Genomic DNA, 57,671 nt, shown 5'->3' on the forward strand with positions numbered 1-57,671 from the left:
TAAATTTAAATTAAACCTAACAAGCCACAGATAAACAAAAAGACACCGGAGTGTCTTTTTGTTTATCTCAATTACTTAGGCATCGCCCATCAACAGCTACAACACAAACAAGTGATGCTTTTTCTTACCTAATTTAACGAGGAAGTACTTCCCGAAATAACCATTTGCAGCAGTGAAGATATCAGCAGCTGTCATATTGTCACTCAACCCCTTAGCCACGCCATTTACAAAAACAGAATCTCGCTGAAGAGCATCCTTGACCTGCTTGCCACTAGCAGCTAATCCGGCATCCGCCATTAGACTAGTAAGGGGCGTTTCAACAAGATCAATACCCGCCAAAGAACTGCTCGGCAAACCATCAAGCTGAATTTGCTCAAGATCTTGCTCACTTAATTGATCAGCCTCACCACTAAACAAAGCATTAGTAATACGCTCCGCTGCTTGCAGACCTTCTTCACCATGAACAAGTTTAGTCGCTTCTCGTGCAAGAATAGCTTGCGCCTGAGGCTTGCCACCACTTTCTTTATCTGCATTTTCAATTGCATCAATCTCAGCAAGATCTAAGAAAGTAAAGAATTTCAAAAATTTATAAACATCGGCATCGGCAGTATTCATCCAAAATTGATAAAAAGCGTACTGACTTGTTTTGGAAGAATCCAACCAAACCGCACCAGATTCCGTTTTACCAAATTTGGTTCCATCAGATTTTGTAACCAAAGGAACAGTTAAACCAAATGTTTGAGATTGATTTTGACGACGAGATAGATCGATACCACCTACTATATTCCCCCACTGATCACTGCCACCTATTTGAAGGGTACAATCATAGGCTCTATTCAATTCAGCAAAATCCATTCCTTGCAACAATGCATAAGAAAATTCAGTAAAAGAAATACCAGCGCCTTCTCTGTTAAGGCGCTGCTGAACAGATTCTTTATTGATCATTGCATTAACAGAAAAGTGCTTACCGATATCCCTCAAGAAATCCAACACACTCATTTCGCCAGCCCAATCGAGGTTATTAACAACTCGAGCAGGATTAGACACATCATCAAATTTTACAAATTGACTTACTTGGCCACGAATTTTTTCTGCCCAACTTGCAACCACATCGGATGTATTCAATTGACGTTCAGCCGCTTTAAAGCTTGGATCTCCTATAAGGCCTGTCGCACCACCAACCAAAGCAATTGGGTTATGCCCAGCATCTTGAAAACGTTTTAGCACAAGAAGAGGAACAAGATGCCCCAAATGCAAACTATCTGCGGTTGGATCAAAACCACAATAAAGAGTACGACTTCCACCATCAAGATGTTTTTTTAGCTCATCTTCTGCCGTCATTTGGGCGATAAGTCCACGAGCTTGCAAGTCATTCAAAAGGTCTTTACTGCTTACAGTCATTATTTTGATCCATATCCTAGTTAGTTTATCGTACTTAAGCATTCAATTATAAAAGTAATGTTGGTAGGATTATAAGGCTTTTATTAAAGATTTTTAGGTACGCATTTTGATCAAGCTATTACCAACAAAGCATTTACTCCTAATTTCAGGGATAAGCGCACTCCTCGCCATAGTACTTATAGCACTCCCTGACGAGGAAACCATCGATAACAATCTAATTTCCCTCGAAGCAAACTTTGAGGTGATAGACCAGTCTCAGCTTATGCTGCAGGACTTGCAAAAACTCACGCCCAAAAGTAGCACAATCCCTTTAACAACCTTTTCGCCCAACAATACAAACTCTACCTACGATATTCCTGCACCTGACACCTTGGTAAAAAAGAGCAGCCCAGCAACATTTAAAGAACAATCTGTTGAAGTAAAATCTGGCGACTCCCTATCAAAACTATTAGCTAACGAAGGTATATCAGCACAAGACATTTACAAAGTATCTCTGGCTGACAAAAAACAAAAAACCTTGCTGCAAATGAGGCCAGGACAAACAATCAACTTCACGACTAATGAAACATCTGGAGAACTCACTCAGTTAACACTTATCCTTAACCGCTTAGATAGCGTAACCTTTGAGCGAAATGATGATAAATTCAATAGAACAGAATCCTCCAGAACACCAGAAATTGTCCAAGCCTACAAAGAGGCAGAAATCAATAACTCATTATTTGTTGACGGACTAAGATCAGGAATCGATCAACCCTTATTAATTGAGTTAGCAAATATTTTTGGCTGGGATATAGACTTTGCCTTGGACATTCGAAAAGGTGACAGTTTAAGCATGTTATATGAAGAAAAGTATCTTGATGGTGAAAAAATCGGACATGGAAACATCATAGCTGCTCAGTTTATCAACAATGGCCGAACCTATCAGGCAATTCGCTACCAAACAGAAAAAGGAGCAAATTATTATACCCCTGATGGATTGGCAATGCGCAAAGCCTTTATACGAACACCTGTTGATTTCACAAGGATTTCATCAAAATTCAATCCAAACAGATTACACCCTATTTTCAAAACCAGTCGTCCGCACAGAGGTGTTGATTATGCAGCCGCAAGCGGAACTCCAGTAAAAGCGGCTGGAGATGGCAAAATATCCTTTGCGGGAAAACAAAACGGTTATGGCAATGTTGTGATTATCGATCACGGTAAAGGTTACCAAACCCTTTACGCTCATTTGAAAGGCTTTTCAAAGGGGACAAAACGTGGCGCCAGAGTTCAGCAGGGCAATATAATTGCCTACGTAGGACAAACAGGCTGGGCGACAGGCCCACACCTTCACTATGAGTTCAGAATAAACGGAACCCATAAAAACCCAGTAACTGTTAAATTACCAAATGACGATCCAATGCCTAAAAACGATTTGAAAAACTATCTACCTTATGCAAAGCAGGTAGTCGCTACATTATCGAATTCACATTCACCATCGTTTGCGCAAAAACTCGCCTCTTTAAAAGAATAACACCACCACTTTATAATTTCACATAGAGCCAGCGTGACTTACACACTGGCTACTTAACCTACTACATTTATCCCACACACGAAACCAGCCTCGAATTGCCACCTCCCCCACTCTACAGCAGAAGAAGACACCTTACTTATCACCGATTATAAGACAAAGTAAGCACCCACAAAAAAGCCCATCTACAAACACTAGACAGGCCCTTCTACTACGATTAACTTTAACTAAGCGACACCTACACTATAAAGCCTTAGCTTTATATACAATACCTGGGTGACACTGAACAATCTCAAAATAATCAGATAGACCACTCAGTGCTTCAGATCCACCAAGAAATAAATAACCTCCAGGCTTTAAAGAGGCATGCATTCTTTTCAAAATATCCAATTTAAGATCAACGGTAAAATAAATCAGCACATTACGACAGAAGATCACATCAAATTTACCTAGCATCGAAAATGATTCAATAAGATTCAAGTACTTAAATTCAACACGCGCACTCAAGTGCGGCTTAATTTTCCAAGTCAAATCATTCACTTTATCAAAGTACCGACGCTGTAAATCCGCACCAAGTCCACGAGCAATAGCCAAGCTGTCATATTCACCCTGCTTAGCATGCTGCAAAATATTAGTACAAATATCTGTCGCTACTATTTTTTCACCCGCTTTCAAAACGCCAGGTCGAGACGCTTTAAACTCCTCTATAACCATACTTATAGAGTAAGGTTCTTGACCGGTAGAAGATGCAGCTGACCAGATTCTTAGAGGTGCCACTGTCATTTCAGGCAGCACTTTGTCTTTTAAAATCGTAAACGGGTGCGTATCCCTAAACCAAAGAGTTTCATTTGTCGTCATTGCATTAATGACTTCTTCTTTTAGTTTAGATCCCCCCAACCTCTCCAAAGCATCTACTAACTGCTCAATTTTAGAAAAACCTTCTCTCTCTAAAATTTTTCCCAAGCGACTGGCGACCAAATATTGCTTATTATCACTCAGCGAGATCCCACACACTTTCTGCAAGTAATCTCTAAACCTTATATAACCATTAGGTGTAATTGCATTTGTACTACTGAGCATTAAAACTCCATAAGTGACAGGTTCAATAAATAAAGCCCCATTAAAGGGCCTAAACATTACTCTGATTGCACCTGCACTGTCTCTATAGCCAATCGAGCCAATTCATCTGGTTGGAACTTCGCCAAAAAGCCATCAGCTCCTACTTTTTTAACCATTGCTTCATTAAACACACCACTCAAAGAGGTATGAAGAAGAATAAATAGATCTTGCAACCGACTATCATTACGAATCGCAGTTGTTAACGTATAACCATCCATCTCAGGCATCTCTATGTCAGATATAACCATAGAAAACTCCTTAGTTACATCCTTACCTTCTGCAACCATATTTTGAAGATAAGTAAGCGCTTCACGACCATCACATAAAACTGTCGTAGCAAAACCAACCTGTTCCATACAACGTTTAATCTGCTTACGAGCAACAGAAGAATCATCCACGATAAGAATATGATGCTTTTGTGCATTCTCTGTCACACCAGCATTCACAATACCTTCTGAGATATCCTGACGAGTAGGAGCAACTTCAGAAAGAATCTGCTCAACATCAATAATCTCCACCATTTCTTTGTCAACCTGACAAACGGCTGTCAGGTAATTATCATTCGACAATCCTTTTGGTGGTGGCTGAATATCACTCCAATTCATGTTTACAATGCGCTCTACACCACGCACTAAAAAACCCTGAATTCGACGATTATATTCAGTAATAATCACAAAACATTGACTAATATTTTCGATTGGACTCGCACCTGTAGCCAGTCCTAAATCTAAAATAGGAATAGTACCGCCACGAATATGAGCAACACCTCTAACCACAGGAGAACTATGAGGCATAGTGGTTAATTTAGGACACTGCAGCACTTCTTTCACTTTAAAAACGTTGATGCCATAAATTTGCTTACCATTTAAGCGAAACAACAGCAATTCAAGTCGATTTTCCCCTACGAGCTGTGTACGTTGGTTAACAGTATCCAGAACTCCAGCCATAAACGCCTCCAAAATGTGTAAACATTATACTGAGGTATCACCTCAAAATTGTTAAAATGTATCATCCAATGATAAAGTGAATTCAAATAATTTACTAACTATCTTATTTATAACGTAATAATAAACAAAGAGAACAAATCATGCGAATCATAAGGCTAAGCATAGCCTTCATTTGTTTCCAAACTGGTTTTACATTTGCCATAACGACTGAAGAACAAATTAACCACTACATAAATCAAGTAGAGATTCCTCGGTTATCAGAAATATACCCTGATGCAGCCATAAGCATCACATTAAACAATCTTGCCGCACTCAACTACTTACCTGATTGTGAAAACGAATCAATTCAGATCAACAATCAAAGACCAGACGCTACCAAACGCACAAACTATGAAGTCAGCTGTGACTCACCAACTTGGAAGTCCTATGTACCAGTAACTCAGTCCATAATGATTCCAGCAATAAAAACCATCACCCCAATCAACCGAGGCCAAGCCATCAGCAAATCAAACACCGATGTGGGAGAAGTGGACATTTCCAGCCTAAGAGGACATGTTTACACTAAAAAAAAACCACCTTACGGCCTAATTGCTTCACGCAACTTGCGCATAAACACAGTCATCACTGACGATCTAACCAATCAGCCAACCTTAGTTAAAAAAGGCGACTCAGTACTAATAACAGCAAGCAGTGGTACCATTATAGTCCGAATGAACGGTGTTGCTTTAGAAAATGGTGTCAAAGGCCAACAAATTCGAGTCAAAAACACAAGTTCTGAACGAATTATATACGCCAAAGTTGTAACTGACAGTGAGGTTCTTGTAAACTATTGAGTACAGACTGATCGGCAATGAATAAATACTCTTTTCTGGGGCTTTTTATTAAAGTTCTTATAGACCCAGCCGACAACATAGACAGGCAAATCATTAAAGGGCGGAAAACCCAATGGCAATACATTTTACAGGTCTATCAAACCAGAGCACGATCAACAAAAGTGAACGATCGCAAAAAGATGATGCGACAAATAGCGCAACGGACAAACAAAGCTCAGTTCAAAGCGGTGGCACATTGGCAGAAGACACCGTGAAATTAAGTGGCACTGCACAAACTCTTCAAAGTCAGCAGTCTAAAATTAGCAGCTTACCTGATGTTGATATGGATAAAGTGGAACAAATTAAAAACGCTATTGCAGCAGGCGAGTACAAAATAGATACCCAGAAGCTAGCAAATAATATGGCTTCTATGGATTCGCTATTCTAGACTGTAACTCCTATACAGTTTGTAAACGGTTTGTCTTATGATTCCTATCGCACCTATATTTATCAGAAGCAAAGAGATATTAGAAAAACTCTCTTCGCTTCTTGATGAAGAGCGTTTAGCTTATGGGGAACTGAACAGCGAAGTAATCATCAGCCTATCCGAGCAAAAACAAACCCTTCTTGATGAAATGAATCAGCTTAATGAGAAAAGAGTCAACATTCTCATTAAATTTGATATTGTCGACCGAAAAAAACCTACTGAAACAGAATTCAAAAACTGGTTAAGCCTACAAGACAGCTCAATGGACAACGTTCGCCTATTGATGCAAGAGTGCGAAACATTACTCAAAAAATGTAAAACACAAAACAACACTAACGCTCGAATCCTTAACACCTTACAAAAGCGTAACAAGCATCTTTTCGAATTACTCCAAGGCCATAGCAGCAAAAACAAAGTCTATACAGCCAGAGGCTCTACACGCCCAATAAGCAGCAAACATACATTAGGCCGAGCTTAAAAAACCATAAGAATCAACATCATACTTAGTTGTCATTTGTATTTCAGTCGTAATTAATGTATAAATCTCAACTTGCAGCACGTCCTCATAGGTAAACAGGATATACCGGCCGCCTCCTAAGCAGCTATTCCAGGTTCGAGTCCTGGTGGGGACACCAACACATTAAGCACTGCAAAAAACTAAAAAAAGAGCCTCTTAGCTCTTTTTTTAAATACTTTTATAAAGCAATACCTTATTCCGCCTCAATCACCTCAAAGCTATGAACAATTTTCACACCACCTCTCTCTAACATTAGAGAAGCAGAGCAATACTCTTCTGCAGACAATTTAACTGCTCGAGCAACAACACTTTCCTTCAAGTTACGACCAGTAACGACAAAGTGCACTCGAATTTCAGTAAACACCGCAGGGACACTATCAGCTCGATCAGCATCAATTTGAGCAACACAAGAAACCACATCTTGACGAGATTTCTTTAAAATCCCAACCACATCATAAGAAGTACAACCACCCAAGCCTGCAAGCAAAAGCTCCATAGGTCTTGGGCCGGCCACTTGATTTCCATCGATTTCCACTTTAAAACCAGAACCGGTTTCAGCGGTAAAATGCACATCTTCTTGCCAACTAACATTTGTCTTCATCATTCAACCTTACTTGATTCTGTCATGACTGAAACTATCATCATTACGACTGGAACAACTCAGCCAATTTTTCACCTGGGTCATCGGCGCGCATAAAAGCCTCGCCAACCAAAAACGCATGAATACCTTTTTGCCTCATCAAGGCCACATCATCACGAGTATGAATCCCGCTTTCTGTAACAATCAAGCGGTCGGAAGGCACACTGTCCATCAATTCAAACGTATGATCTAAACTAAGCTCAAAGGTATGAAGATTTCGGTTATTGATACCAAGCAATTCAGTCTGAGTATATTCCAAAGCCAAATCCAACTCTGGACGATTATGTACCTCTACCAAAACATCCATACCAAGATCACGAGCAATTTGATCTAGCTCTCGCAATTTATCACCACTTAGGCACGCAGCAATCAATAAAACACAGTCTGCACCAATCGCCCTAGCTTCTAGCACCTGATACTCATCGACAATGAAATCCTTGCGAATAACAGGTAACTTACATGCTGCACGAGCCTCAACTAGATAATCTTCATGACCTTTAAAGAAATCACTGTCTGTTAGAACAGACAAACAAGCCGCACCTGATCTTTCGTAGGATCTAGCAATGTCAGTTGGGATAAAAGGCTCGCGCAATACACCTTTACTAGGGGAAGCTTGCTTAATTTCAGCAATAACACCAGATTTACCGATAGCTATTTGATGTCTTAATGCATGAGCAAAACCACGAGGGGCGTTATGAACATTAGCTACAGACGCTGCAACCTCTAAATTTCCATACGGTGTATGAGATTTACGTTCGGTAATTTCTTCATACTTTCGCGCTACAATCTTCTTTAAAATTGTCGGTGTTTCTATTTGCATTAGGTTACTGCTCCTATAATTACAGTGAGTCAGGACTCATAAAACAACGCGTGAAACTAGCTAATTCAGACATCTTGACTTTGGCTGTACCACCGCCAATCACATCTTCCGCAATATTCACACCTTCTGCTAAAGTATCAGCAATACCTGAAACATAAATCGCCGCGCCAGCATTTAAAGCAACAATATCCCTGGCAGGGTTTATTTTCCCCTTACCATCCAGTGCCATTTTTACTAAAGCAAGGCTTTCAGATGCATCAGCAGCTTGAATCGTATCAATAGATTGCAATGGAATGCCAAAATCTTCTGGTGAAATTTTATACTCTAAAATTTCACCATTTTTTAACTCCGCCACATAAGTTGGTGCAGCGATACTAATCTCATCTAAGCCATCTTCAGAGTGAACAACCATAACATGCTCACTACCCAGAGCTTTCAATACTTCAGCAATAGGACGAACCCACTTCTGATGAAAAACCCCCATGACCTGACATTTTGCATTAGCAGGGTTAGTCAATGGACCAAGCAAATTAAAAATGGTTCGAGTAGCCATTTCCTTACGAGGACCAACTGCATATTTCATAGCTGAATGATGATTAGGCGCAAACATAAAACCTAAACCTATCTCTTCAACACATCGGCAAACCTGCACAGCATCAAGACCAAGGTAAATACCCGCTTGCTCCAGCACATCTGCACTACCGGATTTCGAAGACACGGAACGCCCGCCGTGTTTAGCAACCTTCCCCCCCGCTGAAGCAACAACAAACGCAGACGCTGTAGATACGTTAAACAAGTTGCCACCATCACCGCCAGTGCCGCATGTATCAACCACATGTTCAAGATCCAAATGTACCTTGCTCGATAACTCTCGCATCACCTGCGCCGCAGCGGTAATTTCTTCGACCGTCTCACCTTTCATTCTTAGGCCAATTAAAAATCCGCCTATCTGTGCTGGCGTGGCTTTTCCCGTCATGATGTCATGCATCACTATTTGCATCTCGTCGCCGCTCAAATCTTGGCGTTCAACAACAGCAGCAATCGCCTTTTGAATATCCACCAGCCTCTCCTATCGTATTAAAACTATCGTGTTAAGAAATTGGCCAATAAAGCATGACCTGCTTCAGTCAGAATCGACTCAGGATGAAATTGCACCCCTTCAACGGCAAGTGTTTTATGTCGAATTCCCATAATTTCCTCTCTATCACCCTCTGCATTTTGACTCCAAGCGGTTACTTCTAGGCAATCAGGCAATGAGTCTGCTGAAACGACCAAGGAATGGTAGCGTGTTGCAGTCTGCGGGTTTGGCAAGCCAGAAAACACAGAGGTATTTTGGTGATAAATTAACGAGGTTTTACCATGCATGACATTTTTAGCACGAATTACCTCTCCACCAAAGACCTGACCAATACTTTGATGGCCTAAGCAAATACCCAATATTGGAATTTTCCCTGCAAATGTCGTGATTGCAGCCAGAGAAATCCCCGCTTCGTTAGGTGTGCAAGGCCCCGGTGAAATCACTAAATGCGATGGAGCAAGGCGCTCAATATCTTTAATGCTAATCTCATCGTTACGATACACCTGTACATCCATCCCTAACTCACGAAAATATTGCACAAGGTTGTAAGTAAAAGAGTCGTAGTTATCAATCATCAATAACATAAAGAAGGGGCGCGCCTATAAAACAATATTGATCTACTAATGTTAGAATCCGCAGAAACTGACACAAAAAACGAAATGCATTGACGAATAATAAAAACATGCATTTTAAAGTGCGCTAAATTCTACACTGTCAGGAACACTCTGTCTCGCCAGACCTTACACTTCATAAGATCCTAACAGTTCAAATAGCATACACTAATCACTAATCTCCCCATCAAATGACACCATAATTTACCATTTTTATTTCAGCGTTTTGGAAGGTTTTAAATAATACCGTGTAAAAACAAAGCCTTGTTTGATATACAAGCAGTTATACCGCACACTAGAAAGCATGTTATCTTTACCGTCATTATTCAGTGTTTTAAGGATGCCCTGTGCATAGCCAAGTCGCCGCCCTCATCGAAACCCTCATACATGACGAGCACTCTCCAGAGTCCATTAACAAGGCCATTTCAGAGTTAACACCGGATGATGTGGCATTAGCGCTTGAATCCATTCCGCTTACCCAACGCCGGCAAGCATGGGCAAATATCAAACAGGCCAACCGACTTGATATTTTGGTTGAAATGCGTGGAGAGTCTCGACAGCTACTATTAAGAGAGCTAGATGACTCAGAAATAGAAGCTTTATTCACTGATGTCGATGCCGAAGACCTACTCGAAATAACGGACTCGCTACCAGACCGCCTTGTCGACATCGCCTTAAAGCAGATGGACAACAAACAACGCGAATATTACCAACAAGGTATTGTTTACAACGATGATGTTGTTGGCCGTTGGATTGACCACGAATTATTAATCGCCTCTCAATCCATCCGCGCATCTGAAGCTCTTAGACTGCTAAAAAAGAACACGCCAGATTACACAGATATGGTTTATTTGGTGAACAGAACTGGCCGCTGGGTTGGTTGCGTGAAGTTTGACCGTCTATTCAAGGCTCAAGGCCATGAACCAATTTCAAGTTTGATAGATGAGGGTTGCTCCTTTATCCACGCCGATACAGAACTAACAAAAGCTGCAGAGCAACTCGAACGATCGTCGCTATCAGCACTACCTGTGGTGGATGACAATCAAATTCTATTAGGTCGTTTCCACGCAGGACTTGCCATGGAAACATGGCGCTTAGAGCACGAAGCTCAGCAAATGTCGACAGCTGGCCTAAATGAAGAATCTGATTTATTTGCACCAGTAAAACGCAGTGCAGCAACTCGTGGTATTTGGCTTGGCATAAATTTACTAACGGCATTTTTAGCCTCAGCGTTTATCGGGCTATTTGAAGCGACACTTCAACAAGTCGTTGCATTAGCGGTATTAATGCCAGTTGTTGCCTCCATGGGTGGTATCGCAGGCAGTCAAACATTGACGCTAATTGTCCGAGGCTTAGCCCTGGGACAAATAACTCGCAGCAACTTAAAATCTTTATTATCAAAAGAATTAAAAGTAGGCGGATTAAACGGCATATTATGGGCCATTGTAATTGGTGTGGTGACTTTATGGTGGTTCGAAAGCCCAATGCTTGGCATGGTGATCGGCTTAGCTATTATCGTCAACATTATAATGGCTGCCCTGTCTGGCGTTCTAATACCAGTATTACTAGATAAATTACGTATTGATCCAGCGCTCTCTGGATCAGTCATTTTAACCACTGTGACAGATATAGCTGGTTTTGTTGCCTTCTTGGGGTTGGGCACTTTATTACTTATTTAACTAACACAACTAGCATAACTTCTAATCAGAGCCATTCACGAACAAGACAAAGGTATAGAGAAGCATAATGAACTGGGAAACAATGCAAGTATATTTAGGCTTGGGCGACACTAAAATGCACTGGGTTGTCCGAGTATTTTTAGTTGTACTTGGTACACTAATTGTTAATTTTATTGCCACCCGCATTTTAATGCGTATAGACAAACAACTCGAAAAAACCAAAACGCCTTGGGACAATGTCTTAATTCATGCAGCACAAAAACCTGTTGGAGTCTTTGTATGGTTGGCTGGTTTGAGCATTGCCGCTGAAATTTCCGGCACAGAAGTTGACCCTAATTTTTCATCACTTATCCATGCAATTCGTGAAGTCGGCGTTATCGTTATACTGACTTGGTTCGTATTGCGCTGTATATCTGAAAGCGAAAGAACACTTACCAACTCAAGCAAAATAACCACTAACGTTGACTACACAACGGCCAGCGCAATCAGTAAATTATTACGTGCATCCGTTATCATCACCTCAGTTTTAGTTATCTTGCAAACACTAGGTTATAGCATTTCCGGCGTATTGGCATTTGGTGGTATAGGCGGTATTGCCGTAGGCTTCGCAGCTAAAGATTTACTCGCCAACTTCTTCGGTGGTTTGATGGTATATTTAGATCGACCATTTGCTATTGGCGACTGGATTCGCTCACCAGATCAAAATATTGAAGGTACAGTAGAGCATATTGGCTGGCGACAAACACGCATTCGCACTTTCGAAAAACGCCCTCTGTATGTCCCCAACTCCACTTTCTCATTGATTTCGGTTGAAAACCCATCCCGTATGACCCATCGCCGCATAAATGAAACTATTGGAGTACGCTATCGAGACTTCAGTCTTCTACCAACCATTCTGGCAGATATAAAAGACATGGTTGCCAACCATGAAGATTTAGACACAAACGAGACTTATATGGTGAATTTCAATCAGTTCGGTCCATCATCTCTAGACTTCTTTATTTATGCATATACAAAAACCGTAGACTGGCGAACCTACCATAACGTCAAACAAGACGTGCTGTTCAAAGCTATGCAAATTATTGAATCACATGATGCAGAAGTTGCCTTCCCAACCCATACAGTTCACATGGCTGACGATAGCCAAATGACACTATTATCGGAACAGGTGAACTCATCGGAGCAACCTGTAAAAGAGCAGCTTCAGAAAGAGCCATCGCAGAAGGACAAAAGCTAAAGTAATATATTCAATTTTTAAAAACTTAATAACAAAAAAGGCCAAACTAGAAATAGTCTGGCCTTTTTTACATCTCTCACGCCATAAATAAAATCAGACAAGCAACTCAGCTAAATCATCAATTATCGCATCAGCGCCCAGCCCTTTAAGATCAACACCTTGGTTGTAACCATAAGTCACCAAGGCACATTTGAAACCAGCGTTATTTGCAGCTTTAAAATCAGTAATTGAATCACCTATCATCAGACAATTTTCAGGCAAAGCTTCAATTGACTCACTGCAATGCAACAAAGGCATAGCAGATGGCTTCTTCTCTTCTAGTGTGTCGCCACCCAACAACCAACCAAATTGCTCAGTCAGCTCAAAATGATCTAACATAGGTTTCACAAACACACTTGGCTTATTGGTAATCAATGCAACAGGAACACCGTTATGCTTAAAGGCTTTCAGTAAGGCTTTCACATTTGGATAAAGCGTCGTGCCGTCGGTCAAATGCGCATGATAGTGTGTTAGAAAAATACGATACGCTTCTTCGTGTTTAGCTGAATCAATACTTGCCCACTCAAGCGCTTGCTCGATCAATTTAGCAGAACCAAAGCCAACCCAACCTCTAACAAGTTCCTCACCCGCAAGTGGCGCCCCAAGGTCGGCTAAGAAAGCATCTACCGCTCCAGTAATATCAGGCACACTGTCTACTAAAGTACCATCAAGATCCAAGCAAACTAGCTCAGGCCAACCATCAAACCACTTTGAAAAATAGCTAGGCGTTTTCATTAACGTACACTCGCCAATTCTTTGCGCATCGCATCAATCACGGCTTTGTAGTTATCTTTGCCAAAAATAGCAGAACCAGCTACAAAAGTATCTGCGCCTGCGCGTGCGATTTCAGCAATATTCTTTTCACTCACACCGCCATCGACTTCAAGACGAATGTCATAACCGCTGGCATCAATCAATGCACGAGCTTCGCGTAATTTATCCAGAGTACCAGGTATAAAAGATTGCCCACCAAACCCAGGGTTAACTGACATCAACAACACCATGTCGATCTTATCCATCACATATTTTAAATGCTCGAGAGAGGTTGCTGGATTGAATACCAAACCAGCCTTACAACCGCCGTCTCGAATCATTTGCAAAGAACGATCAATGTGTTCACTGGCTTCTGGGTGAAAAGTAATAATAGAAGCACCCGCTTCAATAAAGTCTCCAATCATGCGATCAACTGGCTTCACCATCAGATGTACATCAATATCAGCGGTCACGCCATGTTTGCGCAATGCTTTACAAACCATAGGACCAATCGTTAAATTAGGAACATAATGATTATCCATCACATCAAAGTGTATGATGTCGGCTCCGGCCTCCAAGACATTGTCGACCTCTTCACCTAATCGAGCAAAATCGGCAGAAAGGATCGAAGGGGCAATGATAAAATCATTCATATCTGACTCCAGCAGTGACACAATAAAGGTCTCATAGTGAAAATTTAGACCGTATTTTAACAAGGCCTTTAAAAGAAGTATTGAAAACAATGAAGAAATTTACTGCACTGCGCCACGCTATCATTGCACTTCTTTCCCTGAGCACAAATACCGCTCTTTTCGCGGAAGAATCACAAGCAGCCCCCGGCAGTACAACTACTCCACAGCAAACAACACCAACACAAAACGCTAAAGAATACATTATCCCCAAGCCGCAGGCTTCTCGAATTGATGCACTGAAAGCTTCGCTAACAATAAGACGTTTAGATCACCAAATTCAAACCTTAGAAGCGAATGCAGAGCCTTTCCTTGCCCTTTATAGACCATCTCTCACCAGCTCAACTCAAGGCTGTGTAATAATGCTGCATTCAGACAACGAACACCCTGATTGGCCAGATGCCATCGCACCATTACGCGATGCCATGCCGGAGCACAGCTGGTGTACTTTATCCCTTGAAGTCCCAGACATTATTAAACGTGCCGAGCCTGTTAAAATAACCACAGCGACAGCAGAAAACACATCATCACCTAAAGAACTTCCTAACCAAACTCTGGTTTTCGCTCGCATACAGGCAACTATCGATTACGCCAAAGCACAAGGAGTAGAACAATTCACTTTTCTTGGCTACGGTACTGGCGCCAGCTATGCCTTAGCATTCCTAGCCGCCAACAAAGACGCAGGCAAAGCATTAACGCTTATCGATATAGAATCCCCTCCGAATCTATCAGACTACGAAGTGGCACAACAAATTCGTCAAATCGCGCAGCCTATCTTAGATTACTATGTCGATAAGACTGGGAACGACCAATTTGCAGTATGGCGCAAACAAGCCGCTAACCAAAGAACAGATAAAGTTGGCGATTTTATCCAAGTAAACGCCTTACCTGATAGAGTCACAGGAAAAAACAGCAAGCAATTATTAATACAGAGAGTTCGTGGCTTTTTAAAGCAAAACACCAATCAAATAAACCAACTAAAATCATTACCTAGCGTAAAAAAAGGGCTTTTCTATGAAAGCCCTATAATCAATTAGATATTAAATTAAGCTCTTATTTACGAGCATTTTTAACCATTTCATAAGCAGATTGAATTTCTTGCGTGCGCTCTTTTGCCAATTCAATCATTTCATCCGGCAACCCCTGTGAACTTAATTTATCAGGGTGATTTTTACTCATCAGACGACGATAGGCCTTTTTAATTTCAGCATCACTCATTTCTGGTGTCACCCCCAGTACATCATAGGCCGCCTTCAGAAGATCTTTTGATCCCACATTACTAGAAGAATAGTTAGAAGAAGACTGGTAGCCCTGTCTAAAGTGCGCTTGCTGCTTAACCTGAATATGCAAAGCCTCAAATTCAGCAACAGATACCCCTAGATACGCACAAACCTGAGACACAAATGACTTTTCTTCGACACTAAAATGACCATCCGCATAAGCAGACACCAACAACACTTCCAATAAAGTGCGTGTCAAATCTCCAGGACCAACGGTCTGCTTAAAAGTATTAAGGACAGCAGCAAGGTCAAAATTTTCAGATTTACCCTCGTTAAACAACTGCTTCGCTTGCTCTTGAGCAGCAGGTGATAAACGCAGACGCTGCATAACAGATTGCGCCAATTGAATTTCTGCTTCAGATACCTGACCATCTGATTTGGCCAAACGCCCCATTAAAAGAAATAATGTGCGAAAAAAAGTTTCTTGTTGAAGGCGCATATCCGCACGACCACGAATTCCACTAAAAGCGCCGCCAGTCTGGGCTCTATCAACGACTCCGCCGACGATAAAGCCCAGTAAAGCGCCTAAAAAACCAGCCAAAATATAGCCTAAAATCGCGCAAACAACTTTCCACATAAAGATATTTCTCCAGAATCGGTAGCCCCTATGGGCCTGCTTAGATTATCATTTGTCTTATTACGTGGAACCGCTTATTGGCAGTATCCGATTTAGGACAATAATTATTGGTGGCAAGTATACCCTGCATGGTTAAGCATTTACGCACCTACGCCTTATTTTTTCAAAGTCTTTTCATATTGCCTCTTGCACAAGCGCAAGTTGATCAATGGGACTGGACTCCCAAAGAATCCCTGACGACTGAGCAGCGAGCGCAGCTAAGTCGATATTGTCAGGGTTCATATATTAGCAACTGGAAAGCGACAGATACGAAGGGAACAAATCTCGCTGCTGACCTCATCGTTCGTGACGAGAATGGTGTAATTCATCTTCAAGGAGAGGCGGAGATCATTCAGCCTCAATCTACCTTGTCTGCAGATGACATTGAAGGTATTCCAGACGATTATTATCTCGCTACAGGAAACGTCACATTACGCAGCGAAAATCAGCTAATCCGCAGTTCAACTGGTTACATAGCAAACAGCGGTGATGCACCAACGGTTTTCAAAGATGCAAAATTCCTTAGCCATCAATCAGGTGCTCGCGGCGAAGCCAAATCACTATCACGCAACCAAGATGGTGTGGTTTTTATCGAGGAAGGCTTTTTCACGACCTGCGAACCAAATGAAGAAAGCTGGAAATTATATGGTAGCTCAATAAAACTAGACCCCAAAAATGGATTTGGTACAGCAAAGCATGTACAGATTCGTATTGCAGGCCTAACTGTATTCTATTTTCCTTGGCTACGATTTCCAATAGACGACTCTCGTCAAACTGGCCTTTTATTCCCTAGTTTTAGCTACTCGGGATCAGATGGAGTTAGTTTTTCAGCACCATTTTACTGGAACATTGCGCCAAACTACGACGCAACAATTACACCGCAGTTTATCCAAAAGAAAGGTCAAGGGGTTGACTTAGAATTCCGACATTTAAGCCCTTATGGCGAAACAGTTTACGAACAATCTACTTTTTCTGATAATGATGAAGGCGAGCAGACGCTATTAAAATTAAAATCCACGCAGAAGTTTAATCAATACTTTAGCGCTGGTTTTTTATTAGAAGACAACCCAACAAAAGATAAATATCCTGAAGCAAACAGCACGTCAATTGGTGAAAAAGACCACTACGAACGCAGCGCGTATTTTGCCTTTAACAATGGTAATTTTCTTAACAAGCTGACCTACTTGACCTATCAAACACCTAATAACAAAAATGATGAGCCATTTGAATGGTTACCTCGTATAGACAGCTCTTATCGTATAGCAACATCATTTTTAGATTATAAAATTGACGTTCAATATACAGATTTTTATGATCCAGCCGAAGACAATTTCGACGGACAGCGAACAGCATTCAATCAAAACGTAAAATTTGACCTAGGTAACGATTGGGGAAATTTCACCCCAGGATTTCTAACTCAATATAGAGATTATGACCTTCACAGCTATACAACAGACTCAGATAGCAGCACATCTGTAGGACATCTCACTAGCTATGTTGACTCATCACTACTATTTGAGCGAAATTTCTTGAATAATCAGAGGGTATGGCGACAAACGATTGAACCCCGTTTAAATTATTTGTATTCACCATTCGAGTCTCAAAACCAGATTCCTGATTTTGATGCTAGCGAACCAACGATGACTTACTCTCAGGCCTTTAGTCATACACGCTTTAACGGTAATGATCGTATTGGTGACACGGAACAAGTAACTCTTGGTTTAGAAAGTCGTCTATATGATGAAAATAATAATGAAAAATGGGCCTTCAAAGCTGGCCAGATCTTCTATTTAGAGGACCGTTATGTTGGTATTGACGGAAGAACCGATAAGAACACAGCCATTGATAACTCAAAACGCAGTGACCTACTGACGTCCGCCAACTATAACGGTAACCGATATAGTCTAACGGGTAATTTGAATTACAACCTAGACGATAGCGAGGTAAACTTAGCTCAGCTTGTCGCTTCTTTAGAGCCTGTTGACGATATAAAAATAAACCTAAGCTATTTGTACTCGATCAATAACACAGATCCAGATGACGATGCTAAACAAGCTAGCATAGGAACTATTTTTCCGATCAATCAAAATTGGTCCATGTTCACACAATATACCTATGATTTCTTAAGAGAGGATGGCACTAAAGAAATTGCAGGGTTAGGCTATGAAAACTGCTGTATCAAGGTTTCGATGAGCTATCAACATTGGCTCAATGATGACAATGAGTTTGATAGAGGCGTCTTTTTACAATTTATTTTACGTAGTTTAAGCAGTGCTGGCCGCGCTAACAACAAAGCCAACAATATTGCTGACAGCTATTGGAACCAAGGAAAAGTTGGATATTAATCATGAAGTTATTTTCTTTTTTCTCTTTAATTCTATTTGCATTAGTACCTCTGCAAACACTGCACGCTGCACCTACAAAAATTGATGGAATTTCAGCGATCGTTGATTCTAGTCCTATTTTAGAAAGTGACATTGTAAGCCGCTTTCAAATCGTTAAGGACCGTGTTCCAGGCGGAGTCATGACTGACAACATTCATCGTCAAATTCAAAACCAAATGATAGATGAAGCATTACAAGTCAATTATGCCCGCAAAGTCGGCATGCGAGCGTCTAGTTCAGAAGTAGACAATGCTATTCTTGGCGTGGCGAAAAACATGAATCTAGACTTACAGGGTTTAAAAAATGTTCTCGCTAGCAAGGGCATTAATTATGAGCGTTATCGCGAGCAAATCGAGCAAGAAATTCTCATTAATAACATAAAGCGAGAAATCGTTAAAAAACGCATTGCCATTTCAGACCAAGAAATTGATGATTACCTCAGTTCAGACACCAGTATCACCAAAGAAAAAGATCAAGTACACCTGCGACATATAATAATTAGAGCAAGTAGCCCAGAAGAAGCTGCTGCAAAAATTAAAACCATTGCAGGAAAAATACACTCAGAGAATGACTTCGTGCAACAAGCGATCGAAAACTCAGACGGTCAATTTGCCATTGAAGGCGGGGACTTGGGCTGGCGTCCATTAAATCAACTACCGCCACTATTTGTACGGGCATTAGAAAGCGAAAAAGGCCCGCTTATAGGTCCATTGCAAAGCAATGCCGGCTTCCATTTATTGTGGATGATTGAGAAACGCTCTCCAGATGTAACGCTACAACAGCAAACTAAAACTCGACATATCCTAGTTCGGGCCAATGAAATTCGAAATATGGAGCAAACTAAAGTTCTTGCGGATGAGCTTTATAAAAAACTAGAAAATGGTGCGGACTTCGCACAATTAGCTAAAGAGTACAGTGAAGACCAAGGCTCAACTTTACAAGGCGGCGATTTAGGCTGGGTCACACTAGGAGCCATGGTTCCTGAGTTTGAAGATGTGATGAAGAAAACTAACATTGGCGACATTAGTAAGCCGTTCCGTACACAATTTGGTTGGCACATTCTTCAAGTTGAAGGCCGTCGCGAAGCAGACATCAGCGATAAAGTGAAACGCAGCAATGCCGAACGCGCTTTAACCGCACAAAAGCAAGACATTGTTCTTGGCAACTGGCTCGACGAATTACGTGCTGACGCCTTCATTGATATTAAAAACTAAGAGAAAATAATGGCACATAATCAGGTAGAATCACTTCCCATTATTGCCATTACCTCTGGCGAACCCGCAGGTATCGGTCCAGATATTATCTTAAGCGCATTAAGCGAGCAGACATTTCCTGCTCGCTTAATTATCCTAGCTGATCCTGAGCTACTTCAAGACAGAGCGCAGACTCTAGGCCTAACAGTAAATATTCAAACACTAAATAGTGCACAAGATGTCACTGCACATCAGCAAGGTTCTATTAGTGTTTTGCCGATCCAACTAACGAAAAAGGCCGCTGCCGGCACTCTAGATATTGCGAATTCCCCTTACGTGTTAGAAACACTAAAACAAGCAGGTGAAGGCTGCATTCAAAAAGAGTTTGATGCCATCGTTACGCCACCAGTCCATAAAGGTATTTTATGTGAAACCGGCGTTCACTTTTCTGGACATACTGAGTTTTTTCAAGCTCAATGCCAGTCACCACATGTTGTTATGATGCTCGCGACAGAAGCGATGAAAGTCGCATTAGTAACCACTCACCTACCACTTAAAGATGTGCCTGCTGCAATCACTGAAAAAAATATCAGCCTTGTCGCTAAAGCACTTAATAAAGATCTACAAGAAAAATTTGGTATTGCGCAACCCAAAATCTTAGTCTGTGGATTAAATCCACATGCAGGAGAAGATGGCCATTTGGGCAAAGAAGAAATTGACGTTATTATCCCGACCCTCAATAAACTTCGCCAAGAAGGCTTAAATCTAATTGGCCCACTGCCAGCGGATACCCTGTTTACACCAAAATACCTAAATGATGCCGACTGCGCCTTGGCTATGTATCACGATCAAGGTTTACCTGTGTTAAAATATTCAGGTTTTGGTAATGCCGTAAATATTACATTAGGCTTGCCTATTATTCGGACATCCGTCGACCACGGCACAGCCATTGATTTGGCTGGCACAGGCAAAGCAAATAACGGCAGCCTTAAAGTGGCCATTCAACATGCTATTAACATGGCAAATAACGCGAAAAAGTTTTCTAAATGAGCAAACCACAACCCCATAAAGCCAGAAAAAGATTCGGCCAAAATTTCCTTCATGACCACGGCGTTATTCGACGCATTGTAGCGTGCATTGGTCCTAAAAAAGGACAACGTATAGTTGAAATTGGACCAGGTAAAGGCGCATTAACGGAAGGTATTATCAGTGTCACTGAGCGCATGGATGTTGTTGAGCTTGACCGTGACCTTATTCCTATATTAAAAGTGAATCTGTTCCGCTTCCCTGAGCTAACCGTTCATGAAGCTGATGCAATGAAATTTGATTTCACGTCATTAAGTACTCCAGAACAAGCCATTCGAGTTGTAGGTAACCTACCTTATAACATTTCGACACCGCTTATTTTTCACCTATTAAGCCAAGCCGATGCAATTGAAGACATGCACTTCATGCTGCAAAAAGAAGTCGTTGATCGTTTGGCTGCGCGTCCAGGTGACAGCCTATATGGACGATTAAGTGTTATGGCGCAGTATTACTGCTCTGTCGAATCACTGTTTATTGTTGGGCCTGAATCATTCGATCCAGCACCGAAAGTTGATTCCGCTATTGTTAGAATGACACCTCACAAAACGCTGCCTCATCCTGTCAATAACATCAAAATGTTAGAAGACATGGTAAGAATCGGCTTCCAGCAACGTCGAAAAACCCTACGTAATAACTACAAAGGCGTGTTAGACAATGATGATTTCACTGCTCTAAACATTGACCCAACACTACGCCCAGAAAGATTAGACGTAGAAGACTTTGTTCGAATTACCAACTACGTCCTCAAAAAGGAAGGGTAAATGCAAAAATATGACGTCGTGGTTTCCGTTCGTACAGAATACCTAGCAGGACAATCAACACCAACAGAGTCGCGCTACGTGTTTGCTTACCATATTTCTATTACCAACTGCGGAACTGAATCGGCCAAACTTCAAACCCGCCATTGGATAATTACTGATGGTAACGAACAAGTTCAAGAAGTAAAAGGTAGCGGCGTCATTGGTGAATACCCGTATTTGGGCCCAGGCGAATCATTCCATTACACCAGCGGAACAGTAATGGAAACGGTTGTTGGTAGTATGCAAGGCAGCTACCAGTTTCTGGCAGATGATGGAACTGAATTCAAAGCCCCTATCAGACCATTCACCTTGTCAGTTCCAAATCAGGTTCACTGAGGCTAATTATGGCAACCTATGTTATTGGTGATTTACAAGGCTGTCTCACGCCTCTCGTACAGCTTTTAGAGCAAATAAATTATCATCCAGAACAAGATAAGCTCTGGTTTGCAGGCGACCTAATCAACCGTGGAGAAGAGTCTCTAGAAACACTACGTTTCATCAAATCACTAGGTAGCAATGCGACTGTTGTTTTAGGTAATCATGATCTACATTTACTCGCAGTCTCTCATGGTTATGGCAAGTTAAAGCGTGGCGACACACTAACAGAAATACTCACGGCTGGTGACCGTGACGACCTAATGGATTGGTTACGCCATCAACCTCTATTTCACTATGATGAGCAACTCAATACCGTCATGACTCATGCAGGTATTCCACCTTGCTGGGACTTAAAACAAACACAAGCACTTGCTCAAGAAGTAGAATGCAAACTGAAATCTGACAGTGTTGATGAATTTTTTGCCACCATGTATGGTAATAAGCCAGATCAATGGAGCGAGAAATTAACAGGCCTAGATCGACTTCGAGTTATTACTAACTATTTAACTCGAATGCGGTTTTGTGATGAGAACAGTAAGCTCGATCTAGAGTCTAAAGAAGGTATAAACACAGCAACCAAAGGTTACGCACCTTGGTTCAATTACCCAGCAAAAGTACCTGAAAATTGCCATATTGTTTTTGGACACTGGGCCGCTTTAGAAGGTAAAACCCAAAAAGAACGCATTCATGCGCTAGACACAGGTTGTGTCTGGGGCGGAAGCCTAACAGCTTTACGCCTCGAGGATAAACAACGCTTCAGTACACCTTGCACAATTAATCGGAAGAACTCATGACTTACACTTGTATCGATATATCAGACGCTCTCCCAATCATTGAAAATAATGCGGCTATTGTAGATATTCGCGATTTGGTTAGTTTTCAAAACAGCCACATGACAAACGCGATTAGCCTTACCAATGACAATGTACAAAATTTTATTGATAGCACAGAGAAAAGCCAGCCTGTCATTGTTTGCTGCTACCACGGCAACAGCAGCAAAGGTGCTGCTGAATACCTTGCATCACAAGGATTTAAAGAGGTTTACTCTTTGAATGGCGGCTTTAGTCAATGGAGCGCAATGTTCCCAGAACAATGCGAGACAGGTAACTAGGTAAATATGACAATCCCTTATCAAGTTTATCTAGTAGGCGGCGCCGTTAGAGATGCTTTACTTGAACTCCCAGTTATCGACCATGACTGGGTCGTCACAGGCGCTACACCTGAACAACTTGAAAAAAAAGGGTTTCAACAAGTCGGTAAACAATTCCCTGTTTTCCTTCACCCCAAAAGCAAAGAAGAACACGCCCTTGCCCGCAAAGAAAAAAAGCAAGGTGAAGGCTACACTGGGTTTATCTGTGACTTTTCACCAGACATCACTTTAGAAGAAGACTTAGAACGCCGCGATCTAACCATAAACGCCATTGCACAAGATGAAAACGGTACTTTGATCGATCCATATAATGGTCAACAAGATTTGCTCAACCGAGTATTTCGTCATGTCTCTGATGCCTTTATAGAAGATCCGCTACGTGTATTGCGAGTTGCTCGTTTTGCCGCTCGCTTTCATCATTTTGGCTTTACTATCGCACCTGAAACCATGTCTTTGATGCAAGAGATTAGCGCATCAGGAGAACTATCCACACTGAGCGCAGAACGCATTTGGAAAGAGCTAGAAAAAGCCCTTAACACGTGCCATGCCAATGTTTTCTTTTCAGTATTAAAAGACGCTAACGCGCTAGACAAACTATTTCCAGAATTTATTTTGGAAGACAACCAAACGCTTACTGATATATTGAACCAAGTTGGGCTAACACCTGCTCAGCGCTGGGCCATTCTCTGCAAAAACACTCCGCTTGCAGAACTCACTCAACTTCATCAGCGTATTCGTAGCCCAAATCAGTTCAAGATTCTCGCCGAGCAAACTCGCTCATTCCTAGAGAACCAACACATTCCAATGGACTCCACTACGTGGGAAAACTGGTTGATTTCCGTCAATGCCATAAAAAAACCTCAACCATTTATCTTACTGATTGAGATTCTAAGTCGCTTAACCAATAGCAAAGTTGAGGACTGGCAGAAGCTACGGGATACTATTGCAGTGATCAATGCCGCATCTTTAATCAAACAAGGCTTTAGTGGTGCAGAATTGGGTCAAGCGCTTAAAAAAGTACGTGCTGAGGCTCTCGACAAAACACTTTCACCACTGATTAGCTAACTTGTAATAGCTATCAAACTATAACAAGCAAAACGCTGTCACTTATGTCTTAATAAATAACAACACTTTCTCAATAAGTCACAGCAGATTTTCTGTGAATTTTCACGCCAACGGCTTGAGCAGACGGAACAGCGCCAGGCTTACGCAAAGTTAACGTGACAGCGTTCAGCTTAAATTTTCCGATCAATTCTCCCACCAAATGCTCCGCTAACGTTTCGATTAATTCAAACTGACGCTCGGTACAAAATGCCAAAATATAATTAGAGATAGCTTCGTAATCTAGCGTCTTAGCTAGATCGTCCGTCTCGGCTGGAACACGATTATCATGCTCCATTTCCAAATCAAACACTAAATCTTGCTGAATCTTTTTTTCCCACTCATATACACCAATCACAGCTTGAGTTTTTAGACCTTCAATAAATACTAAGTCTTTCATATTAAGATTCCTTCAAAGGTGGCAATTCAGACAAGGGCCAACGAGCACGTATCGACAAGCTTAATTCAGAAGATTGACCATTAACCAAACGCTGAGCACCAGCATAAGCAATCATGGCACCATTATCAGTACAAAATTCTGGTCGAGCATAAAACACGTTAGCTCTGATTTTTTTCAACTGACTTTCAAGCTGTTCACGTAAACGCTGATTAGCACTCACGCCGCCAGCGATAATAAGTTGTTTTAAGCCTTCAGCCTCCAAGGCACGACGACACTTAATAACTAAGGTATCCACTACTGCGGTTTCAAACGCCAATGCCGCGTCAGCTTTAAACTGCTCATCACAACGATCATGGTCTAGTGCATCATGGACTGCCGTCAAAAACGCTGTTTTCAGGCCACTAAAACTAAAATCTAACCCCGGGCGATCTGTCATAGGACGAGGAAATTTCAATCCAGACTTAGAATTACCTTGTTTTGCTAACGCAGCAATTTGCGGTCCACCAGGATAGGGTAAGCCAATCATCTTTGCAGCTTTATCAAATGCTTCACCGGCGGCGTCATCAAGGGATTGACCTAGAAGACGATATTCACCAATGCCATCTACACGAACCAACTGCGTGTGACCACCAGAAACCAGCAAAGCAATAAAAGGCATTTCTGGTTGAGATTCTTCTAGCATTGGTGCTAAAAGATGACCTTCCATATGATGCACACCTAATGCAGGAATTCCCAAAGCATAAGCCAGAGAACGCCCAATCGTGGCGCCAGCCATTAAGGCACCAACCAAGCCTGGGCCGCTTGTATAAGCAATCGCATCCAATTCCGACTTTTTCATGCCCGCTTCTTGTAACACTTCATCAATAAGCGGCAAGGTTTTACGAACATGATCACGAGAAGCCAACTCTGGAACTACACCGCCGTATTCGGCATGCTGCGCAATTTGAGAATAAATTTTGTGAGCCAAAAGACCATTTTCAGTATCGTAAATCGCGATACCCGTCTCATCACAAGAGGTTTCTAATCCCAATACTTTCATCAGAATAATCTCATCAATAATTTGAGCGCATTGTACCCTATCTATCTCCACCGTTGCAGAGGAAAGAGCCACTTACTTGAAAGACAGCTCAAATGAAATTAGACATGGCAAGGCAAAAGCATTATAATGCGCGCGTTTTAAATGTTTAAATTAAAAGGCAGGTGATTTTTCTAGTTTGGCACATAGCTTCTGAAGTAAGCGCTTCTTATATAAGTTAAATGGCGATCCAAACACCCTCTTAAAGAATGAATACAGTTACAGACGCGACATATAGTCTGTTCAGGGTTGGGCTTTTTTAGCCTAGAAAAATCGATCCGTACTGGATCACACTCTGTTCAACAAAAGCGCGCTTTGAAAGCCCATTAAATACGGGTATGATTCACGCCGTTTTTGTGAATGCTTAAACTTTAGAAAAATATTATTAAAGGTAATTACATGCCAGCAGTAAAAGTAAAAGATAACGAACCATTTGACATCGCTCTACGTCGCTTCAAACGCTCTTGTGAAAAAGCAGGCGTTTTGGCTGAAGTTCGTCGTCGTGAATGCTACGAAAAACCAACTACTCTTCGCAAACGTGCTGCAGCAGCCGCTGTTAAACGTCACGCTAAGAAAGTTTCTCGTGAGCAGAAGAAATTCCAACGTTTGTACTAGGCCAATCTGCCGTTTGGCAATTTGCTAAAAAACAAATGTTTGCCTAGACGTTTCTAACATTTAGGCTTATAAAAAACGGCTAGTTAACCAACTAGCCGTTTTTTTTGCTTCCAAAGAGACCCCAGTACGGCGTCAATGAATTAAAGCTCCATGAATTAAAAGAGGATTCCATGTCAGAATTAAAAAAGTTCATCTCCGAAACCCTAAAAACCGCGATGCGCGCTAAAGAAAAACAGCGTGTTACCGTCATTCGCACCATCCTATCCGAATGCAAAAAAATCGAAGTAGACGAACGAATTGAACTAGATGACGCTCGCGTATTGGCCGTTCTAGATAAAATGAACAAACAACGCAAAGATTCCAACCAACAATTCATCGATGGCGGCCGTGAAGATCTAGCAGCAATCGAACAAGAAGAGATGTTAATTATTAGCGAATTTTTGCCAACACCATTGACTGACGATGAAGTCGGTGAGATTGTCAAAGCAGCAATTGCAGAAACTGGTGCAACTTCCATGCAGCAAATGGGCGCCGTTATGGCCATTGTAAAACCACAGGTACAAGGCCGTGCTGATATGGCACAAATCAGTAAACAAGTTAAAGCACAACTAGGCTAATATAATGGCGGGGCGCATTCCTGATCAATTTATTGACGAGCTATTGGCTCGAACCGACCTAACCGATGTGGTTGCGTCTCGCATTAGCCTAAAAAAAACTGGGCAAAATTACAGTGCTCTTTGTCCTTTTCATAATGAAAAAAGCCCCTCTTTTAGCTTAAATCCAAACAAGCAATTTTATTACTGCTTCGGTTGCGGTGCTGGTGGCAATGCCATTTCATTTGTTATGGAACATGACCATGTAGACTTTGTCGATGCAATTGAAACACTCGCCAAAGACGCAGGCATGGAAGTTCCCAGAGAACAAGGTGCACCAGATAGATACGAGCAAAATGCAGAGCTACTAAAACGTTTATCTGAAAGCTCGCAATTTTATCAGCAACAATTAACCCAACATCCTGACAAGAAAAAAGCCACAGACTATTTATCCAAAGATCGTGGATTATCCGGTCAAATCGCCAAAGTATTTGGTCTGGGCTACGCACCGTCAGGGTGGGACAATCTTCTCAAAAAAATCGGCACCCGGGCAGAAAGCCAAGAACAGCTACTACTTGGCGGCATGTTAATTGAGAAAAAAGATCAGCCTGGCCACTATTACGACCGCTTTCGCGATCGCATTATTTTTCCTATACGTGATTCACGAGGTCGAGTTATTGCCTTTGGCGGACGTGCATTTGGGGACGAAAAACCCAAATATCTAAACTCTCCAGAAACACCAGTCTTTCAAAAAAGCCAAGAACTCTATGGCTTATTTGAAGCAAAGCAAAACACCCCAATACTCGATCAAATCATTGTGGTCGAAGGCTACATGGACGTCATAGTGCTAGCGCAACATGGCATTACCAATGCAGTCGCTACACTGGGCACTTCAGTAAACAGCCAACATATACGCAAATTATTTAAACTGGTCAGCAAAGTTGTACTCTGCTTTGATGGCGACAAAGCTGGCCGCGCAGCCGCAATACGCGGCTTAGAAGCCTCCCTTCCCGTCATGCAAGACGAAAAACAGGTGCGTTTTTTATTCTTACCAGAAGGAGAAGACCCAGACTCTCTTGTCAGAAAAGAAGGCAAAGAAGCCTTTAACCATCGTTTAGAAGACGCGTCATCTTTGTCGCATGTCTTGTTTGATCACGCCCGAAATCAGGTAACTCTTGGTGATGAAGAAGGTGAGGCCCAATTTGCTCGCAACGCCATGGAGATGATTAAGCAAATACCCAAAGAGCTAACCTTTCGCTCGGTTTTGATTCGCCAACTAAGCGATCAGTCAGGCATCGATAGCGAGACATTAGGCAATACTGTTTTTAAAACTCGCCGCCAACATACGCCGACAGAAGGTCATGAGCCAACACCTCAAAGCCATACACAGCAAATCCAACATTATGATGGCGACACACCAGACCTAAGCCACTACGATTACGAGTCATCCCATGGCGATTATGATGATTTCCATCATAGTGATTACAGCACTCCGTTGACTCAACCCAAAACACAAGGCTCGTTCAAAAAGCCTTTTAGCAAAAAACCTTTTTCTAAGGGTAAGTTTTACAACGACGAACCAGCTTTACCACCGGCAGCACCAAGCCTCAGCCGAATAAAGCAAGCATCACTGTGTCTTTTACTTCACCCGCACATAGCGAAAGAAATCGATTTACCCGATCCATTAGTGAATCAAGCGAATGACGAACTACAAATCTTCTGCAAAATATGGAGATATTTCGCAAAACACCCCCACAAAAACACCGGACACTTACTGGGCGAATTAACAGATAAAACCACATTTTCGTCTATTTACGCACTATTAAACCACCAAGACGCCACAACTAAGCAAAAAATCACTAATGCACAGCAAGAAGTGCTCGATATGGTTTTAGCACTAGAAAAAAATCTTGGATTAAATAGCAGCATCGCACGGTTGAAAAGTAAGGGGAATGAATCCATAAAGGATAGTAGCAGCAAGCAAGAACTACGGAATTTAATGGATTTAATTAGACAGAAAAAAAATTAAACCCAGTTTAATTTTCATTCAAAAAAGATAGTATTCGGTGGATAAAAGTGATTGATTTTGTTATAATCCGCGGCTTGCTAAACTCCCAAATGAATTTCTAACGATAGGTTGTCGAATGCCAGACACTCAACAGTCACGTCTCAAAGAGCTGATCTCCAAGGGTAAAGAACAAGGTTACCTAACTTTTGCTGAAGTTAACGACCACCTCCCTGATGACCTTTCAGACCCGGAGCAAGTAGAAGAAATCATTGCCATGATCAACGACATGGGCATTACGGTTTCTGAAGTTGCTCCAGATAAAGATAGCCTTCTTATGGAAGAAGGCGATGCTACAGATGAAGCTGCAGCTGAAGAAGCTGCTGCTGCCTTAGCTGCGGTAGAAGGTGATATCACCAGAACAACCGATCCTGTGCGTATGTATATGCGCGAAATGGGTACGGTTGAGCTATTGACTCGTGCAGGCGAAATCGCCATTGCAAAGCGTATCGAAGAAGGTACCCGCGAAGTCATGGCGGCCATTTCATACTTCCCTGGCGCAGTAGATGTACTACTTGACGCTTACGCGAAAGTGCAGGAAGAAGAAGGTCGTTTAAGCGATATATTTAGCGGTTTCATCGATGGTGATGGCGAAGAACCTGTTTTTGAAGATGTAGTTACCGAAGAACCAGTCATCGAAGAAGACACTGTAGACAGTGACGATGATGATGATGATTCAGACACAGCTGAAGAAGAAACAGATAACGGCCCTGATCCTGAAGAAACAGCGTTACGTTTCAATGATATTTCACGCATCTATAACGAACTAAAAGTCTTGCTAGAAAACAGCAACAGACAAGATCCAGCAGTTCAAAGCAAGCAAGAAGAGTTGAGCATTAGTTTCGCACCTATCAAGCTTGTTCCTAAACTGTTTGATGATTTAGTTGATCGTGTCCGTTCACGTATGGAAAAAGTACGTGATCAAGAGCGTCTTATCATGCAAGTGTGCGTACGTAAATCAGGCATGCCAAGAACTGAGTTTCTAAAGCGCTTCCCAAGCAATGAAACTAACCCTGATTGGCTTAAAGAGCAGATTGCTTCTGGTGCTGATTACGCAGCAACGCTTGAAGAAAACGAAGCGGAATTTATGCGTAGCCAACGCAAACTTCGTGCGGTTTCAAAAGAGACTGGCCTGACCATTGCTGAACTAAAAGAAATCAACCGCCGCATTTCTATCGGGGAAACTCGAGCTCGCCGCGCGAAGAAAGAAATGGTTGAAGCTAACTTGCGTCTGGTTATCTCTATTGCGAAAAAATACACTAACCGTGGCTTACAATTCCTGGATCTTATCCAAGAAGGTAACATTGGCCTAATGAAAGCGGTTGATAAGTTTGAATATCGTCGTGGTTATAAGTTCTCTACTTACGCCACGTGGTGGATTCGTCAGGCGATCACTCGCTCGATTGCCGATCAGGCTCGCACCATCCGTATTCCAGTGCACATGATTGAAACGATTAACAAACTAAATCGTATCTCTCGTCAGATGCTCCAAGAAATGGGACGCGAAGCAACGCCAGAAGAATTGGCCGCTCGCATGGACATGCCTGAAGACAAGATTCGCAAAGTACTGAAGATAGCAAAAGAACCTATCTCTATGGAAACGCCAATCGGTGATGATGAAGATTCCCATCTAGGTGACTTCATTGAAGACGATGGCGCTGAATCTCCTATTGATATAGCGACTATCGAAGGTTTACGTGAGTCAACAACTATGGTGCTTGCAGGCCTAACAGCTCGTGAAGCCAAAGTTCTACGCATGCGCTTTGGTATCGATATGAATACGGATCACACTCTTGAAGAGGTCGGTAAACAATTCGACGTCACTCGTGAGCGTATTCGTCAAATCGAAGCTAAAGCACTACGCAAACTACGTCATCCTAGTCGCTCAGAACATCTAAGAAGCTTCTTAGACGATTGAGACTAGTCGACACAAAAAAAGACCGCTGCCATAAACAGCGGTTTTTTTATAACTAAAAAATGTTAAAAAATCCCACTAGAACAAGCATAAGCAACAAAACTGTCATACACTCTGATTAGAGTATGGATAAAGACAGTGAGGTTTAGCTTGCTACAAAACCATAACCAAAACAGCTCAATTTTCTACCCACCCTTGGCGGATTTAACATTCAGCCAGCCACTTCCTACGACATTACGCTCCACCCCCGCAAAAATATCAGCTCTCCACAAAGACACTAAGTACCATTTGTTTTGTTCGTTTATGCGCTCTTCAAAAGAAAACTTCATGTTCATTGCAGGAGTAATACTCTATGGAAAAAATCTACGTTCTTGATACCAATGTGCTATTGCACGATCCCTTGGCGATTTATGCGTTTGCCGAACATAAGGTCGTTATTCCTATGACCGTCCTTGAAGAATTGGATGTCATTAAAGACAGAAGAGATAAAGACGTTAGCCGTGAAGCGCGTGTGGCCATTAATACTATTGATAAAATAGTCGGTGATGCATCACCTCGTGAATTACAAGCAGGCGTGCCAATCCGAGTTGTCAGTAACGATGTGGACAAAGACCAAAACAAACGCAGCGAAGGCTCCTTAGCTATTTATCCAGATCAACAAATCACCCTCACTGATAATATTCCCTTTTTAAATGGCAACCACGACCATGCCAACGACAACCGCATCATTAATGTAGGCCTAAGCTTACAAGCAACCCACCCACGATCTGCAGTGTGTCTGGTAACCAAAGATATCAACATGCGCATCAAGGCAAAAGGCTCAGGGCTAGAGCGCGTAGAAGACTACAGAAAAGACAAGGTTCTTGATGATCTAGACTTAATGAGCAAAGGCTATATACAATTCAGCGGGAGCTTTTGGTCCACTATAGAAAGCGTAAAAACAGAAGCTCATGGCCGCCACACAGTTCACGTTATTAGCAAGAACCACTTACCCAACATCTATTTCAATATGTTTGTGATTGATGATGAAGACTTCATTGGATTTGTTGTCAATCTCGATCAAGAACACGTTTATTTGCTCGATATAAACAAACAGCATCTGATGAACCAAAACTTCTGGGGCATATTGCCACGCAATCTAGAGCAAGCTATGGCGTTTTACCTATTACGCCATGACAACTCAGACTTAATGGTAATGACTGGCCCAGCAGGCTCAGGCAAGACACTATTAGCCTTAGCTTATGGATTACAAGTTACTATGGAGGAAAAGCGCTTTAATAAAATTATCGTAGCAAGATCAACACCACCAATGGCAGAAGACATTGGCTTTCTACCAGGTACGGAAGAAGAAAAAATGGCACCTTGGTTAGCTGCATTTGATGATAACCTAGAGATCTTGCACGGCGCCGACGAACACTCTTTTAGCAGCATCGAATACGTTAAACAAAAAGCCAATATTCAGTTCAAGTCTTTGAACTTCATGCGCGGCCGATCATTTAACAATGCTCTAATTATTATTGATGAGGCTCAAGGATTAACTCAGTTTCAACTCAAATCCATCGTGACGCGAGTAGGCAGTAATTCAAAAATTATCGTACTTGGTAACTTGGCACAAATCGATAACAAGTACATAACTCCACTAACATCAGGTTTAACCTACCTAGTCGAAAAAACTAAGTCCTTTAAATACGCCAGTATCATGCACGTCAATGGCATAGAACGAAGCCGACTCGCTGAATTTGCCGAAGAAAACCTATAACAATAGCCAATACTGAAAAACAAAAAAAGAGGAAGAGCACACGCTCTTCCTCTTTTTTAACTTTATAAATCTGTTATTTACTTCTTATTAGCGAGCGACAGATTTCGCCAATTCAGTAATTTCATCCCATTTACCAGCACGCACCAAATCCGTTGGAACAATCCAAGAACCGCCAACACAAAGCACGTTAGGCAATGCTAAATACTCACGGAAGTTATCAGCACCAATACCGCCAGTTGGACAGAATTTAATTTGTGGCAACGGACCACCAAATGCCTTCAGCGCTTTCACACCGCCATTCACTTCTGCTGGGAAGAATTTAAAACGGTCATAACCGTATTCCATCCCCAACAAAATATCAGAAATAGTCGCGACCGCAGGCAGATAAGGTACATCGTACTCTTTACCGACAGCTAATAAATCCGCCGTCATTCCTGGACTGATAATAAATTGTGAACCAGCTTCAATCGCTTGAATATATTGTGCACGCGAACACACAGTCCCCGCGCCAACAATAGCATCAGGCACTTCCTTGCGAAGCGCAGTAATCGCTTCCAAGGCAGCCGGAGTACGCAAAGTAACCTCTAAAACAGGTACTCCACCAGCAACAAGTGCTTTACCAAGTGCAACCGCTTGAGCGACATCATCAACAACAATAACAGGAACAACAGGCGTTGCTGTCATCACTTGTTCGGCAGTATAAGAGATGGTCATTATTACTTTCCTTTTTGAAGACTTCTTTGTTTAAGGGCTAGTAGTCGTGCCAGTTACGGCCGTCTTTAATTGGCAACGCCATAGACGCTGCAGGACCCCATGAACCAGAAGCGTATTCTTTTGGACGCTCACTAGTTTGATTCCAAGCGGACATGATTCCATCCACCCATTTCCAAGCCGCTTCTACTTCATCGTAGCGCATAAACAAAGTTGCATCGTTGCGCATCACATCAAGCAATAATCGCTCATAAGCTTCCGGGCTACGCTTATCGTTAAACGCTTCAGTCAGACTCAAGTTCAAATCAACGGGCTGAAGAATCATGCCTTCGCTCACACCTGGAACCTTATTCATTACAGTTAAGGAGATTTTCTCTTCTGGCTGAAGACGAATAATCAACTGGTTACGCTGAAGCTGGCGATTGCTTTCATCACTAAAAATACTATGTGGTACGGATTTATACTGAATAACGATTTCAGAATAACGCTGCCCCAAACGCTTACCTGTTCTTAGATAGAACGGCACGCCAGCCCAACGCCAGTTATCAATATCAGCTCGCAAAGCAACAAAAGTCTCAGTTCTTGAATTAGGATTACTACCTTCTTCATCAAAGTAACCTTGAACATCCTTACCCTTAATCATGCCTTTCGCATATTGACCACGAACGGTTTTAGTATAAGCATTTGCCCCAGCAATTGGGCGTAGCGCTTTTAATACTTTGATCTTTTCATCGCGAACAGAATCAGCATCCATTCGGCCAGGAGGCTCCATCGCCACCAAACATAACAGCTGGATCAAATGGTTTTGCACCATGTCACGCATCGCACCGGCTTTATCGTAATAACCCCAACGACCTTCAACTCCAACCGTTTCTGACACAGTAATCTGTACGTTATCAATGTGCGCACTGTCCCATAAAGGTTCGAAAAGTGTGTTACCAAAACGAATCGCCAACAGATTTTGTACTGTTTCTTTACCAAGATAGTGATCAATACGAAAAGCTTGCTGCTCGTTAAAGTTCTTCATCACCTCATCGTTAATAGCACGAGAAGAAACCAGATCTCGACCAAGCGGTTTTTCTAAAACAACACGCATACGAGGCGCATTTAAACCATGAGCGGCTAATGACGAACAGATAGATCCAAATAGGTCTGGAGAAGTTGCAAGATAAAATACAACATCACGATCATCGCCACCAACCTGGTGATCATTTAGTCGCGAGAAGTCTGACTCTTTCTGGGCGTCAACAGAAACATAGCTCAGACGCTCCTTAAAGCGTGGCCATGTTTTTTCATCGCCAATACTTGAAGGCACAAACTCATCAAGCGCTGCTCGAATTTTAGTTTGGTACTCTTCTGTACTTACCTCACGTCTCGAAGCACCGATAATGCGAGTCGTTGGAGCAAGCAAACCATCCATATCCAAATGGAACAAAGCTGGAAGCAGCTTACGCATAGCAAGGTCGCCACCACCACCAAAAATTACAACATCACAGGCTTTTAAACTGGCCTTCATTCTTTATTCTCCAACTAATCTAGGCTTTCGACACAAGATGGGACGCGTAACATGCACAGCCCATCAGCCCTGGGTATTCAGACATCACAACAAAAGTCGGAATAGGGGAAACAAATTCTTTCATACGACCTTTGTCTTGCATCGCATCACGGAAACCACTTTTAAGAATATCTTTTAAATAACGAGGCACAATACCACCGGCAATATAAACACCGCCGCGAGACTCAACGGACAATACTAGATCGCCGATAACTCTACCTAAAAATACAAAGAACTGTTCCAACGTAGCGATTGCGATAGGATCATTACCAAGCTTTAACGCTTCGCCAATTTCAGGCGCGGTTAAACGCTTTTCAACACCTTCACGCAGAGCCAGTGCTTCGTATATATTTTCGAGGCCCATGCCAGATAAAACACGCTCTGCTGAAACTCGCTTATGGCGCGTACGAAGAAATTTTAAAATATCATCTTCAACATCATTACAGGCAGATAAATCAACATGCCCACCCTCTCCTGGCAAAACAATATTAGGCCCATTATCTTGAGGAACAACGCAGGATATTCCCAAACCAGTGCCAGCTCCAACTACCCAACAAGCACCTTTTGGATCGACCGTAGAGCTTTCTCCAATGACAACCATATCTTCAGGTTTAAGGATTTCCAAGCAATGTCCAACGGCATCAAAATCATTTAATAAGGCAACGGCTTTATTATCACCAAAATAGGACTGAACTTCATCACGAGTAAACTTCCACGGATTATTAGAAAACTGTATTACTGGCTGATTAACAGGACCTGCAATCGCCAAAACAATAGCGTCTATTTTATCCATACCAATACTGCAGTTTTCGATATAATCCGCTGCAGCATCAAAAAAATTATCGTAATTTTCACAAGGAAGCACTCTAACTTCTAGAGGCTCGTATTGATGGATAGGAACCAAAGCAAAACGCGCATTAGTTCCACCAAGATCGGCGATTAAAGCATGGGACATAAACGAACCCTATTTAATTTTTTTGAAATTTTACAACAAAATTGAGGTGAAAAATACCGCGATCTTGAAAAAATAAGTACCATAATGTAATAAAATTACAAAACTATCTTAGTCTATTTAAAAATTTAAAGACCTTTGTTGGCACCAATCGTTTACGGTTATTTTTATAGTCATAGAGGCGCTCATCTGCCACTTTCAACAGATGCTTATAGTTACTAGGCGAATCAGACATGACACTGGCACCACCGTAACTAATAGTAATAGGTACAAGATTAGATTTATACCTTAATGGATTAGATTGTAGATATTCTTGGATAGATTCCGCCACCAAAATGGCTTGCTCATAACTTTTTCCAGGCATAACAAACACAAATTCATCACCTGCAAATCGAAATGCTAAACCTTGCTTGTGAACGTATTTTAGCAAACGCTTAGCGATATACTCCAATACCTCATCACCACAATTATGGCCTAACGTATCATTAATGGACTTAAAGGCATCACAATCAATGAATACAACAGTTAAATCACGCTCCTGCATTTTAGAGCGAGCAAACTCACGATCTAGCATCAACTCTAGCTGTCGACGGTTTAATAAGCCTGTTAATGGATCTCGTGTCGCCAAATACTCTAGCTTTTCTCTTGCCGTCACATTACTCAAACAAATAGAGATTTTAATCGCTAGCTGATCAAGTAAAAAAGTATCTTTTGTCGTCGCATCATATCTAGAGCTGTCTGAATCGGCCTGACAAAACAATCCAACCAACTCACCATCAATAGTCAAAGGTGAAATAGCGACAGAAGAAATAATATCGCGATAAACAGAGGGAATGATTTCCCAGCATCGGCTTAAATTAGTATTTACTAAAACGGTTTTATTACTGGACTTGATGATATCAATCATAGAACGACGTCTTGTAAAAAGCACCCTATCTCGTAGATCAGGCATTTTCTCCAGGCTTTCTATTAGATGAGACAAAGGTGCTTCATTAATTAGATTAACCCAAACATAAGGCACACTAAACTGCTTCTGCACTTCCTTGGTTAATGTTGAAACAAACTGATCACAACGCCCAATCGAAAGTATACAACGCTCTATCTCAAAGAATTTGCGTGCAATCTCTTCATTACGTCTAACATTGTCGATCAGTTCGTTAATATCATGCATGCACTATGCCCTACCGCACTGATGTTAAGCGGCTCACTTTTCTAAATAAAAGCAGAAGACCCTAAAAATATAATTGATCTATAATGCATTATAGTACGATGCTTAAACACTTTGGGCTATACATTGAACAAAAATTGATAGCCTTATATACAAAAAATCACAATTTAAAAATACTCACCTAACGATAAAAGTCAAAATAGCAACATTCCATCGCACCTATCACTGATGAAAAAGCATTTTTAATTAATTCCCTGTTTTCTTTAAGAAAAATCGCTCTGTGCCGATAGCTTTATCGTAGATGATTTAATAGGCACATAAATGAATTTAAGAGAAATTGTTGAAACACAGGTAACCCAAAGCAGCAAAGCGGGCAAACCGGTTTCTGGCAATGCTCATTTTGCCTTATTAATGAGTCTATTCAATCAACCCGGGCCGTCTGTTATCGATACCCAGGATGAATTAAACTTTCATCAGCCTCACGCAATTACACGACCCATTCAATTTTCGCACAGCATTGGAGAAAACCCCATTGCAAACATCGCCCTACTAAAAGCATTAAGCTTCGAGCCTTTAGCAGAAGGCCCAGCGTATCAATATGATGCCGTTGAGAGTTTAGAGCAACAAATTAACACTCGTATCTAACTATTTTATGCTAAGACTTGCCACCAATAGATATTGAACACTTAGCAAACAAAGCACTCCACTGCTTAGCATGATATTGAGACACAAGCTGGTAACGCTGCCATTCACTAGTCGCTTCATTCAGAGAAAATTGATACGAAAAAGTTTGCATATCACGACTTAAAGGTTCACTTACCTCAAACAAACGATTCAAAAGTGGCAGTATCTGATAAGCTCCGCGAGTTATTCGCCCCATATAAGGCTGAACAACTTTTACATAATGCGTCTCAAACTGCTGCTTAAGATAAACCATTGGAGCGCCGCAAATATTACCATCTAATGCTTTCACTTTATTCGCAACAAGATCTAAATAACTAGTGACACGTGCCAACGAATACAACAGTCGGCCAGCGTACTCACTGTCCATTAGTATTTTCAAATCTCCCTCAAAAACATTAGCATCAACAAGTGGTAAATCCTCAAGACTCTCACCAATGGCAAGCAATCGATTTAAAGAATTCAATAGCCCCTGTTGCTCTGCAGTAGAATAGTTGAGAGGTAAAAAACCATTAGATAAACTAAAAAACGCCTCGCTTTCTGCGCCATTAAAAAGAGCATTACCGAATGCCATAGGTAATTCAAGGCGCTTCTGTTGGGCTATTTGATACAATTCTTTAGACAAAGACTCATTCTTTATATCACACGACTCTATAGCGCGAATGATGTCTAGCTCGTATAAAAATCGCTGACTATCAGGCATAACCTTACCAAGAATGCTATTTTTTCTGCCCGCCACAATACCAACATCACACCGCTGCAAAGACAAGAAATCTAATAAACCAATATCGAAGTGAGTCAAACTTTGTTGACGATTACGTGATGACGGCAAGCTAGCTGGCATTACAATTGCTGGAGATGAAACAGACAAAAACTGAGAACGATTTAAATCCACAACATATTGAGATAAAACGTCTTCTGCTTTAAAACGCGTATCACAACCACTTACTCCAGCGAGTATAATGCCGCCTAACAGAATCATTGAAAGAAAAGGTTTTATTAACATGAACAAGCTACTCATCCAAAAACGAGAAGAAATATCAGAAACACGCGTTGCAAAGATGGTGTTTCCAGCAACAACAAACCATTACGATACCTTATTCGGTGGTATCGCCCTACAGTGGATGGACGAAGTTGCCTATATTGCTGCCACCCGTTTTGCCAGAAAAACCATGGTAACCATTTCAACAGAACAAGTGGACTTTAAACAACCGATACCTTCAGGCATTTTAGTTGAATTAATCGCTCGCGTAGTTCATGTTGGCAGAACCTCGCTAAAAGTAGAAGTATCAATTTTTTTAGAGCAATTGGATAGCGATAAACGCACAAAGGCAGTAACCGGACATTTCAATTTTGTGGCCGTAGACAGCAACAAAAAGCCCACTCCGATTTTTGATGAAGAAGCAAATCGTTAGAAAGAGAGCATGATGAGTAGCAGCACATAAAGTTGTGTACTACTCATCGCTGTATTTTACTGAGCGTGACGCTTGGCAATTTCTGCCGCCAACTCATCAAAACTTTTTTCAGATTCTAATTTTTGGTACAAAGCTTGTTCATTTTTCATAGAAGTACGCAAAATATCTTGTGCTACTTTTCCAGCTTGCTCAGGATCTAAACCAACCAAAACAACCAAACCACCACTAGGCGTAGGCATCTGACGTACAACTTTAGATCCAATTAATTGCTGCTCAGTAACTTGCTTAGTCACTACACTATTCACACGATCAACTGTTTCTGCATCACCAGCACCTGTTGTTTCAACATACTGCTTGACCATGTTTTGCAGATCAAGGCTAAGTACTTGCGCCAACTCAACACGTGCCGCTGTTGCAGCCATCTGTTTCATATAGTTAGGGCCAGCGGCAGATTTTTCGCTATAACCAACCGCAGACAAAGCCACACCCTCAACAGGAGCACCACACACCCAAGCAGGAGCAGCCTGATTAGAACCATCAGCAAACACACAATCAGGAATTGCCTCAACGGGCGTATTCAAAGCATCTTTACTGCATGCGGCCAATACAAGGCTAGCTGCCAATAAACCCACGACTTTAAAGGTCATCATCTTTTTCCTTTATCCAAGAGGCTAAATAACTAGAGATATACAGTGTCAAAATATCACTAAATACAATGTTGCTATTCTAGACTATTCAAGATACTAAAAACAAAAAAAGGCGCTATAAATAGCGCCCTTTTACATCAATTTACACTAAAAATTACTCAGTGTAAGCTGCTTTTTCTTCTTCAGTTACGTCTTTCATAGAAAGCTTGATACGACCACGAGCATCAACATCTAGTACTTTAACGATAACTTCTTGACCTTCAGAAAGGAAGTCAGTTACCGCACGAATACGCTCTTCAGCGATTTGAGAGATGTGAACCAAACCATCTTTACCAGGTAAGATGTTTACGAAAGCACCAAACTCAGCTAGACGAACTACTTTACCTTTGTAAAGTTTATCTACTTCTGCTTCAGCAGTGATTTCATGAATCTTCAGCAATGCTGCATCAGAAGATGCTTTATCAGCAGCGTAAATACGAACAGTACCGTCGTCATCTAGATCGATAGAAGCGCCAGTTTGCTCAGTGATAGAACGAATTGTTGCACCACCTTTACCGATAACGTCACGAATTTTCTCTGGATCAATTTTGATCGTCGCCATAGAAGGCGCGTTAGGAGAAACTTCTGGACGAGCGTAACCAATTACTTTCGCCATCTCTCGAAGGATATGAGTACGAGCTTCAAGCGCTTGGCTCAAGGCGATATCCATAATCTCTTCGTTGATACCTTCGATTTTGATGTCCATTTGAAGCGCAGTAATACCTTCTGCAGTACCCGCTACTTTAAAGTCCATATCACCAAGGTGATCTTCGTCACCTAAGATATCAGTCAATACAGCAAAACCATCGTCTTCTTTGATAAGACCCATTGCGATACCTGCAACAGGTGCCTTAAGAGGAACACCAGCGTCCATCATAGACAAAGACGCGCCACACACAGATGCCATAGAGCTTGAACCGTTGGATTCAGTAATCTCAGATACGATACGGATTGTGTAAGGGAATTCATCTTCAGAAGGTAATACAGCCTGAACACCACGACGAGCTAGACGACCGTGACCAATTTCACGACGACCAACACCACCCATACGACCACACTCACCTACAGAGTATGGAGGGAAGTTGTAATGAAGCATGAAGCTGTCTTTACTTTCGCCAGTCAAACCATCAGTCATTTGTGAATCGCGGCTCGTACCAAGCGTACAAGTTGCAATCGCCTGAGTTTCACCACGAGTGAACAAAGCAGAACCATGAGTTTTACTTAGTAGACCAACTTCAACGTTGATTGGACGAACTGTTTTATTATCACGACCATCAATACGAGGCTTGCCATCGATAACACGGCGACGAACAATACGTTTTTCAAGTTTAGAGAAAGCACCAGTAACGTCAGCTTCTGAGAACTCACCTTCTGCAGTAACAAGTGCAGCAACAGCTGCATCACGAACAACACCTAGTTGAGCGTAACGAGCCATTTTTTCGCTGATTCCGTACGCTTCTTCGATTTGAGCTGCGTAACCAGATTGAAGTGCATCAGTCAAAGAAACGTTTGCCGCATCTGCAACCCAATCCCAACGAGGCTTAGCACACTCAGCTGCGAATTCTGTAATGGCAGAAATCGCCGCTTGCATTTCTTTATGAGCGTAAAGTACAGCACCTAGCATTTCGTCTTCTGTAAGCTCTTGCGCTTCAGACTCAACCATCAATACTGCGTCTTTCGTACCTGCTACGACCATGTCTAGCAAAGAACCATCTAGATCAGAATAGCTTGGGTTAAGAACATAACCAGACTCGTCGTTAAAACCAACACGAGCTGCACCGATAGGACCATTGAATGGAATACCAGAAATAGTCAATGCAGCAGACGTTGCCAACATAGCCGCAATATCAGCGTCTAAGTTAGTGTTAGTAGACATAACAGTACAAACAACCTGAACTTCGTTCATAAACCCTTTAGGGAACAATGGACGGATTGGACGGTCGATCAAACGAGAAGTCAGTGTTTCTTTTTCAGAAGGACGGCCTTCACGTTTTAGGAAGCCACCTGGAATTTTACCAACCGCGTAAGCACGCTCTTGATAATGAACAGACAATGGGAAAAAGTCTTGGCCAGCCTTAGCTGATTTAGCGCCTACAACAGTAGCAAGTACTTGTGCATCACCAATTGTACAAAGAACAGCACCTGTTGCTTGGCGAGCAATGCGGCCTGTTTCTAGCGTTACGGTATCATTACCGAACTGAAAAGTTTTTGTAGTAATACTCACACGTATTCCTTTTATTAAAAAAATTTCTTCTCCCAAAGACCTCTTTTTAAGCCAGTACTCATATGAACTCTTTCAGCTTCTTCATTCAGGAGAAGAAAAGTGCATATGAAGTACAGGCTGTCCCTTGGGAGACCAATAAAAAAAGGGCCATAATAACTTATGGCCCTTTCTCAGTCTTAGCGACGCAGACCTAGTTTTTTAATCAAACTAGTGTAACGAGCTGCATCTTTACGCTTAAGGTAATCCAACAACTTACGACGCTGGTTTACCATGCGGATTAGACCGCGACGAGAATGATGGTCGTGGATATGAGCTTTAAAGTGACCTTGAAGACCTTCGATGTTCTTAGTCAACAATGCTACTTGAACTTCAGGAGAACCAGTGTCGCCTTCCGCTACTTGAAACTCTTTTACCAACGCTGCTTTTGATTCTGCAGACAATGCCATAATCTTAATCTCCAAATTAATATGCTATTAAAAGTAAAGGATAGCCGAGCATATTTTCAGTCATCCTAAGCTAGCAAGTTTAACACTCTTTTTAGCAGAACTCACTGCTATTTATAAAGAGAACTCGCTGGTATTTACCAGTCGATAAGGACGAATAGACGTCTCTTTAATTTGCCCAAGGCCTAAGAAGCGCTGTGATCCATGATCGTACATTCTCACTACAGTTTCATGTTCTAATGAAACAGGACTAGGTATGGTTCGACCAAACAGCATATCCAGTGTATCCGCCTCAGGTAAATTCACTCTAGTGAAATGCTCTACAGCGGTATCCATCGAAATTAGATGAGAATCTAATGCCTCATATCCTTGCTCCGCTATCGCTTCAAACTGCTCTAACGTCATCATATTTTCAGGCAAATAACCCGCCGTCGAAATACGATGCAAAAAATGAAGATGCGCACCACAACCTAACGCTTCACCAATATCCTCGCCAATGGTTCGAATATAAGTACCTTTGGAACACTGAATATCAAGCGTCAGTGTATCTTCGGTTCTTGAAACAAGAGTTAGATTTGAAATAGTAACGCGACGACGTTTCCTTTCTATAACTATGCCTTGACGGGCATACTCATACAAAGGCCTACCTTCGTGCTTTAAAGCAGAATACATGGGAGGTATTTGCTCAATTTCACCACGAAATCCGTCTAGAATTTCTTCAAGAGATTCATCAGTAAGAGTAGGAATCAACTCCTCAGTTAATACCTCACCTTCACGATCACCGGTTGTGGTTCTTTTTCCCAACTGTATGCAGGTTAGATAACGCTTATTTGCATCCAATAAATATTGAGAAAATTTCGTCGCTTCTCCGAGACACAATGGCAACATTCCTGTTGCCAAAGGGTCAAGCGCCCCAGTATGTCCAGCTTTTGCTGCCTGATAAAGACGGCGGACACGCTGCAGCGCTTGGTTCGAACTTAAACCTATCGGCTTGTTCAGTAGAACGATACCGTCCACTGAACGCCATTTTGCTTTAACCATACGAACTTATTACTCGCCTTCGTTACCGTTTTTTGTCTCATCATCACGAATTGCTTCGTCAATAAGAGCAGACATGCGTGAACCATTAACAACACTCTGGTCGTAGTGGAAACGCAAATGCGGCATAACACGAAGTTTTACTTCTTGTGCTAAACGACGACGCAAGAACCCTTTCGCACTATCAAGTGCAGCTTGGTTCTCAGCCAATACTTCTGGCTGGTCATCTTTACCAAGTACGGTGTAATAAATATCCGCATAGCCTAAATCTTTTGCTACACGCACTTCGTTGACAGTAACTAATCCTAAACGAGGATCTTTTACTTCAAACTGGATCAAGGACGCCAGCTCCTTTTGGAGCTGGTCACCAATCCGACTAGTACGACTAAATTCGCCTGCCATGATCTTGTCCTATTAAAGCGTACGCGCTACTTCGACGGTTTCAAAAACCTCGATCTTATCGCCTACTTTGACATCGTTGTAGTTCTTCACGCCGATACCACATTCCATACCGCGGCTAACTTCGTTAACAGCATCTTTGAAACGACGAAGAGACTCAAGTTCACCTTCGTAAATAACAACGTCATCACGCAATACACGAATCTGCTTGTTACGGTAAACCGTACCTTCGATAACCATACAGCCGGCAACCAAGCCAAACTTAGGCGAACGGAACACATCACGCACTTCAGCAGTACCTTTGATGTCTTCACGAAGATCTGGAGACAACATACCAGACAAAGCAGACTTAACATCATCAATGATGTTGTAGATAACGCTGTAGTAACGAAGATCAATGCTTTCACGTTCGATAAACTGCTTAGCAGAGTTATCAGCACGCACGTTGAAACCAAAAATAACGGCATCAGAAGCTAAAGCCAAAGTAGCATCCGTTTCGGTGATACCACCAACGCCACTAGAGACGACATTCACTTTTACTTCGTCTGTGTTCATATCAGTCAATGATTTGATCAAAGCTTCTAGAGAACCACGAACGTCAGCTTTTAGAACCACATTCAAAGTACGAACTTCGTCTTTACCCATTTCAGAGAACAAATTCTCCAATTTAGCAGAGTGTTGACGAGCAAAGCGTACTTCGCGGTATTTACCCTGACGGAAGTTAGCTACTTCACGCGCTTTACGCTCATCAGCAACAACGATGAACTCTTCACCAGCTTCTGGCGTTCCGTCAAGACCAAGAATCTCAACTGGAATAGATGGACCAGCAGAATCAATCGTCTTACCAGTTTCATCCAACAAAGCACGAACACGACCCATTTGAAGACCAGCCAACACGATGTCGCCTTTCTTCAAAGTACCGTTCTGAACGAGCAAAGTTGCAACTGAACCACGACCGCGATCAAGGCGAGCTTCAACAACAACACCTTTAGCCGGTGCGCTAGGAACAGCCGTCAACTCTAATACTTCAGCCTGAAGAAGAACCGCTTCTAAAAGCGCTTCTATACCTTCACCAGATTTTGCAGATACGCCAACAAACTGGATGTCACCACCCCATTCTTCTGGCACAACTTCTTGCGCTACCAATTCATTTTTAACACGATCGATATCAGCGCCTTCTTTGTCGATCTTAGTCATGGCAACAACAATTGGCACACCGGCAGCACGCGCGTGTTGGATCGCCTCGATTGTTTGCGGCATTACACCATCATCAGCAGCACAAACTAGAATAACAATGTCTGTCGCCTTGGCACCACGAGCACGCATAGAGGTAAACGCAGCGTGTCCAGGTGTATCCAAGAAGCTGATCATGCCATGTGGTGTTTCAACATGGTAAGCACCAATGTGCTGGGTAATACCGCCAGACTCACCCGCAGCAACACGAGTTGTACGAATGTAATCAAGCAATGATGTTTTACCATGGTCAACGTGACCCATTACGGTAACTACTGGTGCACGTTTAATTGCTTCACCTTGGTAGTCAATGGCTTCAATCATGTCGTTTTCGACAGCATTTTCATCGATAAACTTAACAGTATGGCCCATTTCTTCAACAACTAAAGTCGCTGTATCACGGTCAATTGTCTGGTTAATAGTCGCCATAGCGCCCATTTTAAACATGATCTTAATAACTTCAGCGCCTTTCACTGCCATTTTTTCAGCAAGATCAGCCACTGTAATACTTTCTGGCAATGCCACTTCATGGATCATTTTAGCCGTAGGCTTTTGGAAACCATGTTCTTGTTTAGATGGCTTCTTATTCTTACGACCCAATTTACCACGACGAGTAAATTCATCTTCATCATTCACATTAACGCGTGAAGTACGCTTATTGTCTGGGTTTACACGACCACGAGGTTTATCTTTATCTTTGTCGTTGTCATGTCTAACTGGACCCTTTTTGCCTTTAGGTGCAACAGTTGACTTCTTACTATCCATTGCTGGTTGAGACACTTTTTTCGACGCCTTAGGCTGCTTCGGTGATTCCACGGGTTCTGCCGCTCCTGTATCGGAAACATACTGCTCCGTTTCATTGACCGCGTCAGCATCCGCTACGACGTTTTTCACCGTTGCTTCTTGACGCGCTTTTTCTTCGGCTTCAGCCTTCGCTTTTGCCGCCTTCTCTTCTTCTTGCTTACGCTCTAACTCAAGACGAGCTTTTTCTTGCGCTAAACGCTCTTGCTCTTCAGCAAGACGCTTTGCTAACTCTTCTTGTTTCTGAGCTTCTTCATCATCACGCTTAACATAGGTACGTTTTTTCTTAACAGCAACATTAACGGCTTTTCCGCCATCACGAGACAAAGTACTTGTTGTCTTACGCTGCAAGGTAATACGCTGGCTATTATCACCTTCTTCACCATGTTGACGTTTTAAATAACTCAATAGAACTTGCTTTTCAACTTCAGAGACTTCTTGACTTGCACTCGTTTGAGGCAGGCCAGCGTCTTTCATCTGAGCTAGTAGCTTATCGACTGGCGTATTTACCAGCTCGGATAGTATCTTTACGGTTTGAACTGTCATTAAGTTCCCCCTTATGTACTCAGATTTTATTCAGATTCAGTAAACCAAGGTGCGCGAGCAGTCAAGATAAGACGACCTGCACGCTCTTCAGTCATACCTTCAACGTCAAGCAATTCATCAACTGATTGTTCAGCCAAATCTTCCATAGTAACAACACCCATAGAAGCAAGCACCAAAGCAAGGTGGTTATCCATTCCTTCCATCGCCAATAAGTCGGCAGCAGGTTTGGCATCATCTAATTGCTCTTCAGCTTGAAGCGCTTGGTTCAGCAAAGCTTCTTTTGCACGTGAACGTAGCTCGTTTACTAAATCTTCATCAAATCCATCGATGTCTAACATTTCTTCCATTGGGATATAAGCGACTTCTTCTAAAGAAGTGAATCCCTCATCAACCATCTGGATCGCCAAATCATCATCGATATCTAATCCATTAACGAAGATATCAATCAGCTTTTGCGATTCTTCTTGCTGCTTAGCTTCTGCATCTTCGCTGGTCATTACATTCAAAGACCAACCAGTCAGAGTAGACGCTAAACGAACATTTTGACCATTACGACCAATCGCTTGCGCTAAATTATCACTCTTAACCGCAACATCCATAGAATGCGCATCTTCATCAATGACAATAGAATCCACTTCTGCAGGTGCCATTGCGTTGATCACTAGCTGAGCTGGGTTATCATCCCAAAGTACGATATCTACACGTTCGCCATTCATCTCGTTAGAGACTGCTTGAACTCGCGCACCACGCATACCGACACAAGCACCGATTGGGTCAATACGGCGGTCATTTGTTTTAACGGCAATTTTGGCACGTAAACCAGGATCACGTGCAGCACCACGAATTTCGATAACTTCTTCAGCGATTTCTGGCACTTCAAGGCGGAACAACTCGATCATGAATGCTGGCGCGTTACGAGACAGAATTAATTGCGCACCACGGCTGTCATCGCGAATTTCAAGCAACAATGCACGGATACGGTCATTCATTCTGAAACTTTCACGAGCGATCAATTGATCTTTTGGTAATGACGCTTCCGCGTTTTCACCAAGATCAATAATCAAGCTATCACGAGTCACTTTTTTGACCTGACCATGAACAAGCTTGCCAACTTTTTCCGTGTACAACGCCACCATTTTAGCGCGCTCAGCTTCACGTACCTTTTGTACGATAACTTGTTTAGCTGTTTGGGCAGCAATACGACCAAATACTTCAGACTCAACTTCTTCTTCGTAAATCTCGCCAATAGGCACACCAAGATTTTGTTCTTCAGAATCATCAATTGTTAATTCGAATGCTGGAGCGGAATAATCTTCATCTGCAACAATATGCCATTGACGGTAAGTTTTGTAATCACCTGTACGCTGATCAATAGAGACGCGAATTAATGCGTCTTCTTCAAAACGGCGTTTGGCAGCACTAGCTAAAGCAATTTCAACGGCTTCGAAAATAACTTGTTTCGGAACATCTTTCTCGTTGGAAACGGCTTCCACTACCAAAAGAATTTCTTTGCTCATCCTTTTAGCCTCTCTTCAAGGTTAATTTTTAAAATTGTGGAACAACATTTGCCTTATCGATCAAATCGATAGGCAATAAGTATTCTTCTTGATCTACGCGAATAACAATATCTTCGCTTTCGATCCCCATTAGTTGCCCTTTAAACTTACGTCGCCCATCAAAAGGCACACGCAAGCGCAAAGAAACAATAGAACCGATATAAGCCTGATATTGAGCCAAACTGAATAAAGGCCGATCTAAACCTGGTGACGATACCTCTAGGTTGTACTCCCCAGTAATTGGGTCTTCAACATCTAGAATAGAACTAACTTGACGGCTAACTCGGGCGCAATCTTCTACGTCAATCCCTTTTTCAGCATCCGTTTCGATATAAATACGAAGCACAGAATCTTTACCTAAAGATAAATATTCCATCCCCCAAAACTCAAACCCTAAACCTTCAACGACTGGTCGAATAAGTTCTTCTAAAATCGTATATTTTGCTGACAATCGTTTTCTCCGAAAACCAATTTTGTAAAACGCAGAAACAAAAAACGGGCTCAAGGCCCATTTTCATTTATAAACAGTAACAGTACAGATAACAAAAAACCCCATATAGGGGTTCTCAGCACTCTGCTCAAATAAAACTGAGAGAGCATCCTTCATAAAGAAGGTCGTCAATCCTGACACTAAACACTAAGAACAAACTGGTGCGGATACCTAAACTAGGAAAACCATGAGAAGAATATCTTTTAAAAAGAAACTCAAATCTCGACAAACCAGATTGCTCTGCATCAATATTCCGACATCATACACAAAATACGACATCAATTCAAGATTGGTGCGGATGGGGGGACTCGAACCCCCACGAGCATAGCTCACCACCCCCTCAAGGTGGCGCGTCTACCAATTCCGCCACATCCGCAAAGCACTACACAGCTAACACAAACACTTTCAAAACCAGTATAACTAAATATTACTCAGTTACAGGTAGATCAGATGATGTTTTTTTCTTATCACCCAACTCTGGCAAACCTATAGTTTCTTCAACTTGAGGAGCTGAAGGAACAAAATCAAGCGCACCTGAAACACTTTTTGCCTGTTCACTGGCAAAAAAAGCCAGACCAAAACTAGTCAAAAAGAAAATCAATGCAAACACTGCGGTCATTTTCCCAAAGAAACTACCACCACCTTGACTCCCAAATACTGTCTGGGACGCACCACCACCAAAAGAGGCGCCAGCGTCCGCACCTTTGCCTTGCTGCAACAAAACCAACGCGATAATTACAACCGCCGCCAGTACATGCAAAACTAAAATTAGTGCTTCCATCAATTAACCTGCTGTTTTTACAATCGCGATAAATTCTTTTGCATCAAGAGATGCACCACCAACAAGAGCACCATCTACATCAGGCATTTGAAATAAAGCCGAGCTGGTTGATGCCTTAACACTTCCACCATATAGAATCTGCACTTTCTGAGAAACAGATTCCGATGTTTTGGCCAAAAAGGCCCGAATAGATTTATGAACATCTTGTGCTTGCTCTGCACTTGCAGACAAACCTGTCCCTATTGCCCATACCGGCTCATAAGCAATAACCATCTGCTCAAATGAAGCGATACCAACAACATCAACAACAGCCTGAAGTTGCTGTTCACATACTTCTAGCGTCTTGCCTGACTCTCGCTCAGCCAATGTTTCACCGATACATAACATTGGAGTCAAACCAAAATCTAAAACTGCTTTTACTTTAGAAGCTATAAGCTCATTTGTTTCACCATAAAGAGAACGTCTCTCTGAATGACCAAGCAACACATACTTAACCCCAAAGTCGCCCAACATAAAAGTAGATACTTCACCTGTAAAGGCACCTTTCACTTCTTGACTAACATTCTGCGCAGCTAAAACTATACCACTAGCAGATATCAATTCATCAACTTGCGACAAATAGGGAAAAGATGGAGCAACAACCACTTCAGAGCTAGAACCGTCCATCTCAAGCAAACCGTTAATCAGTGAAACAATAGACTCTTTCGAGCCATTCATTTTCCAGTTACCAGCTACTATTTTCTGACGAATCATATCCTAACCCCTAAATTCGAGGCGCCCATTCTATGGAATGGGCGCTTTGGTTTCAAGTATTTATTGTTATTCAATACATAAATTTCATTTTATGTATTTGCTTTAGCGGAAACTACAGAATTAACTTCTTCAACTAAATAATCAACAAGCTCATCTACAGTGTCATTATCTCGACCCTCGACCATAACTCGAATCAAAGGTTCAGTACCAGAAGCCCGAAGCAATACACGACCCAAGCCGTTCAAACGCTCATTTGCTACAGCAATTGCCTTCTGCAAAGCTGGCTCTTCATTTGGAATAAAACGCTTGGCCACACGGATATTTTTCAACTTTTGAGGGAATTTAACCAAGCCAACCAAGAGCTCATCAAGCGCCTTACCCTCTTCAACCATGGCACGAAGCACCTGAAGCGCAGCAATGATACCATCGCCTGTCGTAGTAATTGAGCGACATACAATATGCCCAGATGGCTCACCACCCAACACCCAACCATGCTGCATCAATTTTTCATTGACGTACCTATCTCCAACCGCAGCTCGACTAAAGCCAATACCCGTTTCAGAGAAAGCCAATTCCAAGCCAAAGTTACTCATCAGAGTACCAACAACACCACCGCTAAAACGCCCAGTACGCATAAGATGATTAGCGATAATATACAGAATATCATCACCATCGCGCACTACACCGTGACGATCAACTAATATCAAGCGGTCACCATCACCATCTAGCGCGATACCAAGATCTGCTTCTTCAGCTAAAACATTTTTACGCAACAACTCTGGCTTAGTCGCACCACTAAACTCATTAATATTCAATCCATCAGGATTAACACCAATCGATATAACTTCCGCACCCAGCTCGGAAAACACACGAGGGGCAACATGATAGGTAGCACCATCAGCACAATCAACAACGATTTTAAGACCGCTTAACTGCAAACCAATAGGAAACGTACCCTTACAATATTCAATGTAACGCCCTGCAGCATCATCAATACGCTTTGCACGCCCAATAAGACTAGATTCAACCACTACCATTGGCTGCTCAAGAAAATACTCAATGCGCTCTTCTATCTCATCAGAAATCTTTCCACCTTCGGCAGAAAAAAACTTAATACCATTGTCAGTATAAGGATTATGAGACGCACTAATAACAATGCCAGCACTCGCGCGGAATGTTCGAGTCAAATAAGCAATCGCAGGCGTTGGCATAGGGCCAACTAAACGCACATCCGCACCGGCCGCAACAATGCCAGACTCAAGCGCAGACTCAAACATGTAACCAGAAATACGAGTATCTTTACCTATCAGAATCTTCTTATCATTTTCCTTAAAAACTTGGCCAGCCGCCCAACCAAGCTTAAGCATAAACTCTGGCGTAATTGGCGTCGTACCGACTTTCCCACGAATTCCATCTGTACCAAAATACTTACGCATTAAATCTCTCTCTCAATACGAGACATTAACGCCAACATTTCAACATGCGGCCTAACATCATGAACTCTAAAAATACGAGCACCCTTCAAATAAGCAGAAGCATTTGCTCCCATAGTGCCATATAAGCGCTCTTCAACCGGCAAACCTAAAGCCTCTCCTATCATAGTCTTTCTCGAAAGACCGACAAGAACTTCAAACCCCAGACCTTTAAACACTTCAGTATGCTTCAGCAGCGATAAATTATGCGCCAGCGTTTTCCCAAACCCAATACCTGGGTCCAAAATAAGGCGAGACCGAGAAATACCAACCGACTCACACTCAATAACCCTAGACATCAAATAACTCAAAACGTCATCAACCACCGATACATAATCAGGTCGATCCTGCATTGTTTGCGGCACACCTTTCATATGCATCAAACAAATAGGCAAATCAGTTTCGGCAGCGGCCTGCAAAGCACCTTCACGCTCAAGCGCCCTAACATCATTTATAAACCCCATCCCTAAAAGAGCAGCCCCATGAATTACCTCCGTTGTACTAGTATCTACAGACACAACGATATCGAAGCGTTTTTTTATTGCTTCAACAATAGGCAACACACGATCCAGTTCTTGCTGAATAGAAACAGGCACGGCACCAGGACGAGTCGACTCACCACCAACATCTATAATGCTAGCGCCCTCTTGAATCATCTTTTCAGCCTGACGCAAAGCAGCATCTAATGAATTAAAAGCACCACCATCCGAAAACGAGTCAGGAGTAATATTTAGTATCCCCATTACATGAGGAAGGGACAAGTCTAGCGACTTGTCCCCAAAAGGCATTAACGACATGAAAAAACCATATCAAAAAATTAACAGTTCGACGCTATTCACCTGCTGGTTTAGGTGAAGCTTGACCAGAAGTAGAGTCAAGATCATCTGACTCTGCCTCACTTTCAGAAGAGCCATCACCAGATGAAGCAACAACTTCGTCATTCACTTTATCTGCATCATCACCTTTAGGAGTGTTAGCACTAGGATCAGACCAACCTTCAGGAGGAGATGGCTTTTTACCGTCCATAATCTCTTTGATTTGCTTAGCATCAATTGTCTCATACTGCATCAATGCTTCCGCCATAACATCTAGCTTAGGACGATTTTCAACCAATATCGTTGTCGCTTTTGAATAACAACGACTAATAATATCCTGAACCTCAGCATCTATAATCTTGCCAGTTTCAGGCGAGAAATAGTTTGCCTTACTTCCAGTTGGCCCAGAAATATAGCCACCATTATTATCATCCTCTTCATAGGCGAATGGACCAAGTTTTTCAGACAACCCCCATTTAGTTACCATGTTACGAGCAATACTTGTTGCGCGCTCAATATCATTTGAGGCACCGGTCGAAACACCATCAAAGCCATGAATCATTTCTTCAGCAATACGACCGCCATACAAACTACACACCTGACTTTCAAGACCACGCTTACTAATACTGTATTTATCTTCTTCAGGTAAATACATAGTGACACCTAGTGCACGACCACGAGGAATAATAGATACCTTATAAACTGGATCATGCTCAGGCATTAAATAACCAATAATAGTATGGCCAGCTTCATGGTAGGCAGTATTAAGCTTTTCTTTATCACTCATCACCATGGTTTTACGTTCAGCACCCATGAGGATTTTATCTTTTGCTAGCTCAAGCTGCTCCATATTTACCAATCGACGATTAGAACGAGCAGCAAACAATGCCGCTTCATTAACTAGGTTAGCCAAATCAGCACCAGAGAAACCAGGCGTACCACGGGCAATGTTCTTTGGTTCTACGTCATCATCACAAGGCACTTTACGCAAATGCACTTTTAGAATTTGTTCACGACCACGAATATCAGGTAAGCCTACTTGTACTTGACGGTCAAAACGACCAGGACGAAGCAAAGCTGGATCTAATACGTCCGGACGGTTTGTCGCAGCAATAACAATAATACCTTCATTACCCTCGAAACCATCCATTTCAACCAACAGTTGGTTTAATGTCTGTTCACGCTCATCGTTACCACCGCCCATACCGGAACCACGGTTACGACCAACAGCATCAATCTCATCGATAAAGATGATACATGGCGCATGCTTTTTCGCTTGCTCAAACATATCACGGACACGAGACGCCCCAACACCAACAAACATTTCAACAAAGTCAGAACCAGAAATAGTAAAGAACGGCACTTTTGCTTCGCCGGCAATTGCTTTAGCCAACAGAGTTTTACCTGTACCTGGAGGCCCACACATTAAGATACCACGAGGTATTTTACCGCCTAGGCGCTGAAACTTACTCGGCTCGCGAAGAAAATCCACCAATTCTGAGGTGTCTTCTTTTGCTTCGTCACAACCAGCAACATCTGCAAATGTTGTTTTAATCTGATCTTCAGGCAAAAGCCGTGCTTTGGATTTACCAAAAGACATTGGACCGCCCTTACCACCACCACCGCCTTGCATTTGGCGCATGAAGAACATGAAGATCGCAAGAATAAGAAGAATAGGAAAACTGGCAACTAATAGTTGAGTCCAAATACTTTGCTGTTCAGGCATACGCCCTTCAACAACAACATTATTGCTAAGCAAATCATCCATTATTTTTGGATCAGCTGCCGCAGGACGCACAGTATCAAAGGTGTCACCACTAGTTCGGCTGCCGCTAATGGTATAACCATCAACAACTACTTTCGCTATACGGCCATCTTGGACTTCTTTCACAAACTCGGAATAAGAAATTCGATTTGTGTCAGATGTCGTATTAAAATTATTAAACACAGTTAGTAGTACAGCAGCTATCACCAACCACAACAGTATATTTTTCAGCATATCGTTCAAGAGCACACCTCTTAACGGTTGTTTTAAATGTCTCTGGTAATCATACCAGAACATATCCCATTAACCTTTATATTGTCTTCCTAATAAGTAAACTTCGCGACTTCTTGCTCGCGATGCATCTGGTTTACGCGTCACAACAGATTCAAATTGAACCCGCATAGTTTTGAGGTATTCTTCAAACCCCTCACCTTGAAACACCTTCACCAGAAAATTTCCGCCTGGACGTAACACTTGAGCCGCCATATCCAAGGCAAGTTCTACAAGATACATAGCCTGAGGCTGATCAGAAGAACTGTTACCACTCATATTGGGGGCCATATCTGAAATTACAAGATCTGCTTTTTTATCTCCAATTTCAGCTAAGATTGCCTCGTATACTTCTTGCTCAGTAAAATCCCCCTGAACAAAACTTACACCAGGCAAAGGCGCCATTTCTAAAATATCAGAAGCAACAATCGTCCCGTGATCGCCCACCAACTTTGCTGCTACCTGAGACCAACCACCAGGAGCGGCACCAAGATCAACAACACGCATAGCTGGCTTAAACAACTTATCCTTGTCGTTAATCTCTATCAGCTTATAACTCGCTCTAGAGCGATAACCATCTTGTTGGGATTTTTTGACATACGGATCGTCAAAATGTTCCTTCATCCAATTATTACTACTTTTTGATCTTGCCACGTTTTCATCATACCTAAATCAGTCAATATTCCGCTATAATATCGCTTAACCTCTAAAGCCTCCAATAAAGAGGGTCAACTAATATGAGAAATTTTTACTATGAGCATTACAAACGCCCAAAAAAAGCAATATCGCCTAATCGGCCACGCACTTAATCCTGTGGTTATGATTGCGGGCAACGGTTTAACAGAAACCGTTCTCACTGAAATCGATCGTGCTCTTGAAGATCACGAGCTGATTAAAATACGCATCAGTATTACGGATCGCGAAGTTCGCACCGCATTGATTGAAGAAATCAATAAAATAATGAAGTCTGAAACCGTACAAACCATTGGTAAAGTAGCGCTTTTCTACCGTGCAGCCTTAAAACCAAATCCAAAGCTGTCCAACCTACTTCGTTAAAACAAAACTTAGAGATAGTCTTTTTTGTTTAAAAAACAGACTATCTCTAAACTCTTCAAAATTACGGCCGATACCTTTGACAGCTAACAAAGGAGTCGTACCATGCTATTTATAGAGGCGTTAAATAGAGCAAGCACTCAACCGAACGAGAAAAAGTTGATTTCTAGAGCCAAATATCGCCCTATAATCAGCAATAAAGACTCTGTCGACTTAAGTTCTGCTGCGCACCAAGTAAAGGAAATACATCTAGATAGCCAAAACAAATCACCACTCACTGCATCAACAAGCGTTTTTGCCAACCTTATTGAGCATGTATTGAGTCATCTTATAAACAGTAATGCGCATCTACATTCTCCGGAAGAACTTAATTTAGACACAAAAGACTGGAAACTCTTTCTACAAGTCCCTCCGATGACAAAAGAGAAGGACAACAAATCAGTAGAGTATGTTGCACCAGAAGTGTTACAGCGACCACCAGCCAAACAGCTAATATTCCATATCCCTGTAAAACCGTCTTACGGTATTCCTGTAGAGATGACCGTATTATTGTCGCCTCATAATGGCTCACCGGAAGCACCAAGCATTTTTTACACGTCCCCTAAAGAAAATTGGCTACCAGTATTACGCACACCCTATCCACCAGAATTTCTCGAGCAACAAATAACTCATTATCACATACTGCTTGATCAAGATGGCGAACCAGACCAACTGTCACCACTCTATACACACATAAATCAAAGTAGAGTAATGGGCGAAGACTCTTTTTCACCTCAAACTTTTGGCTTACGGATTTGGAGAGCAAAGAACAACACTTTAACACCTGTTGTTTTAGGAGATAGTCAGATTGGCTTATTGTTTGTTGGCCATTTCAAACCGATTGAAGGCAACCCAATTAGCGAAGAAGAAAGGGCCCGGCAGGCAAGCAACCTTTATACAAAGGCCTAAAGTCGCATTTCATGCAATAAAAAACCCTTCATACAATTCGCATGAAGGGTTTATTTCTTTATCGAAGAACTTAATTAATTTTTAAGGCTGAGAGCTAAACACTAAAGCTCGCACCACAACCACAGGTAGATGTGGCGTTAGGGTTTTGCACCACGAAGCGCGAGCCTTCTAAGTTTTCTTTATAGTCCACTTCCGATCCAACAAGATATTGGAAGCTTAACGGATCAACAACCAAAGTGACTCCGTTACGCTTTACTTCTGTATCGTCCTCTTGATGTTCTTCATCAAAAGTAAAACCATACTGAAAGCCGGAACAACCGCCCCCCGTCACATAAACACGCAACATGAGCCGATCATTTTCTTCTTCTTCAATTAAAGATTGCAGCTTTGCAGCTGCTGCGTCTGTAAATTCAATAGGATCAATCGATTCAACCATGCTCATTCCAATACCACTAAAACCATTTCGATAAATGAATTATCCACTTATCCGAGTAATTTAGTCAAGTATTGATCAATGTTCACGGGTTGAGTGGAATCGAACTTGGGGCCATTTTTCTTCTGCCATCATCAAATTCACTCGAGTTGGTGCCAAATACGTCAAATGACCGCCACCATCAATCGCTAAGTTGTCACGACACTTATTCTTAAATTCTTCAAATTTCTTAGCATCGTCACACTCCACCCAACGTGCCGAGTTGACGTTTACCGCTTCATAGATACATTCCACTTTGTATTCGTCTTTCAAACGGTACGCGACAACTTCATATTGCAGCTGACCAACTGCACCAACAATAAGTTCATTGTTGCGTTGAGGCATAAATAGCTGGGTAGAACCTTCTTCAGAAAGCTGCTGTAAACCTTTTTGCAAAGCTTTCATTTTCATCGGATCTTTTAAGCGTACACGGCGGAATAACTCAGGCGCAAAGTGAGGAATACCAGTGAACTTTAAATCTTCCCCTTCCGTGAAAGTATCACCTATCTGGATCGTGCCATGGTTATGCAAACCAATAATATCACCAGAGAAAGCTTCTTCAACACCCTCACGATCACCCGCTGTAAAAGACACCGCATCCGTCACTTTAATATCTTTACCAATACGGCAATGACGCATTTTCATACCACGATTATAAGTCCCTGAACACACTCGCATAAACGCAATACGGTCAC

General features: G+C 42.0%; 57 protein-coding genes and 2 tRNA genes (1 of these 59 running past the window's edge). 25 read left to right on the plus strand and 34 right to left on the minus strand.

Annotation, left to right across the window (positions count from 1 at the left end; all coding sequences use genetic code 11):
* Positions 1-96 precede the first annotated feature (96 nt).
* On the minus strand, positions 97-1,401 hold the full coding sequence (gene tyrS / locus CCS02_RS15440) for a tyrosine--tRNA ligase (RefSeq protein ID WP_072840337.1): 1,305 nt from the start codon (positions 1,399-1,401) through the stop codon (positions 97-99).
* Between the two features lie 106 nt (positions 1,402-1,507).
* On the opposite strand from tyrS, the gene CCS02_RS15445 reads away from it, so the two are divergent.
* Positions 1,508-2,914, plus strand: a complete 1,407-nt coding sequence (locus tag CCS02_RS15445; protein ID WP_100186933.1) for a peptidoglycan DD-metalloendopeptidase family protein — start codon at positions 1,508-1,510, stop codon at positions 2,912-2,914.
* 240 nt (positions 2,915-3,154) lie between these two features.
* Here CCS02_RS15445 and CCS02_RS15450 read toward each other — a convergent pair whose 3' ends face one another.
* Complete coding sequence (locus CCS02_RS15450) at positions 3,155-3,991, minus strand: CheR family methyltransferase (protein WP_100186932.1); 837 nt, start codon at positions 3,989-3,991, stop codon at positions 3,155-3,157.
* Positions 3,992-4,047: 56 nt separating this feature from the next.
* Positions 4,048-4,977: a chemotaxis protein CheV gene (locus CCS02_RS15455; RefSeq protein WP_072840335.1), complete on the minus strand. Its 930-nt coding sequence runs from the start codon at positions 4,975-4,977 to the stop codon at positions 4,048-4,050.
* A gap of 140 nt (positions 4,978-5,117) precedes the next feature.
* Here CCS02_RS15455 and flgA point away from each other — a divergent pair, with 140 nt between their 5' ends.
* From flgA to CCS02_RS15475, 4 genes are all read left to right on the plus strand, one after another.
* Positions 5,118-5,810, plus strand: coding sequence for a flagellar basal body P-ring formation chaperone FlgA (gene flgA / locus CCS02_RS15460; protein WP_100637055.1), 693 nt, complete (start codon positions 5,118-5,120; stop codon positions 5,808-5,810).
* A 112-nt stretch (positions 5,811-5,922) separates the two neighbouring features.
* A complete protein-coding gene (gene flgM / locus CCS02_RS15465) occupies positions 5,923-6,237 on the plus strand; it encodes a flagellar biosynthesis anti-sigma factor FlgM (protein ID WP_072840333.1) in 315 nt (104 codons plus the stop codon).
* 37 nt (positions 6,238-6,274) lie between these two features.
* Positions 6,275-6,754: a flagella synthesis protein FlgN gene (locus CCS02_RS15470; protein ID WP_100186931.1), complete on the plus strand. Its 480-nt coding sequence runs from the start codon at positions 6,275-6,277 to the stop codon at positions 6,752-6,754.
* An 81-nt stretch (positions 6,755-6,835) separates the two neighbouring features.
* Positions 6,836-6,911, plus strand: a tRNA-Arg gene (locus CCS02_RS15475).
* Between the two features lie 75 nt (positions 6,912-6,986).
* On the opposite strand, the gene CCS02_RS15480 is transcribed toward CCS02_RS15475, so the two are convergent.
* Genes CCS02_RS15480 through CCS02_RS15495 form a run of 4 tightly spaced genes read right to left on the minus strand, consistent with a single transcriptional unit; the run spans position 6,987 to position 9,915 of the window.
* On the minus strand, positions 6,987-7,394 hold the full coding sequence (locus CCS02_RS15480) for an OsmC family protein (RefSeq protein WP_100186930.1): 408 nt from the start codon (positions 7,392-7,394) through the stop codon (positions 6,987-6,989).
* 43 nt (positions 7,395-7,437) lie between these two features.
* Positions 7,438-8,253, minus strand: coding sequence for an indole-3-glycerol phosphate synthase TrpC (gene trpC / locus CCS02_RS15485; protein WP_100637056.1), 816 nt, complete (start codon positions 8,251-8,253; stop codon positions 7,438-7,440).
* A 19-nt stretch (positions 8,254-8,272) separates the two neighbouring features.
* Complete coding sequence (gene trpD / locus CCS02_RS15490) at positions 8,273-9,313, minus strand: anthranilate phosphoribosyltransferase (protein ID WP_100186928.1); 1,041 nt, start codon at positions 9,311-9,313, stop codon at positions 8,273-8,275.
* 23 nt (positions 9,314-9,336) lie between these two features.
* Complete coding sequence (locus tag CCS02_RS15495; protein WP_072840328.1) at positions 9,337-9,915, minus strand: anthranilate synthase component II; 579 nt, start codon at positions 9,913-9,915, stop codon at positions 9,337-9,339.
* 374 nt (positions 9,916-10,289) lie between these two features.
* Between CCS02_RS15495 and CCS02_RS15500 the strand changes: the two genes are divergently transcribed.
* Both CCS02_RS15500 and CCS02_RS15505 read left to right on the plus strand, forming a co-directional pair.
* A complete protein-coding gene (locus CCS02_RS15500) occupies positions 10,290-11,621 on the plus strand; it encodes a magnesium transporter (protein WP_100186927.1) in 1,332 nt (443 codons plus the stop codon).
* Between the two features lie 67 nt (positions 11,622-11,688).
* A complete protein-coding gene (locus CCS02_RS15505; protein ID WP_198432069.1) occupies positions 11,689-12,858 on the plus strand; it encodes a mechanosensitive ion channel family protein in 1,170 nt (389 codons plus the stop codon).
* Positions 12,859-12,951: 93 nt separating this feature from the next.
* On the opposite strand, the gene CCS02_RS15510 is transcribed toward CCS02_RS15505, so the two are convergent.
* Together CCS02_RS15510 and rpe are read right to left on the minus strand one after the other, a co-directional pair.
* Positions 12,952-13,632, minus strand: coding sequence for a phosphoglycolate phosphatase (locus CCS02_RS15510; protein WP_100637057.1), 681 nt, complete (start codon positions 13,630-13,632; stop codon positions 12,952-12,954).
* A complete protein-coding gene (gene rpe / locus CCS02_RS15515; protein WP_100637058.1) occupies positions 13,632-14,303 on the minus strand; it encodes a ribulose-phosphate 3-epimerase in 672 nt (223 codons plus the stop codon). The genes CCS02_RS15510 and rpe overlap by 1 nt, the downstream gene beginning before the upstream one ends.
* 89 nt (positions 14,304-14,392) lie before the next feature.
* Between rpe and CCS02_RS15520 the strand changes: the two genes are divergently transcribed.
* Complete coding sequence (locus CCS02_RS15520; RefSeq protein ID WP_100637059.1) at positions 14,393-15,376, plus strand: DUF3530 family protein; 984 nt, start codon at positions 14,393-14,395, stop codon at positions 15,374-15,376.
* Between the two features lie 16 nt (positions 15,377-15,392).
* Here the strand turns inward: CCS02_RS15520 and djlA are convergent, their stop codons facing one another.
* The gene (djlA, locus tag CCS02_RS15525) at positions 15,393-16,196 is read right to left on the minus strand and encodes a co-chaperone DjlA (protein ID WP_100186923.1); all 804 of its coding nucleotides are present in this window, start codon (positions 16,194-16,196) and stop codon (positions 15,393-15,395) included.
* 128 nt (positions 16,197-16,324) lie between these two features.
* On the opposite strand from djlA, the gene CCS02_RS15530 reads away from it, so the two are divergent.
* Genes CCS02_RS15530 through CCS02_RS15565 form a run of 8 tightly spaced genes read left to right on the plus strand, consistent with a single transcriptional unit; the run spans position 16,325 to position 24,291 of the window.
* Entirely contained in the window at positions 16,325-18,580 is a 2,256-nt protein-coding gene (locus tag CCS02_RS15530) for an LPS-assembly protein LptD (RefSeq protein ID WP_232728890.1), read from the plus strand.
* Between the two features lie 2 nt (positions 18,581-18,582).
* The gene (locus CCS02_RS15535; protein ID WP_072840321.1) at positions 18,583-19,833 is read left to right on the plus strand and encodes a peptidylprolyl isomerase; all 1,251 of its coding nucleotides are present in this window, start codon (positions 18,583-18,585) and stop codon (positions 19,831-19,833) included.
* Positions 19,834-19,842: 9 nt separating this feature from the next.
* Positions 19,843-20,862 carry a 4-hydroxythreonine-4-phosphate dehydrogenase PdxA gene (gene pdxA / locus CCS02_RS15540; RefSeq protein WP_100186922.1) on the plus strand — a complete coding sequence of 340 codons (1,020 nt, stop codon included), beginning with the start codon at positions 19,843-19,845 and terminating at the stop codon, positions 20,860-20,862.
* On the plus strand, positions 20,859-21,659 hold the full coding sequence (rsmA, locus tag CCS02_RS15545; RefSeq protein WP_072840319.1) for a 16S rRNA (adenine(1518)-N(6)/adenine(1519)-N(6))-dimethyltransferase RsmA: 801 nt from the start codon (positions 20,859-20,861) through the stop codon (positions 21,657-21,659). The genes pdxA and rsmA overlap by 4 nt, the downstream gene beginning before the upstream one ends.
* Entirely contained in the window at positions 21,660-22,034 is a 375-nt protein-coding gene (gene apaG / locus CCS02_RS15550; RefSeq protein WP_072840318.1) for a Co2+/Mg2+ efflux protein ApaG, read from the plus strand. It abuts the gene before it with no gap.
* An 8-nt stretch (positions 22,035-22,042) separates the two neighbouring features.
* Positions 22,043-22,870 (plus strand): symmetrical bis(5'-nucleosyl)-tetraphosphatase, encoded by an 828-nt coding sequence (locus CCS02_RS15555; protein ID WP_100637060.1) that lies wholly within the window; start codon positions 22,043-22,045, stop codon positions 22,868-22,870.
* Positions 22,867-23,187, plus strand: coding sequence for a thiosulfate sulfurtransferase GlpE (gene glpE, locus CCS02_RS15560; RefSeq protein WP_072840316.1), 321 nt, complete (start codon positions 22,867-22,869; stop codon positions 23,185-23,187). The genes CCS02_RS15555 and glpE overlap by 4 nt, the downstream gene beginning before the upstream one ends.
* 6 nt (positions 23,188-23,193) lie before the next feature.
* The gene (locus tag CCS02_RS15565) at positions 23,194-24,291 is read left to right on the plus strand and encodes a tRNA nucleotidyltransferase (RefSeq protein ID WP_100637061.1); all 1,098 of its coding nucleotides are present in this window, start codon (positions 23,194-23,196) and stop codon (positions 24,289-24,291) included.
* A 70-nt stretch (positions 24,292-24,361) separates the two neighbouring features.
* Here CCS02_RS15565 and folB read toward each other — a convergent pair whose 3' ends face one another.
* Positions 24,362-24,727, minus strand: coding sequence for a dihydroneopterin aldolase (folB, locus tag CCS02_RS15570; RefSeq protein WP_072840314.1), 366 nt, complete (start codon positions 24,725-24,727; stop codon positions 24,362-24,364).
* Between the two features lies 1 nt (position 24,728).
* Positions 24,729-25,766, minus strand: a complete 1,038-nt coding sequence (gene tsaD, locus CCS02_RS15575; RefSeq protein ID WP_072840313.1) for a tRNA (adenosine(37)-N6)-threonylcarbamoyltransferase complex transferase subunit TsaD — start codon at positions 25,764-25,766, stop codon at positions 24,729-24,731.
* A 435-nt stretch (positions 25,767-26,201) separates the two neighbouring features.
* Here tsaD and rpsU point away from each other — a divergent pair, with 435 nt between their 5' ends.
* From rpsU to CCS02_RS15600, 5 genes are all read left to right on the plus strand, one after another.
* Entirely contained in the window at positions 26,202-26,417 is a 216-nt protein-coding gene (rpsU, locus tag CCS02_RS15580) for a 30S ribosomal protein S21 (RefSeq protein ID WP_009835737.1), read from the plus strand.
* A 170-nt stretch (positions 26,418-26,587) separates the two neighbouring features.
* A complete protein-coding gene (locus CCS02_RS15585) occupies positions 26,588-27,034 on the plus strand; it encodes a GatB/YqeY domain-containing protein (protein ID WP_100637062.1) in 447 nt (148 codons plus the stop codon).
* A 4-nt stretch (positions 27,035-27,038) separates the two neighbouring features.
* Positions 27,039-29,039, plus strand: a complete 2,001-nt coding sequence (gene dnaG, locus CCS02_RS15590; protein ID WP_100186918.1) for a DNA primase — start codon at positions 27,039-27,041, stop codon at positions 29,037-29,039.
* Positions 29,040-29,154: 115 nt separating this feature from the next.
* Positions 29,155-30,993 carry an RNA polymerase sigma factor RpoD gene (rpoD, locus tag CCS02_RS15595; RefSeq protein ID WP_100186917.1) on the plus strand — a complete coding sequence of 613 codons (1,839 nt, stop codon included), beginning with the start codon at positions 29,155-29,157 and terminating at the stop codon, positions 30,991-30,993.
* Positions 30,994-31,342: 349 nt separating this feature from the next.
* Positions 31,343-32,749, plus strand: coding sequence for a PhoH family protein (locus CCS02_RS15600; protein ID WP_100186916.1), 1,407 nt, complete (start codon positions 31,343-31,345; stop codon positions 32,747-32,749).
* Positions 32,750-32,836: 87 nt separating this feature from the next.
* Here the strand turns inward: CCS02_RS15600 and CCS02_RS15605 are convergent, their stop codons facing one another.
* The 4 genes from CCS02_RS15605 to CCS02_RS15620 all read right to left on the minus strand — a co-directional run bounded on the left by CCS02_RS15605 (position 32,837) and on the right by CCS02_RS15620 (position 37,138).
* Positions 32,837-33,463 carry a bifunctional 4-hydroxy-2-oxoglutarate aldolase/2-dehydro-3-deoxy-phosphogluconate aldolase gene (locus tag CCS02_RS15605; RefSeq protein ID WP_072840308.1) on the minus strand — a complete coding sequence of 209 codons (627 nt, stop codon included), beginning with the start codon at positions 33,461-33,463 and terminating at the stop codon, positions 32,837-32,839.
* Positions 33,464-33,500: 37 nt separating this feature from the next.
* The gene (gene zwf / locus CCS02_RS15610) at positions 33,501-34,976 is read right to left on the minus strand and encodes a glucose-6-phosphate dehydrogenase (protein ID WP_100637063.1); all 1,476 of its coding nucleotides are present in this window, start codon (positions 34,974-34,976) and stop codon (positions 33,501-33,503) included.
* 19 nt (positions 34,977-34,995) lie between these two features.
* On the minus strand, positions 34,996-35,970 hold the full coding sequence (glk, locus tag CCS02_RS15615) for a glucokinase (RefSeq protein ID WP_072840306.1): 975 nt from the start codon (positions 35,968-35,970) through the stop codon (positions 34,996-34,998).
* A 103-nt stretch (positions 35,971-36,073) separates the two neighbouring features.
* Positions 36,074-37,138 carry a GGDEF domain-containing protein gene (locus tag CCS02_RS15620; protein WP_072840305.1) on the minus strand — a complete coding sequence of 355 codons (1,065 nt, stop codon included), beginning with the start codon at positions 37,136-37,138 and terminating at the stop codon, positions 36,074-36,076.
* Positions 37,139-37,456: 318 nt separating this feature from the next.
* Between CCS02_RS15620 and CCS02_RS15625 the strand changes: the two genes are divergently transcribed.
* Positions 37,457-37,780, plus strand: a complete 324-nt coding sequence (locus tag CCS02_RS15625; protein WP_072840304.1) for a hypothetical protein — start codon at positions 37,457-37,459, stop codon at positions 37,778-37,780.
* Between the two features lie 10 nt (positions 37,781-37,790).
* Here CCS02_RS15625 and CCS02_RS15630 read toward each other — a convergent pair whose 3' ends face one another.
* Positions 37,791-38,822 carry a DUF3080 family protein gene (locus tag CCS02_RS15630; protein WP_232728891.1) on the minus strand — a complete coding sequence of 344 codons (1,032 nt, stop codon included), beginning with the start codon at positions 38,820-38,822 and terminating at the stop codon, positions 37,791-37,793.
* Between CCS02_RS15630 and CCS02_RS15635 the strand changes: the two genes are divergently transcribed.
* A complete protein-coding gene (locus CCS02_RS15635) occupies positions 38,821-39,231 on the plus strand; it encodes an acyl-CoA thioesterase (protein ID WP_100637064.1) in 411 nt (136 codons plus the stop codon). The two genes, CCS02_RS15630 and CCS02_RS15635, sit on opposite strands and share 2 nt — an antisense overlap.
* Before the next feature lie 56 nt (positions 39,232-39,287).
* Here CCS02_RS15635 and CCS02_RS15640 read toward each other — a convergent pair whose 3' ends face one another.
* The 15 genes from CCS02_RS15640 to rlmE all read right to left on the minus strand — a co-directional run bounded on the left by CCS02_RS15640 (position 39,288) and on the right by rlmE (position 55,157).
* Positions 39,288-39,881, minus strand: coding sequence for an LPP20 family lipoprotein (locus tag CCS02_RS15640; RefSeq protein WP_100186913.1), 594 nt, complete (start codon positions 39,879-39,881; stop codon positions 39,288-39,290).
* Between the two features lie 151 nt (positions 39,882-40,032).
* The gene (gene pnp / locus CCS02_RS15645; RefSeq protein WP_072840341.1) at positions 40,033-42,141 is read right to left on the minus strand and encodes a polyribonucleotide nucleotidyltransferase; all 2,109 of its coding nucleotides are present in this window, start codon (positions 42,139-42,141) and stop codon (positions 40,033-40,035) included.
* A gap of 176 nt (positions 42,142-42,317) precedes the next feature.
* Positions 42,318-42,587 carry a 30S ribosomal protein S15 gene (rpsO, locus tag CCS02_RS15650; protein WP_012068748.1) on the minus strand — a complete coding sequence of 90 codons (270 nt, stop codon included), beginning with the start codon at positions 42,585-42,587 and terminating at the stop codon, positions 42,318-42,320.
* 111 nt (positions 42,588-42,698) lie between these two features.
* Positions 42,699-43,625: a tRNA pseudouridine(55) synthase TruB gene (truB, locus tag CCS02_RS15655; RefSeq protein WP_100637065.1), complete on the minus strand. Its 927-nt coding sequence runs from the start codon at positions 43,623-43,625 to the stop codon at positions 42,699-42,701.
* A 9-nt stretch (positions 43,626-43,634) separates the two neighbouring features.
* Positions 43,635-44,024, minus strand: coding sequence for a 30S ribosome-binding factor RbfA (gene rbfA / locus CCS02_RS15660; RefSeq protein ID WP_067013360.1), 390 nt, complete (start codon positions 44,022-44,024; stop codon positions 43,635-43,637).
* A gap of 12 nt (positions 44,025-44,036) precedes the next feature.
* Entirely contained in the window at positions 44,037-46,601 is a 2,565-nt protein-coding gene (gene infB, locus CCS02_RS15665; protein WP_100186911.1) for a translation initiation factor IF-2, read from the minus strand.
* A gap of 26 nt (positions 46,602-46,627) precedes the next feature.
* A complete protein-coding gene (gene nusA, locus CCS02_RS15670; RefSeq protein ID WP_100186910.1) occupies positions 46,628-48,118 on the minus strand; it encodes a transcription termination factor NusA in 1,491 nt (496 codons plus the stop codon).
* A gap of 28 nt (positions 48,119-48,146) precedes the next feature.
* On the minus strand, positions 48,147-48,608 hold the full coding sequence (gene rimP / locus CCS02_RS15675) for a ribosome maturation factor RimP (RefSeq protein WP_012068743.1): 462 nt from the start codon (positions 48,606-48,608) through the stop codon (positions 48,147-48,149).
* Positions 48,609-48,937: 329 nt separating this feature from the next.
* A tRNA-Leu gene (locus CCS02_RS15680) sits at positions 48,938-49,023 on the minus strand.
* Between the two features lie 51 nt (positions 49,024-49,074).
* On the minus strand, positions 49,075-49,428 hold the full coding sequence (gene secG, locus CCS02_RS15685; protein WP_072840298.1) for a preprotein translocase subunit SecG: 354 nt from the start codon (positions 49,426-49,428) through the stop codon (positions 49,075-49,077).
* A gap of 3 nt (positions 49,429-49,431) precedes the next feature.
* Positions 49,432-50,181, minus strand: a complete 750-nt coding sequence (gene tpiA / locus CCS02_RS15690) for a triose-phosphate isomerase (RefSeq protein WP_100637066.1) — start codon at positions 50,179-50,181, stop codon at positions 49,432-49,434.
* Positions 50,182-50,270: 89 nt separating this feature from the next.
* Positions 50,271-51,617 (minus strand): phosphoglucosamine mutase, encoded by a 1,347-nt coding sequence (glmM, locus tag CCS02_RS15695; RefSeq protein ID WP_072840296.1) that lies wholly within the window; start codon positions 51,615-51,617, stop codon positions 50,271-50,273.
* Positions 51,617-52,450, minus strand: a complete 834-nt coding sequence (gene folP / locus CCS02_RS15700; protein ID WP_100186907.1) for a dihydropteroate synthase — start codon at positions 52,448-52,450, stop codon at positions 51,617-51,619. Before folP ends, glmM begins: the two co-directional genes overlap by 1 nt.
* A 34-nt stretch (positions 52,451-52,484) precedes the next feature.
* The gene (ftsH, locus tag CCS02_RS15705; protein WP_072840294.1) at positions 52,485-54,476 is read right to left on the minus strand and encodes an ATP-dependent zinc metalloprotease FtsH; all 1,992 of its coding nucleotides are present in this window, start codon (positions 54,474-54,476) and stop codon (positions 52,485-52,487) included.
* A 60-nt stretch (positions 54,477-54,536) separates the two neighbouring features.
* Positions 54,537-55,157, minus strand: coding sequence for a 23S rRNA (uridine(2552)-2'-O)-methyltransferase RlmE (gene rlmE, locus CCS02_RS15710; RefSeq protein WP_100186905.1), 621 nt, complete (start codon positions 55,155-55,157; stop codon positions 54,537-54,539).
* Positions 55,158-55,256: 99 nt separating this feature from the next.
* Between rlmE and CCS02_RS15715 the strand changes: the two genes are divergently transcribed.
* Positions 55,257-55,559, plus strand: coding sequence for a YhbY family RNA-binding protein (locus CCS02_RS15715; protein WP_100186904.1), 303 nt, complete (start codon positions 55,257-55,259; stop codon positions 55,557-55,559).
* Positions 55,560-55,661: 102 nt separating this feature from the next.
* Positions 55,662-56,504 (plus strand): hypothetical protein, encoded by an 843-nt coding sequence (locus tag CCS02_RS15720; protein ID WP_072840291.1) that lies wholly within the window; start codon positions 55,662-55,664, stop codon positions 56,502-56,504.
* Between the two features lie 94 nt (positions 56,505-56,598).
* Here the strand turns inward: CCS02_RS15720 and erpA are convergent, their stop codons facing one another.
* Together erpA and CCS02_RS15730 are read right to left on the minus strand one after the other, a co-directional pair.
* A complete protein-coding gene (gene erpA, locus CCS02_RS15725) occupies positions 56,599-56,946 on the minus strand; it encodes an iron-sulfur cluster insertion protein ErpA (RefSeq protein ID WP_072840290.1) in 348 nt (115 codons plus the stop codon).
* A 69-nt stretch (positions 56,947-57,015) separates the two neighbouring features.
* Positions 57,016-57,671: the final stretch of a peptide chain release factor 3 gene (locus tag CCS02_RS15730; protein WP_072840289.1), read on the minus strand. Its footprint extends 931 nt past the window's final position; 656 of the gene's 1,587 nt are visible here — the last part of the coding sequence; its start codon lies off the right edge, out of view — the gene reads right to left on this strand; it ends in the stop codon at positions 57,016-57,018.

This window comes from Marinomonas sp. ef1, assembly GCF_002806845.1.
Classification (GTDB): Bacteria; Pseudomonadota; Gammaproteobacteria; order Pseudomonadales; family Marinomonadaceae; genus Marinomonas; species Marinomonas polaris.

Coding starts and splice junctions, on each gene's coding strand:
- tyrS (WP_072840337.1), bottom strand. CDS start 1,401: ATGACTGTAAGCAGTAAAGACCTTTTGAATGACTTGCAAGCTCGTGGA.
- CCS02_RS15450 (WP_100186932.1), bottom strand. CDS start 3,991: ATGCTCAGTAGTACAAATGCAATTACACCTAATGGTTATATAAGGTTT.
- CCS02_RS15455 (WP_072840335.1), bottom strand. CDS start 4,977: ATGGCTGGAGTTCTGGATACTGTTAACCAACGTACACAGCTCGTAGGG.
- flgA (WP_100637055.1), top strand. CDS start 5,118: ATGCGAATCATAAGGCTAAGCATAGCCTTCATTTGTTTCCAAACTGGT.
- flgM (WP_072840333.1), top strand. CDS start 5,923: ATGGCAATACATTTTACAGGTCTATCAAACCAGAGCACGATCAACAAA.
- CCS02_RS15470 (WP_100186931.1), top strand. CDS start 6,275: ATGATTCCTATCGCACCTATATTTATCAGAAGCAAAGAGATATTAGAA.
- CCS02_RS15480 (WP_100186930.1), bottom strand. CDS start 7,394: ATGAAGACAAATGTTAGTTGGCAAGAAGATGTGCATTTTACCGCTGAA.
- trpC (WP_100637056.1), bottom strand. CDS start 8,253: ATGCAAATAGAAACACCGACAATTTTAAAGAAGATTGTAGCGCGAAAG.
- CCS02_RS15495 (WP_072840328.1), bottom strand. CDS start 9,915: ATGTTATTGATGATTGATAACTACGACTCTTTTACTTACAACCTTGTG.
- CCS02_RS15505 (WP_198432069.1), top strand. CDS start 11,689: ATGAACTGGGAAACAATGCAAGTATATTTAGGCTTGGGCGACACTAAA.
- CCS02_RS15510 (WP_100637057.1), bottom strand. CDS start 13,632: ATGAAAACGCCTAGCTATTTTTCAAAGTGGTTTGATGGTTGGCCTGAG.
- rpe (WP_100637058.1), bottom strand. CDS start 14,303: ATGAATGATTTTATCATTGCCCCTTCGATCCTTTCTGCCGATTTTGCT.
- CCS02_RS15520 (WP_100637059.1), top strand. CDS start 14,393: ATGAAGAAATTTACTGCACTGCGCCACGCTATCATTGCACTTCTTTCC.
- djlA (WP_100186923.1), bottom strand. CDS start 16,196: ATGTGGAAAGTTGTTTGCGCGATTTTAGGCTATATTTTGGCTGGTTTT.
- CCS02_RS15530 (WP_232728890.1), top strand. CDS start 16,325: ATGGTTAAGCATTTACGCACCTACGCCTTATTTTTTCAAAGTCTTTTC.
- CCS02_RS15535 (WP_072840321.1), top strand. CDS start 18,583: ATGAAGTTATTTTCTTTTTTCTCTTTAATTCTATTTGCATTAGTACCT.
- pdxA (WP_100186922.1), top strand. CDS start 19,843: ATGGCACATAATCAGGTAGAATCACTTCCCATTATTGCCATTACCTCT.
- rsmA (WP_072840319.1), top strand. CDS start 20,859: ATGAGCAAACCACAACCCCATAAAGCCAGAAAAAGATTCGGCCAAAAT.
- apaG (WP_072840318.1), top strand. CDS start 21,660: ATGCAAAAATATGACGTCGTGGTTTCCGTTCGTACAGAATACCTAGCA.
- CCS02_RS15555 (WP_100637060.1), top strand. CDS start 22,043: ATGGCAACCTATGTTATTGGTGATTTACAAGGCTGTCTCACGCCTCTC.
- glpE (WP_072840316.1), top strand. CDS start 22,867: ATGACTTACACTTGTATCGATATATCAGACGCTCTCCCAATCATTGAA.
- CCS02_RS15565 (WP_100637061.1), top strand. CDS start 23,194: ATGACAATCCCTTATCAAGTTTATCTAGTAGGCGGCGCCGTTAGAGAT.
- folB (WP_072840314.1), bottom strand. CDS start 24,727: ATGAAAGACTTAGTATTTATTGAAGGTCTAAAAACTCAAGCTGTGATT.
- tsaD (WP_072840313.1), bottom strand. CDS start 25,766: ATGAAAGTATTGGGATTAGAAACCTCTTGTGATGAGACGGGTATCGCG.
- rpsU (WP_009835737.1), top strand. CDS start 26,202: ATGCCAGCAGTAAAAGTAAAAGATAACGAACCATTTGACATCGCTCTA.
- CCS02_RS15585 (WP_100637062.1), top strand. CDS start 26,588: ATGTCAGAATTAAAAAAGTTCATCTCCGAAACCCTAAAAACCGCGATG.
- dnaG (WP_100186918.1), top strand. CDS start 27,039: ATGGCGGGGCGCATTCCTGATCAATTTATTGACGAGCTATTGGCTCGA.
- rpoD (WP_100186917.1), top strand. CDS start 29,155: ATGCCAGACACTCAACAGTCACGTCTCAAAGAGCTGATCTCCAAGGGT.
- CCS02_RS15600 (WP_100186916.1), top strand. CDS start 31,343: ATGGAAAAAATCTACGTTCTTGATACCAATGTGCTATTGCACGATCCC.
- CCS02_RS15605 (WP_072840308.1), bottom strand. CDS start 33,463: ATGACCATCTCTTATACTGCCGAACAAGTGATGACAGCAACGCCTGTT.
- zwf (WP_100637063.1), bottom strand. CDS start 34,976: ATGAAGGCCAGTTTAAAAGCCTGTGATGTTGTAATTTTTGGTGGTGGT.
- glk (WP_072840306.1), bottom strand. CDS start 35,970: ATGTCCCATGCTTTAATCGCCGATCTTGGTGGAACTAATGCGCGTTTT.
- CCS02_RS15620 (WP_072840305.1), bottom strand. CDS start 37,138: ATGCATGATATTAACGAACTGATCGACAATGTTAGACGTAATGAAGAG.
- CCS02_RS15625 (WP_072840304.1), top strand. CDS start 37,457: ATGAATTTAAGAGAAATTGTTGAAACACAGGTAACCCAAAGCAGCAAA.
- CCS02_RS15635 (WP_100637064.1), top strand. CDS start 38,821: ATGAACAAGCTACTCATCCAAAAACGAGAAGAAATATCAGAAACACGC.
- CCS02_RS15630 (WP_232728891.1), bottom strand. CDS start 38,822: ATGTTAATAAAACCTTTTCTTTCAATGATTCTGTTAGGCGGCATTATA.
- CCS02_RS15640 (WP_100186913.1), bottom strand. CDS start 39,881: ATGATGACCTTTAAAGTCGTGGGTTTATTGGCAGCTAGCCTTGTATTG.
- rpsO (WP_012068748.1), bottom strand. CDS start 42,587: ATGGCATTGTCTGCAGAATCAAAAGCAGCGTTGGTAAAAGAGTTTCAA.
- truB (WP_100637065.1), bottom strand. CDS start 43,625: ATGGTTAAAGCAAAATGGCGTTCAGTGGACGGTATCGTTCTACTGAAC.
- rbfA (WP_067013360.1), bottom strand. CDS start 44,024: ATGGCAGGCGAATTTAGTCGTACTAGTCGGATTGGTGACCAGCTCCAA.
- infB (WP_100186911.1), bottom strand. CDS start 46,601: ATGACAGTTCAAACCGTAAAGATACTATCCGAGCTGGTAAATACGCCA.
- nusA (WP_100186910.1), bottom strand. CDS start 48,118: ATGAGCAAAGAAATTCTTTTGGTAGTGGAAGCCGTTTCCAACGAGAAA.
- secG (WP_072840298.1), bottom strand. CDS start 49,428: ATGGAAGCACTAATTTTAGTTTTGCATGTACTGGCGGCGGTTGTAATT.
- tpiA (WP_100637066.1), bottom strand. CDS start 50,181: ATGATTCGTCAGAAAATAGTAGCTGGTAACTGGAAAATGAATGGCTCG.
- glmM (WP_072840296.1), bottom strand. CDS start 51,617: ATGCGTAAGTATTTTGGTACAGATGGAATTCGTGGGAAAGTCGGTACG.
- folP (WP_100186907.1), bottom strand. CDS start 52,450: ATGTCGTTAATGCCTTTTGGGGACAAGTCGCTAGACTTGTCCCTTCCT.
- CCS02_RS15715 (WP_100186904.1), top strand. CDS start 55,257: ATGAGCATTACAAACGCCCAAAAAAAGCAATATCGCCTAATCGGCCAC.
- CCS02_RS15720 (WP_072840291.1), top strand. CDS start 55,662: ATGCTATTTATAGAGGCGTTAAATAGAGCAAGCACTCAACCGAACGAG.
- erpA (WP_072840290.1), bottom strand. CDS start 56,946: ATGAGCATGGTTGAATCGATTGATCCTATTGAATTTACAGACGCAGCA.